General features: G+C 52.6%; 56 protein-coding genes and 6 pseudogenes (1 of these 62 only partly in view). 39 read left to right on the top strand and 23 right to left on the bottom strand.

The genetic code is table 11. The features are described from left to right. Positions 1–286, bottom strand: the start of a protein-coding gene (locus A6013_RS21785) for an IS110 family transposase (RefSeq protein WP_023345558.1). It extends 710 nt beyond the left edge of the window; only the first 286 of its 996 coding nucleotides appear in the window; the start codon lies at positions 284–286; its stop codon lies beyond the left edge, outside the window. Positions 287–1,080: 794 nt separating this feature from the next. Here A6013_RS21785 and A6013_RS21780 point away from each other — a divergent pair. The 4 genes from A6013_RS21780 to A6013_RS21765 are packed head-to-tail and all read left to right on the top strand — an operon-like array spanning position 1,081 to position 4,047. Continuing rightward, positions 1,081–1,854: a lysine/arginine/ornithine ABC transporter substrate-binding protein gene (locus A6013_RS21780; RefSeq protein ID WP_023345557.1), complete on the top strand. Its 774-nt coding sequence runs from the start codon at positions 1,081–1,083 to the stop codon at positions 1,852–1,854. A 27-nt stretch (positions 1,855–1,881) separates the two neighbouring features. Further along, the gene (locus tag A6013_RS21775; RefSeq protein ID WP_023345556.1) at positions 1,882–2,592 is read left to right on the top strand and encodes an ABC transporter permease; all 711 of its coding nucleotides are present in this window, start codon (positions 1,882–1,884) and stop codon (positions 2,590–2,592) included. Between the two features lie 2 nt (positions 2,593–2,594). Then, complete coding sequence (locus A6013_RS21770; RefSeq protein WP_023345555.1) at positions 2,595–3,278, top strand: ABC transporter permease; 684 nt, start codon at positions 2,595–2,597, stop codon at positions 3,276–3,278. Between the two features lie 16 nt (positions 3,279–3,294). After that, on the top strand, positions 3,295–4,047 hold the full coding sequence (locus tag A6013_RS21765; RefSeq protein WP_023345554.1) for an amino acid ABC transporter ATP-binding protein: 753 nt from the start codon (positions 3,295–3,297) through the stop codon (positions 4,045–4,047). 29 nt (positions 4,048–4,076) lie between these two features. On the opposite strand, the gene A6013_RS21760 is transcribed toward A6013_RS21765, so the two are convergent. Then, on the bottom strand, positions 4,077–4,823 hold the full coding sequence (locus A6013_RS21760) for a GntR family transcriptional regulator (RefSeq protein ID WP_023345553.1): 747 nt from the start codon (positions 4,821–4,823) through the stop codon (positions 4,077–4,079). A gap of 263 nt (positions 4,824–5,086) precedes the next feature. Between A6013_RS21760 and A6013_RS21755 the strand changes: the two genes are divergently transcribed. The 4 genes and pseudogenes from A6013_RS21755 to A6013_RS25510 all read left to right on the top strand — a co-directional run bounded on the left by A6013_RS21755 (position 5,087) and on the right by A6013_RS25510 (position 9,155). Then, on the top strand, positions 5,087–6,145 hold the full coding sequence (locus tag A6013_RS21755) for a phosphotransferase (protein ID WP_048978452.1): 1,059 nt from the start codon (positions 5,087–5,089) through the stop codon (positions 6,143–6,145). 2 nt (positions 6,146–6,147) lie between these two features. Continuing rightward, a complete protein-coding gene (locus A6013_RS21750; RefSeq protein ID WP_023345551.1) occupies positions 6,148–7,497 on the top strand; it encodes an aspartate aminotransferase family protein in 1,350 nt (449 codons plus the stop codon). Positions 7,498–7,507: 10 nt separating this feature from the next. Further along, positions 7,508–8,386: a DMT family transporter gene (locus A6013_RS21745; RefSeq protein WP_023345550.1), complete on the top strand. Its 879-nt coding sequence runs from the start codon at positions 7,508–7,510 to the stop codon at positions 8,384–8,386. A gap of 72 nt (positions 8,387–8,458) precedes the next feature. Beyond that, positions 8,459–9,155, top strand: a pseudogene (locus tag A6013_RS25510) (IS1 family transposase). Between the two features lie 401 nt (positions 9,156–9,556). Here A6013_RS25510 and A6013_RS21730 read toward each other — a convergent pair. Together A6013_RS21730 and A6013_RS21725 are read right to left on the bottom strand one after the other, a co-directional pair. Beyond that, positions 9,557–9,853 carry a type II toxin-antitoxin system RelE/ParE family toxin gene (locus A6013_RS21730; RefSeq protein WP_023345548.1) on the bottom strand — a complete coding sequence of 99 codons (297 nt, stop codon included), beginning with the start codon at positions 9,851–9,853 and terminating at the stop codon, positions 9,557–9,559. Continuing rightward, positions 9,840–10,100 (bottom strand): type II toxin-antitoxin system ParD family antitoxin, encoded by a 261-nt coding sequence (locus A6013_RS21725; protein ID WP_023345547.1) that lies wholly within the window; start codon positions 10,098–10,100, stop codon positions 9,840–9,842. Before A6013_RS21725 ends, A6013_RS21730 begins: the two co-directional genes overlap by 14 nt. Positions 10,101–10,367: 267 nt before the next feature. Here A6013_RS21725 and A6013_RS21720 point away from each other — a divergent pair, with 267 nt between their 5' ends. After that, the gene (locus A6013_RS21720) at positions 10,368–11,231 is read left to right on the top strand and encodes a hypothetical protein (RefSeq protein ID WP_069733756.1); all 864 of its coding nucleotides are present in this window, start codon (positions 10,368–10,370) and stop codon (positions 11,229–11,231) included. A 24-nt stretch (positions 11,232–11,255) separates the two neighbouring features. On the opposite strand, the gene A6013_RS21715 is transcribed toward A6013_RS21720, so the two are convergent. Then, entirely contained in the window at positions 11,256–12,755 is a 1,500-nt protein-coding gene (locus A6013_RS21715; RefSeq protein ID WP_069733755.1) for an RES family NAD+ phosphorylase, read from the bottom strand. Between the two features lie 273 nt (positions 12,756–13,028). Between A6013_RS21715 and A6013_RS21710 the strand changes: the two genes are divergently transcribed. The 7 genes and pseudogenes from A6013_RS21710 (at position 13,029) to A6013_RS27915 (ending at position 18,174) form a co-directional block, all read left to right on the top strand. Continuing rightward, a complete protein-coding gene (locus tag A6013_RS21710) occupies positions 13,029–14,303 on the top strand; it encodes a hypothetical protein (RefSeq protein WP_069733754.1) in 1,275 nt (424 codons plus the stop codon). A gap of 218 nt (positions 14,304–14,521) precedes the next feature. After that, positions 14,522–14,764 (top strand): annotated as a pseudogene (locus A6013_RS25505) (Arm DNA-binding domain-containing protein); the annotation flags it as partial. After that, positions 14,740–15,534: pseudogene (locus tag A6013_RS21705) on the top strand (DUF3363 domain-containing protein); the annotation flags it as partial. The pseudogenes A6013_RS25505 and A6013_RS21705, both read left to right, overlap by 25 nt. Positions 15,535–15,733: 199 nt before the next feature. Next, complete coding sequence (locus A6013_RS21700) at positions 15,734–16,339, top strand: NAD(P)H oxidoreductase (protein WP_069733753.1); 606 nt, start codon at positions 15,734–15,736, stop codon at positions 16,337–16,339. A 67-nt stretch (positions 16,340–16,406) separates the two neighbouring features. Then, positions 16,407–16,982 carry a GNAT family N-acetyltransferase gene (locus A6013_RS21695; protein ID WP_023345543.1) on the top strand — a complete coding sequence of 192 codons (576 nt, stop codon included), beginning with the start codon at positions 16,407–16,409 and terminating at the stop codon, positions 16,980–16,982. Continuing rightward, a complete protein-coding gene (locus A6013_RS21690) occupies positions 16,979–17,827 on the top strand; it encodes an aldo/keto reductase (protein ID WP_023345542.1) in 849 nt (282 codons plus the stop codon). Before A6013_RS21695 ends, A6013_RS21690 begins: the two co-directional genes overlap by 4 nt. Before the next feature lie 221 nt (positions 17,828–18,048). After that, a complete protein-coding gene (locus tag A6013_RS27915) occupies positions 18,049–18,174 on the top strand; it encodes a ClbS/DfsB family four-helix bundle protein (protein ID WP_217629449.1) in 126 nt (41 codons plus the stop codon). A 313-nt stretch (positions 18,175–18,487) separates the two neighbouring features. Here A6013_RS27915 and A6013_RS21680 read toward each other — a convergent pair whose 3' ends face one another. Next, on the bottom strand, positions 18,488–19,372 hold the full coding sequence (locus A6013_RS21680) for a LysR family transcriptional regulator (RefSeq protein ID WP_023345541.1): 885 nt from the start codon (positions 19,370–19,372) through the stop codon (positions 18,488–18,490). Between the two features lie 215 nt (positions 19,373–19,587). Between A6013_RS21680 and A6013_RS21675 the strand changes: the two genes are divergently transcribed. From A6013_RS21675 to A6013_RS25490, 5 genes and pseudogenes are all read left to right on the top strand, one after another. Next, positions 19,588–21,120: an MFS transporter gene (locus A6013_RS21675; RefSeq protein WP_023345540.1), complete on the top strand. Its 1,533-nt coding sequence runs from the start codon at positions 19,588–19,590 to the stop codon at positions 21,118–21,120. A gap of 18 nt (positions 21,121–21,138) precedes the next feature. Continuing rightward, positions 21,139–21,462: a multidrug efflux SMR transporter gene (locus A6013_RS21670; protein WP_023345539.1), complete on the top strand. Its 324-nt coding sequence runs from the start codon at positions 21,139–21,141 to the stop codon at positions 21,460–21,462. Between the two features lie 68 nt (positions 21,463–21,530). Then, positions 21,531–22,651 (top strand): IS3 family transposase gene (locus A6013_RS21660; protein WP_102863715.1). Its coding sequence is split into 2 segments (ribosomal slippage): positions 21,531–21,789 and positions 21,789–22,651, totalling 1,122 coding nucleotides; the frame shifts between segments, so codons are not numbered across the junction. Positions 22,652–23,047: 396 nt separating this feature from the next. Then, positions 23,048–23,221, top strand: coding sequence for a hypothetical protein (locus A6013_RS27330; protein ID WP_155404430.1), 174 nt, complete (start codon positions 23,048–23,050; stop codon positions 23,219–23,221). A 544-nt stretch (positions 23,222–23,765) separates the two neighbouring features. Further along, positions 23,766–23,938: pseudogene (locus tag A6013_RS25490) on the top strand (transposase); the annotation flags it as partial. 47 nt (positions 23,939–23,985) lie between these two features. Here A6013_RS25490 and A6013_RS21655 read toward each other — a convergent pair. Next, positions 23,986–24,237 carry a hypothetical protein gene (locus A6013_RS21655; RefSeq protein WP_023345536.1) on the bottom strand — a complete coding sequence of 84 codons (252 nt, stop codon included), beginning with the start codon at positions 24,235–24,237 and terminating at the stop codon, positions 23,986–23,988. 108 nt (positions 24,238–24,345) lie between these two features. Next, entirely contained in the window at positions 24,346–24,552 is a 207-nt protein-coding gene (locus A6013_RS27635; protein ID WP_032638108.1) for a hypothetical protein, read from the bottom strand. A gap of 291 nt (positions 24,553–24,843) precedes the next feature. On the opposite strand from A6013_RS27635, the gene A6013_RS21645 reads away from it, so the two are divergent. The 6 genes from A6013_RS21645 (at position 24,844) to A6013_RS21620 (ending at position 28,151) form a co-directional block, all read left to right on the top strand. Further along, complete coding sequence (locus A6013_RS21645) at positions 24,844–25,146, top strand: type II toxin-antitoxin system HigB family toxin (RefSeq protein WP_023345535.1); 303 nt, start codon at positions 24,844–24,846, stop codon at positions 25,144–25,146. A 5-nt stretch (positions 25,147–25,151) separates the two neighbouring features. Further along, on the top strand, positions 25,152–25,511 hold the full coding sequence (locus A6013_RS21640; protein WP_023345534.1) for a type II toxin-antitoxin system HigA family antitoxin: 360 nt from the start codon (positions 25,152–25,154) through the stop codon (positions 25,509–25,511). A 59-nt stretch (positions 25,512–25,570) separates the two neighbouring features. Beyond that, positions 25,571–26,065, top strand: a complete 495-nt coding sequence (locus tag A6013_RS21635; protein ID WP_023345533.1) for a thermonuclease family protein — start codon at positions 25,571–25,573, stop codon at positions 26,063–26,065. Positions 26,066–26,077: 12 nt separating this feature from the next. After that, positions 26,078–26,578: a hypothetical protein gene (locus tag A6013_RS21630; protein ID WP_023345532.1), complete on the top strand. Its 501-nt coding sequence runs from the start codon at positions 26,078–26,080 to the stop codon at positions 26,576–26,578. 344 nt (positions 26,579–26,922) lie between these two features. After that, positions 26,923–27,693 carry a TraX family protein gene (locus tag A6013_RS21625; protein WP_023345531.1) on the top strand — a complete coding sequence of 257 codons (771 nt, stop codon included), beginning with the start codon at positions 26,923–26,925 and terminating at the stop codon, positions 27,691–27,693. Positions 27,694–27,824: 131 nt separating this feature from the next. Continuing rightward, a complete protein-coding gene (locus A6013_RS21620) occupies positions 27,825–28,151 on the top strand; it encodes a hypothetical protein (protein WP_023345530.1) in 327 nt (108 codons plus the stop codon). Here the strand turns inward: A6013_RS21620 and A6013_RS21615 are convergent. Beyond that, positions 28,126–28,731: a DUF4225 domain-containing protein gene (locus tag A6013_RS21615; RefSeq protein ID WP_069733750.1), complete on the bottom strand. Its 606-nt coding sequence runs from the start codon at positions 28,729–28,731 to the stop codon at positions 28,126–28,128. The two genes, A6013_RS21620 and A6013_RS21615, sit on opposite strands and share 26 nt — an antisense overlap. A gap of 879 nt (positions 28,732–29,610) precedes the next feature. Then, a complete protein-coding gene (gene repA / locus A6013_RS21605) occupies positions 29,611–30,624 on the bottom strand; it encodes a plasmid replication initiator RepA (protein ID WP_069733748.1) in 1,014 nt (337 codons plus the stop codon). Between the two features lie 653 nt (positions 30,625–31,277). Between repA and A6013_RS21595 the strand changes: the two genes are divergently transcribed. The 7 genes from A6013_RS21595 (at position 31,278) to A6013_RS25485 (ending at position 38,806) form a co-directional block, all read left to right on the top strand. After that, a complete protein-coding gene (locus tag A6013_RS21595; RefSeq protein WP_069733746.1) occupies positions 31,278–31,544 on the top strand; it encodes a DUF1778 domain-containing protein in 267 nt (88 codons plus the stop codon). Then, positions 31,532–32,017 (top strand): GNAT family N-acetyltransferase, encoded by a 486-nt coding sequence (locus tag A6013_RS21590; RefSeq protein ID WP_069733745.1) that lies wholly within the window; start codon positions 31,532–31,534, stop codon positions 32,015–32,017. Before A6013_RS21595 ends, A6013_RS21590 begins: the two co-directional genes overlap by 13 nt. Before the next feature lie 192 nt (positions 32,018–32,209). Continuing rightward, positions 32,210–33,607: an ISNCY family transposase gene (locus tag A6013_RS21585; RefSeq protein WP_069733744.1), complete on the top strand. Its 1,398-nt coding sequence runs from the start codon at positions 32,210–32,212 to the stop codon at positions 33,605–33,607. Between the two features lie 598 nt (positions 33,608–34,205). Then, complete coding sequence (locus tag A6013_RS21580) at positions 34,206–35,279, top strand: CBASS cGAMP-activated phospholipase (protein WP_069733743.1); 1,074 nt, start codon at positions 34,206–34,208, stop codon at positions 35,277–35,279. Further along, positions 35,279–36,577, top strand: a complete 1,299-nt coding sequence (locus tag A6013_RS21575) for a cyclic GMP-AMP synthase DncV-like nucleotidyltransferase (protein WP_069733742.1) — start codon at positions 35,279–35,281, stop codon at positions 36,575–36,577. The genes A6013_RS21580 and A6013_RS21575 overlap by 1 nt, the downstream gene beginning before the upstream one ends. Continuing rightward, positions 36,577–38,346, top strand: a complete 1,770-nt coding sequence (locus A6013_RS21570) for an E2/UBC family protein (RefSeq protein WP_083264113.1) — start codon at positions 36,577–36,579, stop codon at positions 38,344–38,346. The genes A6013_RS21575 and A6013_RS21570 overlap by 1 nt, the downstream gene beginning before the upstream one ends. Before the next feature lie 40 nt (positions 38,347–38,386). Continuing rightward, positions 38,387–38,806, top strand: coding sequence for a Mov34/MPN/PAD-1 family protein (locus A6013_RS25485; protein ID WP_240184583.1), 420 nt, complete (start codon positions 38,387–38,389; stop codon positions 38,804–38,806). 625 nt (positions 38,807–39,431) lie between these two features. On the opposite strand, the gene A6013_RS21560 is transcribed toward A6013_RS25485, so the two are convergent. Beyond that, the gene (locus tag A6013_RS21560) at positions 39,432–40,583 is read right to left on the bottom strand and encodes a hypothetical protein (protein WP_063136867.1); all 1,152 of its coding nucleotides are present in this window, start codon (positions 40,581–40,583) and stop codon (positions 39,432–39,434) included. A 247-nt stretch (positions 40,584–40,830) separates the two neighbouring features. Here A6013_RS21560 and A6013_RS21555 point away from each other — a divergent pair, with 247 nt between their 5' ends. The 5 genes and pseudogenes from A6013_RS21555 to A6013_RS21545 all read left to right on the top strand — a co-directional run bounded on the left by A6013_RS21555 (position 40,831) and on the right by A6013_RS21545 (position 44,712). Continuing rightward, positions 40,831–41,820, top strand: a complete 990-nt coding sequence (locus A6013_RS21555; RefSeq protein WP_069733741.1) for a tyrosine-type recombinase/integrase — start codon at positions 40,831–40,833, stop codon at positions 41,818–41,820. Between the two features lie 37 nt (positions 41,821–41,857). After that, positions 41,858–42,085: pseudogene (locus A6013_RS27910) on the top strand (hypothetical protein); the annotation flags it as partial. 356 nt (positions 42,086–42,441) lie between these two features. Beyond that, positions 42,442–42,618 carry a PepSY domain-containing protein gene (locus A6013_RS26960; protein ID WP_139128239.1) on the top strand — a complete coding sequence of 59 codons (177 nt, stop codon included), beginning with the start codon at positions 42,442–42,444 and terminating at the stop codon, positions 42,616–42,618. Positions 42,619–43,084: 466 nt separating this feature from the next. Next, positions 43,085–43,747 (top strand): annotated as a pseudogene (locus A6013_RS21550) (carbonic anhydrase family protein). A gap of 326 nt (positions 43,748–44,073) precedes the next feature. Beyond that, a complete protein-coding gene (locus tag A6013_RS21545; RefSeq protein WP_069733740.1) occupies positions 44,074–44,712 on the top strand; it encodes a response regulator transcription factor in 639 nt (212 codons plus the stop codon). Between the two features lie 13 nt (positions 44,713–44,725). Here the strand turns inward: A6013_RS21545 and A6013_RS21540 are convergent, their stop codons facing one another. The 12 genes from A6013_RS21540 to A6013_RS21485 all read right to left on the bottom strand — a co-directional run bounded on the left by A6013_RS21540 (position 44,726) and on the right by A6013_RS21485 (position 56,820). Beyond that, positions 44,726–48,349, bottom strand: a complete 3,624-nt coding sequence (locus tag A6013_RS21540; protein ID WP_069733739.1) for a response regulator — start codon at positions 48,347–48,349, stop codon at positions 44,726–44,728. Between the two features lies 1 nt (position 48,350). Continuing rightward, a complete protein-coding gene (locus A6013_RS21535) occupies positions 48,351–48,995 on the bottom strand; it encodes a response regulator (RefSeq protein ID WP_069733738.1) in 645 nt (214 codons plus the stop codon). 129 nt (positions 48,996–49,124) lie between these two features. Then, complete coding sequence (locus A6013_RS26955; RefSeq protein ID WP_139128238.1) at positions 49,125–49,340, bottom strand: hypothetical protein; 216 nt, start codon at positions 49,338–49,340, stop codon at positions 49,125–49,127. Positions 49,341–50,064: 724 nt separating this feature from the next. Next, positions 50,065–50,286: a hypothetical protein gene (locus tag A6013_RS21525; RefSeq protein WP_069733736.1), complete on the bottom strand. Its 222-nt coding sequence runs from the start codon at positions 50,284–50,286 to the stop codon at positions 50,065–50,067. 45 nt (positions 50,287–50,331) lie between these two features. Further along, positions 50,332–50,853, bottom strand: a complete 522-nt coding sequence (locus A6013_RS21520) for a fimbrial protein (RefSeq protein WP_083264111.1) — start codon at positions 50,851–50,853, stop codon at positions 50,332–50,334. A 6-nt stretch (positions 50,854–50,859) separates the two neighbouring features. Further along, entirely contained in the window at positions 50,860–51,348 is a 489-nt protein-coding gene (locus A6013_RS21515) for a fimbrial protein (RefSeq protein ID WP_069733735.1), read from the bottom strand. Then, positions 51,345–51,815, bottom strand: coding sequence for a fimbrial protein (locus A6013_RS21510; RefSeq protein WP_069733734.1), 471 nt, complete (start codon positions 51,813–51,815; stop codon positions 51,345–51,347). The genes A6013_RS21515 and A6013_RS21510 overlap by 4 nt, the downstream gene beginning before the upstream one ends. Positions 51,816–51,824: 9 nt before the next feature. Further along, complete coding sequence (locus A6013_RS21505) at positions 51,825–52,454, bottom strand: fimbrial protein (RefSeq protein ID WP_083264110.1); 630 nt, start codon at positions 52,452–52,454, stop codon at positions 51,825–51,827. Beyond that, a complete protein-coding gene (locus A6013_RS21500; RefSeq protein ID WP_069733732.1) occupies positions 52,430–53,164 on the bottom strand; it encodes a fimbria/pilus periplasmic chaperone in 735 nt (244 codons plus the stop codon). Before A6013_RS21500 ends, A6013_RS21505 begins: the two co-directional genes overlap by 25 nt. 33 nt (positions 53,165–53,197) lie before the next feature. Next, a complete protein-coding gene (locus A6013_RS21495) occupies positions 53,198–55,693 on the bottom strand; it encodes a fimbria/pilus outer membrane usher protein (RefSeq protein WP_069733731.1) in 2,496 nt (831 codons plus the stop codon). Positions 55,694–55,708: 15 nt separating this feature from the next. Continuing rightward, entirely contained in the window at positions 55,709–56,242 is a 534-nt protein-coding gene (locus A6013_RS21490; RefSeq protein WP_139128237.1) for a fimbrial protein, read from the bottom strand. Positions 56,243–56,310: 68 nt separating this feature from the next. Next, positions 56,311–56,820, bottom strand: coding sequence for a fimbrial protein (locus A6013_RS21485; RefSeq protein WP_069733729.1), 510 nt, complete (start codon positions 56,818–56,820; stop codon positions 56,311–56,313). Positions 56,821–57,671: the final 851 nt, after the last annotated feature.

Genomic DNA, 57,671 nt, shown 5'->3' with positions numbered 1-57,671 from the left:
CCATGCCACGCGCAAACTCCCGACTACGGTGAGGGTTGGCCAGAGAAACCCGGAAACCGGCATCATGTAATTCAGTGGCCAGCTGTTCGTGATAAACACCGGTAGCTTCCATTACCACATGAACATCTTCCGGACTGCAATGTTGAAGCCTGAGCCAGTGAAGAATATTTTCAACTGAATGTCTGTTATTCTGGATGTTACGGGTTTTTATGCGTCCTTTGATACCGTCATAAAGCATGCAAAGATCCAGGGTGTTTTTACTTACGTCAATGCCGACTGGAAACATGGTCAAACTCCTCTCACATAAACCGTCACGCCTGTTCGCCTTGTACATACGGAGTCGAGCTCCCGGTAACCGTTCAACCTGATGTGCTGGCGTGAAAGGTGAAGCAGAGGGCCATGTGCTGCAAATCAAGGTTCAGCGGTGCCGACTTTTCTGACCTTAAGGGAAGGGGGCGGCTCACTCTGCTTCAGTGGTGGTAGCTAATCACCACAAACTGTTAGATACAAGGGAAGGGGGTCGGTGAGGCAGAACCTGTCAACACAGTAGCCGGCTGCGCCGGGCGACGGCGCCATTTGCCCGCAGTACTCCATGCAGCTTCAGCTGGCGCCTCCATGCCGCTGACGCGGCATTCAGAAGCTTCCCGATGCTGTAAGTCTTAACGTCTGCTTAGTGCCAGAAGCGGACGTTAATATTTTGGAAAATTTATAGTGCTTAACAGCAAAGTGTTGTAGCAAATTCACCTCTAATGACTGTTCCAGTACATAATGGATTGACCAACCGTCTTGTTAAAAACTTAATGGATTTTCCATCTTATCCAGTTCCCGGAAGATTGCTTCGTCCTGTATCGAAGTAACAGATGCGATGAGTAATGATGTAAAGCTGGCAGCAAGCATGGATTGCTCAAGTTGTATATCGAACGTGCACTCTTTTGGGTTCGCTTTGCCTCTGAATGGTGCAAAAGTACCAGAATATTTAAAACCCCCCACTGTGTAATAGCCTTGTACGAACCAATCATTAAGTGGCATGTCTTTTGCATATTAATATATCAGTATATCAAAACACATAGTGAGGTCGCCATGTCAGTTATTAAAGTTGTTCTTGCAGGGATCATGTTAGTAGCAGGCCTGTCTTCTCAGGCAGCAATGGCTAAGGAATGGAAAGAAATCCGCATTGCTACAGAGGGTACGTATAAACCGTTTAGCTACATTGCCAATGGCAAACTGACAGGCTTTGATGTCGATATTGCTAATGCACTATGCGAAAAGATGAAAGCCAAATGTAACATCGTGTCGCAGGAGTGGGATGGCATGATTCCGGGGGTGATGTCTGGCAAATATGATGCAATCGTGGCAAGTATGTCCATTACCCCTGAGCGTCAGAAGAAGATAGATTTTACTGACAAGTATTACGCCACTCCGGCCCGCTTTATCGCGACTAAAGACAGTGACATACAAGAAACCACACCAGCTTCACTGAAAGGCGTGACTGTTGGTGTGCAGGGCTCGACCTCTCAGGCGACCTATCTCGAGGACAACTTCAAAGATACCGACGTCAAAATGTATAAAACCGTCGACGATGCCAACATGGATCTTGCTAACGGTCGAATCGATCTCGTGTTTTCCGATGCTGCAATCCTCTCTGACTGGATGAAGTCTCCTGAAGGGGCATGCTGCAAATTTGTGGGTGGTGATGTTCGCGATGAAAAATACTTTGGCGTAGGAAAAGGCGTAGGCGTGCGTAAATCCGATGCGGACCTGCGCGATCAGTTCAATGCGGCAATTAAAGCCATTATTGCTGACGGAACCTTCGACCGAATCAACAAGAAATATTTCGACTTTTCGATTAAGTAAAGCCTGTTTGTAAGCAGAAGGTACCGTATGGGTGAATACCTGAATTATCTGTCATTCGGGAATGGAGGATGGGCGAAGCCCATCCTGTCCGGAGCACTGTTAACAATTGAACTTGCGGTTGCAACGCTGCCGTTTGGTCTGGTTATAGGGCTGCTGCTGGCAAGCGGAATGTTAAGCCATAAAAAATGGGTGCAACGATTTTGCATTGCCTATGGCACGATTTTCCGTGCACTTCCGGAGCTCCTGACCATCTTTATTATTTTCTATGGCTCGCAGCTCGCGATTAAGATGGCATGCGATTTTATCGGTTGGGAAACACCACAGATTAATGGTTTTATTGCTGGCCTGATTGCGCTGGGCGTCGTGTTCGCAGCTTTTTCGTGTGAAATCTTTTATACCGCATTAAGAGCAATCCCACAGGGACAATATGAGGCGTCTTACGCGCTGGGATTGTCTGCGAGGACGAGTTACTTCCGCGTAACGCTTCCTCAGTTATGGAGAACCGCTCTGCCGGGTCTTGGCAATGTCTGGCTGGTGCTGCTGAAAGATACCTCGCTGGTTTCCGTAATTGCGCTGTCAGACCTGATGCGACAAACCTATATAGCGGTAAATTCGACAAAAGAGCCTTTTTTCTTTTACGCGCTCGCATGTGCCGTTTATCTGGTATTTTCCTCTGTATCAGGACTCATTCTGAGTTTCCTTGAGCGCAGAGCCAATCGCTTTTACGCCAGGGGGTAAGTATGTTTGAGCTTTTACAGGAATACGGTCCCCGCATGCTGAACGGTCTTGGCATTACCTTTCAGATAGTACTGACATCAGTTTTTGCCGGTGCGATCCTGTCAATGTTAATCCTGATGCTGCGTATGTCTGGCTCATCGATACTGAAGTCAGTTTCTCTTGCTTACATCTACTTTTTCCGTGGCACACCGCTACTGGCCCAGACATTTTTGGTTTACTACGGCGCAGGTCAGTTCAGGCATGAATTACAGGGGCTCGGTTTATGGTGGTTCTTCCGTGAAGCTTACTGGTGTACCGTTTTCACATTTACGCTAAATACAGCGGCTTATCAGGCTGAAATCTGGCGCGGTGCGATCCAGTCGGTTCCAGGTGGTCAGCATGAAGCCATTCATGCATTAGGAATGACACGGACCTCCGGTTTTCTGAAAATCATTCTTCCTCAGGCCTCCATTGTCGCGTTGCGCCCTTTGGGAAATGAGCTGGTACTGATGATGAAGTCATCAGCAATCGCCAGCACCATCACGGTTATGGAAGTGATGGGAACCACCGCGCTTGCCTTTTCACGCTCTTTCGATTTCCAGGTTTATTTATGGGCAGCAATTATTTACCTGGCCATTGTAGAAATCATTCGCCGCCTGGTATTGAAAATCAGTAACCGTCTGACAAGACACATGGTCAGGGCCTGAAGGTCCGGAGAATAAAATGACTGATAAAGAAAATCACAAACTTATCGTGCAGTTTCATGGCGTCAATAAATGGTATGGCGATTACGCCGCGCTGCGGAATATTGAGCTCTCTGTCAGCAAAGGTGAGATAGTCGTTGTATGCGGCCCGTCCGGAAGCGGGAAATCAACGCTCATTCGCTGTGTGAATGGACTTGAAAAATATCAGGAAGGCAAGCTGGTCGTAAACGGTACCGATTTAGGCGTGACGCGATCAGGTGATGACAAAGTCAGATGTGAAACGGGTATGGTTTTCCAGAACTTCAATCTTTTCCCGCATATGACAGCCCTTGAGAACTGCATGCTGGCTCCCCAGTCGGTATTGAAAGTGTCGAAAAACGAGGCTCATGAGCGTGCAGTTAAATTTCTGAACAAAGTCGGCATGTCTCATAAGATGAGCCACTATCCCAGTCAGCTGTCAGGCGGCCAGCAGCAGCGCGTCGCGATTGCTCGTGCGTTGTGCATGACACCCCAGGTTCTGTTGCTTGATGAACCAACTTCAGCACTCGATCCTGAGATGGTGAAAGAAGTACTGGATGTTATTTTATCACTGGCCGAAAGTGGAATAACCATGATGTGCGTCACACACGAAATGGATTTCGCCAGAAAAGCAGCTGACAGAGTTGTATTTATGGATAAAGGACAAATTATCGAAATTAACTCGCCGGATGAATTCTTTACTAACCCGACATCCGAACGAGCAAGACAATTTATTGGGCAGATATCACATTAATATAAAAAGAGGCGACAGCCTCTTTTTTATTACCCGAGCAAATGACGCAATCCTTTTTTTGAATCCAGACGGGATAAAATGGCATCATCTTTTTCAAAATAATGCCGGTGCTTATCGAGCAGGATCATAAGGCTGTCATATACTTCAAGATTAACAGTCATCAGCTCTTCGGCTGAAGTTTCATCTCCGCGACGAACAGCATGGTACAACGCTTCATGCTCATTGATCACTGATTCATAGTGTTGTTCCACTGTGAAAGCCAGCCTGCGAACCCGATCAAGATGCCCGGTACCACCGTGCAGCGTCAGCCATATTTCTGGCATGTTAGCGCACTTTGCAATCAGCTTGTGAAACTCATCATCCAGTGCAAAGAAATAGCTCGTGTTAGCATTTATAGCCGCGAAGCGCTGTCGGTTAATAATTTCATCAAATTCAATATTATACTCAGGTCGGTAGAACCGTGCGGCAAGTTTCGCAATCCGGGGTTCAAGAGATTCACGCAGGAACTGACCGTCAAGCACTAGTTTTATGTCGATGGGGCTGACAATAGTGCCCTGGTTTGGTCTGACAATGATGAGATTCTGACTTGCAAGAGCCAGAAGCGCTTCACGAACGGGAGTTCTCGAGAGGCCGAGTTGAGCGGCAATCTCTTTTTCCTGAATCACTTCACCGGGGGGAAGACGCATCGCAATAATGGCATCACGCATCAGAGTGAAGATTTGCATAGTCTTTGGTAACCGGTGATCAAGCATCTCAGCTGAAAACAGAAAACTCATTGAAATTCCTCATAAACGCCCACTGTCGTGAGATTCACATTTGTCTGCCAATATATCACGAAATGGCGGGTCAGTAATCCGTATACATACGCAATTCTTCTTATAAATCACCCTGTTATTAGCATTTCCCTTTATATAGTAATGCATGGCCATTCTGTTTTCTTATAACGCTCATTTTAACTAGCGCATCAGGCCAAGACAGCTTTATTTAAACTTACTGATATGCCAATATATCAGTTAACAATTCATTGATGGTAACCGGCATGGCAGACAACATTTCAATGGAAGCGGAAGCGACCAATGCGCTGACAGCGCAGCAGAGCGATATTGACTGTGACTTTGCAGCAGACGTTCTTCTTGAGCACTACGGCATTCGCGGTGAAGTCCGCAAATTGCGTAGTGAAAGAGATCAAAACTTTCTGGTTGAAAGCGCGGATGGCGCTAAGTTCACGATTAAATTTGCCCATCCAGGTGAAGAACGGATGGTAAGCAATTTCCAGACTGAGCTGATGCATCACATCAATCTTCGTGCCCCTGGCCTGCCGATTCAACAGGTCAGAGCAACGTCAGACGGTCGTTTTGAACTCATTCTTGATTGCCTGGGGCAAATGCGTACGGTCAGAGTCGTTACTTATCTTGAAGGTAAGCTAATGGCACAGTCACCTGCGACTAATGTACAGAAATATAATCTTGGCAGCATGGCTGGGCTCGTCACCAGTGCTCTTTTGGATTTCAGTCATCCCGCTCAGGATCATGTGCTGCTCTGGGATGCTCAACATGCATCATCGCTGCGCGAATACATGAAAGTGATTGTTGCACCTGCTCGCCGTGCCATGCTGGAGTTTTGTCTGGATAACTTTGAATCACGCGTTAAGCCACTTCTTCCCTCGTTACGTAAGAGCGTTGTTCACAACGATATGAACGGCGACAACGTGCTGGTTGATCCACAAAATACTGACGAAATAGCCGCAATTCTTGATTTTGGTGACGCCGTCTGCACAGCGATTGCCATTGATGTTGCGGTGGGAGCCACTTATCAGATGGGAACCGGCGAGCGCTTGCTTGATGGCGCTCTCGCCTACCTTCGAGGCTACATAGCACAGGTTCCGCTTCAGGAAGAGGAGATCAACATTATGTTCGATCTGTTCCTCACCCGCATGTTTGTCCGAATTGTCATTACCGAATGGCGTGCACGTCAGTTTCCGGATAACCGTGAATATATTCTGAGAAACACCGCAACCAGCTGGGCACAGCTGGAACAGTTATTGTCTCTGCCGTTTGAAGAAACTCGCTCCCTCATTGAATCAGCCTGTAAGGAATAACTATGTCACAGTCATTTTCTCCCACTGCTGGTATGCAGAATGGGTTTGATATTGCCCGTGTGAATGAGCTCAATACTCGTGAACGTGAAATCGTGTCACGCCGCGAATCACTGCTTGGCCCATCCTATAAGCTGATGTATGAACATCCGGTTGAGTTTGTGCGTGGCGAAGGCGTGTTCCTCTATGATGCCGAGGACAATGCCTATCTCGACTGCTATAACAACGTGCCTTCAGTCGGCCACTGTAATCCGGCAGTGGTTGAGGCGGTCTCCAGCCAGATTGCCACGCTCAATACTCACACGCGTTACATGAGCGAAAACATTCTTAACTATTCTGAGCAACTGCTGAATACCTTTGAGCCTGAGCTCGGCCACGTCATGTATACCTGCACGGGAAGTGAAGCTGTTGATCTTTCCCTGCGTATCGCCAAGTTCTATACCGGTGGTACCGGCATTATCGTGACTGATTATGCTTATCACGGTATCACCACAACAGTGGCAGCTATCTCAACCACTATGGGTAAATACGTCCCGGTTGATCAGCATGTTCGTACGGTCCGTGCTCCTGACGCCTATCGAGCCGGTGAAGGCGTGGATGTGGCGCAGCGACTGGCTGATGATATTGAAGCAGCGATTGCAGATATGGCACGCCACGGGATCAAATTTGCGGGGTTCATTGCAGACAGCATTTTCTCCACCGATGGACTACTGACCACACCTGCTGGCTTCCTTAAAAAAGCGATTGATGTCGTGCACAAGCACGGCGGCGTTTACATTGCCGATGAAGTGCAGCCTGGCTTCGGGCGTACCGGCTCGCATATGTGGGGTTATCAGCGCCACGGTATTAACCCTGATCTGGTGGTTATGGGCAAGCCAATGGGTAATGGCCTGCCAATCGCAGCGGTTGTTGCCAGACCTGAATTGCTGGCAGATTTTGGCCGTAAAGTTCGCTATTTCAATACCTTTGCAGGGAATCCGGTCTGTATTGCTGCAGCACAAGCCGTACTGAACGAAATACAGAACAAAAACCTGATGGAGAATTCACACCTTTTGGGTGATTACCTTCTGAATGGTTTCCGTGTGATTGCTGAAAATTATACCCAGATTGGGGATGTACGTGGCGCGGGGCTTTATCACGCGATTGAGTTCGTTAAAGATCCTGACACTAAAGAGCCAGATACCGGATTAACACGTAAAGTTGTCAGTGAACTGCGTGAGCGCCGTATTCTTATCAGCACAACGGGTAAAGGAGAGAACAGCCTGAAAATTCGTCCGCTGCTGACATTCAATCAGGATAATGCGGATCTGCTGCTTAACCAGTTCGAAGACACCCTCAAAGCAGTTATCAGGTAAGGAACAGTCTGTGGCTCTCCGTCATTTTTTTATCGTCATTCTGGTTGTTGCAATCTGGGCATTTAATGTTGTGGCTATCAAGCTGGGCGTGACGGAGTTGCCTCCGCTCTTTATGACATTTCTACGTTTTATAGTAGTGTCCGCAGTAGTAGTTCCTTTTGCCAGAGTCACCAGGGAACAATTCAAGACCTTGATGGTACTGGCATTTACATTTGGGTTTATGCACTTTTCTTTGTTGTTTGTGGGCACGCGTTATACCGATGCGGGAACCGCAGCAATCGTGGTTCAGCTTGGTACGCCCTTCGCAATGATCATGGCCGCCGTTGTGCTTAAGGAAAAGTTGAGTTTTATACAGGTAATGGGCATTGCAATTTCATTATCAGGCGTGTTCTTCCTGGCTGGCAGTCCTTCATCCGCCTCAATGCTGGCTATGGTATTGCTGCTGACCAGTGCAACTGGCTGGGCACTCACAAACATCATAGTTAAATGCTCAGTGCCGATTCACCCACTGACGATGGCGGGATGGCTTTCCTTTCTGGCGATTCCTCTAGTTGCGCTGGCATCGTTCATTTTTGAAACGGGTCAGTTTGCTGCTATTGAGAATGCAAGCTGGCGCGGCTGGTTCGGTGTTTTTTACAGTGCGATAGGATCATCCGTTATAGCTTATTCATTGTGGTACTGGCTATTAAAAAAATATCCGGTGAACAAGGTCATGCCTTACTCTTTACTCAGCCCGGTATTTGCTATTTTCTTTGGTGCTTTATTTCTCGGTGACAGCCTCAACGTCTGGAAAATGTCAGGAGCCACGCTTATAGTCGGCGGAACTTTTCTGGCCCTGGTTAATCCAGTAAATATTTTAAGGCGTTATAAAGCAAGACTGGCTAACTAAATACTGCTCAACATTAGGGTGATGCTGCCAACTTACTGATTTAGTGTATGATGGTGTTTTTTTGGTGCTCCAGTGGCTTCTGTTTCTATCAGCTGTCCCTCCTGTTCAGCTACTGACGGGGTGGTGCGTAACGGTAAAAGTACTGCCGGACATCAGCGCTATCTCTGCTCTCACTGCCGTAAAACATGGCAGTTACCGTTCACATACACCGCCTCTCAACCCGGTACGCACCAGAAAATCATTGATATGGCCATGAATGGCGTTGGATGCCGGGCAACCGCCCGCATTATGGGCGCTGGCCTCAACACGATTTTACGTCACTTAAAAAACTCAGGCCGCAGTCGGTAACCTCGCGCATACAGCCGGGCAGTGACGTCATCGTCTGCGCGGAAATGGACGAACAGTGGGGCTACGTCTGGGCTAGATCGCGCCAGCGCTGGCTGTTTACGCGTATGACAGGCTCCGGAAGACGGTTGTTGCGCACGTATTCGGTGAACGCACTATGGAGACGCTGGGGCGTCTTATGAGCCTGCTGTCACCCTTTGACGTGGTGATATGGATGACGGATGGCTGGCCGCTGTATGAATCCCGCCTGAAGGGAAAGCTACACCTAATCAGCAAGCGATATACACAGCGAATTGAGCGGCATAACCTGAATCTGAGGCAGCATCTGGCAAGGCTGGGACGGAAGTCGCTGTCGTTCTCAATATCGGTGGAGCTGCATGATAAAGTCATCGGGCATTATCTGAACATAAAACACTATCAATAAGTTGGGACCATTACCGCAGGCATGAAGCTAATGGTTTTATTTCTAAGGCTTTCACTTTTGTACTGGTTGTAACATATCCGCCAGAGGAATGGTTCTTTTGAGTTGAATTCTTTGAGGTGGATGAGGTATCAACAAAGGAATCGATGCTTAAGCTTGAGGTGCATAGGCATGAATTGATATTTAAAGGCATGTACCCTCCGTATAAGACTGACTGTCAATGAAAGGGGAAATAATAGCAAGAAACAGAGCCTATCATATAAGTGTTTCACCCCGAACAAGACAGTAGGAGCGAATTTTTCCCACCATGATCGGGGAAGACCCATATATATACAGTGCGCATTTAACATAAGATAGATTACACGAACTAACAAATTGATTTAATTATGTTTTTTCATATTCGATTACCTCCAGGGTTCATGGCGCGCCGTATCCTGAGACTGGCTGAGAATACGTATGATCGTAACCACTGAATGTGATGGCACAAAATAGATCATGTGCTGTTCCACCGGCAGCGAGCAGATATTTTCGCCAAGCTCCGCGCGATGCGTGCCAATATCATGCATGGCCAGCACGTCAAAAACCGCTGCTATACGGCCGATATACGCATCCGCCTGAACAATCCCGAACTGTCGGAAGCTGTAGTCCCAGATTGCTTCCAGATCTTCTTCTGCTTTGGGTGTCAGCTCAATCTCTTTCATTTGCCACCCTGGCCCTGACATTATTCAGGAATGCATCCTTGTTCCATGGTTTCGCTTCGCCGCTGCTGATACCTTCGACCAGCAGATCGCGCAGTTCCTGAAGGCGTGATTCGGCCTGCTTCTCGCGCAGTAAACGCAGCGCGTCACGCATGACCTCGCTCTGGGTTCGGTAATCACCGGCCTTAACCAGGGAATCGATAAATTCACGCAGCTCGTCGCCCACGTCCACCGTCATCGTTCGGGCCATAGCCCCTCCGTTTCTTAATGTAAGATTTGTTCTTACATCATTATATCAGCTTACTCCCCTGCTTCCATCTCCGGCATGTTAGCCAAAATACACCGGCTGTAGTCTGGAGATCCGACTTAATAAGTTTTCGGATCTCAGTGGAAACAGACAAAATAAAACCGCATTTTTACTGGGCGCGTACAGGTTAAACCCGTACATTTACAGTTTGTGAACGTACGCGAATGTAATAAAACCAGATAAACGAAACCAAGTGAGTCCCCCGTGGACATGAAAGACCAACGTATTGAACTCCGTCTTCCTCAGCAGCAACTTGATGAGCTGGATAATTTCATTAACAACATTGACGGTCAGTATAAGCCGTCCCGCTCGGATGTTCTGCGTTCGTTTATAGCGCAGGGTGTTCGCGGGAAATTTACTCCGGCCAGCCAGGAAGCGGAGATGTTTCCCCTGTCAGCGCGCCTGAACATCTTTTTCCAGCTCTGCCAGTTGCTGCGTATGGAGTGCGGTAAAGACGGACGTTCTGTCCAGCCTATCAACCCCACTTATGGCTATAACAATCGTGTCGCCAGTACTGTCACAGCAGAAGCTCTGGTGCGTCAGGTTTATCTGCAACGCATGACATGGTTCTTTGAGCTCGATGCCGTGCACCTGAAAGCCATTAACCCTAACCTGGGCCAGGACATGATTGTATCCCTGATGAATCCGCAGCCCAGTCCGGTGATCTGTAATACCCTGGACAGCGTGATAGCGCTTCGTGAAATGTTCTCGAATATCAGCATGGTACTTGCCGCGGCCGAGAAAACAGTGAACGATTGGAATGACCAGAAGACCCGCGACGCGCTGGCCCGCATTCAGGGCTATGTAGAAGACAACGGACTGCAGTTAACTTTCAAGGGGTATCCTGACACAGAAGACTATGCGCTGCAGATTGACATGTGGTCGCTGCTTAACTGGATTGATAACGGACAAGGTGATCACCGCATCGGCGATTACGGTCTGAGTAATGACAAGGATCTGACAGATAAGTACGCCGTCATGCTTGAGGTGTACCAGAATATCCGCAGTAACCATCAGTTCGATCTTAACGGACTCGAACAGATGGTGAAGAGCCGTCAGTTCCACATGATCTGAAAATGAGAGCGGCTTGATTCTGCATCAGAACGGAAAATCGTCATGACCAGAGGCGGTGTCCCATAACTGAGTTATAGTACCGGCTGGTTCTGAAGTCCGCGGAGTATAGTGGTATGTGCTCCGCCTGACGGCATCAGTGGAGTATTCAAACCGGGCTGCCCGTATACCGTGAACGCTGACAGAATCGAGATCTATCTCCAGAGCAGGCTCCCGTGGGTCGTCGGGAAGTGAAAGGTCAGACAGATCATGCCTGGCTGGAGGAGGATCTTCCTGAGCAGAGATAACATCTGTCACACAGATATCAGTCTCCCATTCGTCTTCGGCATACTGATGGCCATATCTGATCATGCAGTCATCCTTTGCCGGTAGCGTCATAAAGGCGACACGGGAGGCTTTATGGAACAACACAACGTTGTACCGTTCCTCCTGATCCGCCCCCGGCAACTGCACGGACGGATACAGGATACCGTCAAGATTAAAGCGGAGAGGATCTGCCAGGTATTCAGCGATGACCTGAGTTGGTATATAGCTGAAATCTTCTTCGCTAGGCAGAACCGGCTCGACAATCCGGCTGGTAAATGTGGACAGGAATGCGGCCTGCTCACGTCTTTTTATGTAGTCCGGATCAAGCAGACTTCCGCTCTCCAGAACACTTTCAAGCGCCGGCAGGTTCAGGAGACGGAGCGACCGGATAAGACTGAACTTCGCGCACACCACTTTGCAGCCTACCGGTGGACGTATCTCAGATATAGCCGTATCGACTGAACTGGCACCATAGAATACCGAAATGCCCTTTGCACTCATACGGTTAGCGCCGCTGAACTGATGCGGCGGCGGACCTAACTCTTTGTCCGGCGTCACAAGTATTTGCTCCAGCTCATGATGATTCCGGCACCACCGGGCACGGTACAGTGACGGGATAGCTGTACCTGGTCCAGCGTCAATGATCACAGGTTCTTTTCCACGGGCGCGCATTGTCTCTACCCCCTGGAATATACCGTCCAGGGTGGAGCTCACGGCATTATTGATGAAGCGTGATTCTGTTTTCAGGGAGGTAACAAAATTTATCCACATGGAATCGAGACGGCCGGTACTGATCTGTTTGCGTTCTGCGTAACAGGACTCGCGGGCAAACTCGGTCTCAAGTCCCATCACATCGGAATCAAAATCTGAATGTCTGTATTCGAGCAGCTGCTGAATATCGTCTGCGAGTGCACGACGAGACTGGAGCAAATCTTCAATGAGCTGCACTACATTCTCCCCCTCACGGAACCACTCATAACCGTCAATATGACGAAGACTGGCATACTCCATATCGTTCGGTTCAGTGTCAGTCCGGTAAAAATGAGCTTCAATAGCCTTTTCTGTCAGGTCGCATACCTCCTCCAGGGAAAAACAGGTGTGAATCTCATCGCAGTAATCACAGGTTTGTATACGTCCTTCTTTCTCGACCCTGTGGCGTAAAAATTCTTCGCCAATACAACAAGCACAAACCCAGCGCTGCTCTGACTCTTCCACATTCATAAAAGGCTTTCTCCGAGATAATACTCTGCTCAGGAAGTGTACCAGACGTAACCTGACTTATATTTCCGAATTAGCCAGAAATCGGATCTCAGGAGTAGGAGGTACACGATTAATGGAAAAGGTATAAAGAGCCATAAGAAACATAAAAAAAAGAATATATATGGTTATCAGAAATGCTTGTTGCTGTTAGAAATTTTCCAGGTTATTTTTTTTAAAACCGTTTGCAAACGGTTTTTTAAAAAGAAGACAATCCATGTGGCAGGACTTACATAAATGAACGCAAAATCATCACCTGAACGCGGCAGGATAAAACGCGTAACTGCCCAGAACAGTGGGTTCACTGAAATTAAACTGATCGCGCGCTCAGATCAGGACCGCCTGGAGATTGAGAAAATGAAATATGACCAGTTAGTACGATTCATCCATCAACAGCCGGCGAATGCCGAGCTTGCACCACCGGTACGCAAAGCTGTACTGGAGGCTCTGGGGTTAAAGGGTTCCCCCCTGTATGCCACCACTCATGGTGCCATGAGCCATATCATTACCACCATGATGGACTATGGCATGACGGCCCAGGTGGTACCGGCCGTCCAGATCTACAGCGCCTGTTTCCCGACCAGCCTCAACTACGTACTGAAATCCTTCCCGGGTAAGGTGCATAACTACCTGTGCCGGCATGGCGATGCCTCTTCGGTGGTGACCTGGACTGAGCGGAACCCGGACTGGGGCGATCGCATCATTGCCAGCGTCCTTGACGGTACATTCGATGCCGTTCTTTACCAGATGCGCACCGCCGTCGGGGCCATGACGCTTAATCAGCCAGTCCTGACCATGCTTCGCCGTCTGAAGGAAGATGCCAGGGGGATTAATGCCGGTGCGCAGGAACAGGCACAGCAGATCCTCGACAAGGCCCCGGAGACGCTTATCCAGTCACCCCGCCAGTGGGATACCGACTGCAATGCCCTGCGCGCGTTTATCCTGTATTTCCTGCTCGTTGATCTTGAAAAACGCTACGGCGATATGGCGTGTGGTGAACGCACCTTTGAGATCCCGTTCTACGAGTGGCAACGTGAAGTCGCTGAAATGCCGGCGACCGGTGTTGTGTCGTTTAAGGAAGACTCCGAACTGGCTGAAGAGTATGACTACGGGCTGTGCATTGGCTGGCGTTACGATAAGTGGGAGCAGTTTTTCTACCAGGCCGCACTCGGGGCCGTTTATCTACTGAACCCCCGCGTCGCCCCCAGGGGTACGCTGAAAACCTCGGCTCTTGAGCCGGGTATGGCCATCCGTTACGCAGAGGACATGCTGGAAAAATACCTGCCGTATACCGGACGTGCTTTAGTGGACAGTCCGGTCGGGACGGGCAATATGTTTGATCGTGCCTGCCGTGCTGCACGCAAGCTTCCGGATAGTCTTCTGCGCCAGATCCGCGAAGAGTTTGGCAGCTTCGGTACCATCACAGATCCGGTGCGGTTTGCAGACATGACATCTGACTTCCTCACTCCGGATGAGGCCCGCCTGCTCAGCAGTGATTTTCTTCACGACTAATATGTACCCCTTCAAAAAAGGTCCCTCCGGGGGCCTTTTTTTATTTCACCATGACTCCAGCACCGAACTTCGCTGGACTACGCCTCAACCTGATACAACAGATTTATCAATAACTTAGGCGGATTCATCATATGCCGGTGCTTTCTGAAACTTGACCCGGCTTCCACCCGCTTGGCTCCCAACAGGCTCCTGGAAATCGGGTCTTCCGAGGAGTCATCATGGCGAAAATCAAACTCACGAAGTCCGCAGTCGATGCGGCACAAACCCAGGCGCAGCCAGTCGAACTGCGCGATACCCTAGTTCCTGGCTTCCTGTGCAAGATCACCCCGGCAGGCCGCAAGGTGTTCATGCTCCAGTACCGCACGAACGCCGGAGAGCGGCGTAAACCTGCCCTGGGTCTGTACGGTGAACTGACCGTCGAACAGGCCCGATCGCTGGCGCAGTGGTGGAGGTGCGCGGTTCCTCCGAGGTACGGGCGGCCGACAGGAACATTGCCGCGCTGGCGAGCGATGGCCTGTATCGCACCGATCATCATCTGGCGATCGAGCAAGGACGAGCCAAGCCTGGCCGCGATCCGCAGGAAGTCGTCGCGGCCCACGTCCGCCGACTGGAAGCCCTGCGCCGGGCTGGGATTGTGGAGCGCGTGGTCGATGGTTTGTGGAAGGTACCGGACGACCTGCTGGAGCATGGCCGCCAGTACGACGCCCAGCGACTGGGCAATGTAGCGGTGGAGCTGAAATCGCATTTGCCCATCGAGCGACAGGCTAGGGTGATCGGCGCGACCTGGCTCGACCAGCAACTGATCGGCGGAGGCAAGGGGCTGGGCGACCTCGGCTTTGGTGGCGTTGTCAAGCAAGCCTTGCAGCAGCGCGCCGACTTCCTCGAAGAACAGGGGCTGGCCGAGCGGCGCGGGCAGCGCGTGATTCTGACGCGCAACCTGCTGGGCGCGCTGCGCAACCGGGAGCTGGCGCAGGCAGCCAAAGACATTGCGGCCGAAACCGGCCTGGAGCATCGCCCGATGGCGGATGGGCAGCGCGTGGCCGGTGTCTACCGGCGCTCGGTCATGCTGGCGAGCGGGCGCTACGCGATGTTGGACGACGGTATGGGATTCAGTCTGGTGCCGTGGAAACCCGTTATCGAGCAAAAGCTGGGGCAACGGGTCGCAGCGACGATGCGCGGGGTAAGTGCGTCGTGGGAAATCGGAAGGCAGCGTACCCATTCGATTGGGTAGCGTGCAGGCGTTCTCGCAAGCGCACAAATGTCCCGCCAGTGCTTTCTTAAACCATCAATTTATCAGATGAAATCAATCTTTATTCATCTGATAAATTGCTCAACAATAGCGTTATCGCCAAGCACGACGCCTCACTCGAAAGAAGGGAGGCACAACGTTGGCAGAACGTCATTAAACAGAACAACGGAAGGAATGCTTCATGAAGCAAGTGCAACTGATTTGGGCGCATCCGCGCGCCGACTCTCTGACCGCCAGGGTCGCTCAGGCGATCACTGAGGAACTGCAACAGCGCGGCTGGAAGGTCGCCGAGCTGGATCTGTACCGCACCGGGTTTAATCCGGTACTGCAGCCCGTCGATGAACCCGACTGGGCCGATCCCGATAAAGCGTACTCCTCCGAGGTCATGAGGCTCGCCTCGGATCTGGCCGGCAAGGACGCGGCGTTCATTGTGTTCCCGATCTGGTGGTACTCGACTCCGGCCATTGTCAAAGGCTACATCGACCGCGTCTGGAACCATGGCATCTTCTACGGCAGTGGCCGCAGACTGCCGTTCGATAGCGTGCGCTGGATCGCCCTGGCCGGCGAGTCCGAAGCCTCGTTCACCAAGCGCGGTCTGGACAAGAGCATGACCCACCTGCTCAATGTGGGGATCGCGGGCTTCTGCGGTGCCAAGGACAGCCAGGTTCACATCCTCTACGACACCCTGGGAGAGCAGGCAACGGATCTGCCTGCCCATCACGCGGCGCTGCTCGTGCAGGCGCGTCGCATGGCGGCCGATTGGGCCGAGGCACAGCCTGGCGCCTGACCATTTTCAATGGCGAGGCTTGTGGCCTTGCCGTGTTTCAACAATTTCAACAAGATAGTGTTTTCTGATGATGGATCTGACAATTACCAAGGCCACTGTGGCCGATGCCCGAGAGGCTGTACGCCTGATCGCACTAGCAGATGAAGATGCAGTAATGGCGATTTCTGGCCAAGCCACCTTGGCCGACGCGCTCGCCCGGTACGAACAGGATTTCACGCGCACCGATGTGTACTTCGGCTACGAAAACGTGATCGTGGCGCGCAAGGGAACTCTCGTGGTCGGATGTATCCTGTCCTTCAAGGGAACAGACGAGGATCGCTACGCGGCCCTCGACAGCCAGGGCGGGGAGTTTCCCAGGGAATCGGATGACGACGAGATTTACATCGACTCGCTCGCGGTCGATCCGGACCACCGTGGCGGCGGTATCGCCAAGCAATTGGTGCGCGCCGTCATCGAGCAAGCGGCTGCGCAGGGTTTCACCAAGGTTAGCCTGTTGGCCGATGTGGCCAAGCCGCATTTGGGCAAGCTCTACCGCAGCCTGGGTTTTGTCGAGGTCAAGCGCATGCGCTACCTGAACGACGAGTACGAGAAACTGGTTTTTGACATGGTGCAGGCCAACACATCGCAGGGATACGCCATATGACAGAGGGCATTCCGACCCTCACATTGCCATCAGGCCAAGCCGTGCCGGTTCTGGGCCAGGGCACTTGGCACATGGGCGATATCAACGCCTCCCTCGGTCAGGAAGTCGCCAGTCTGCGCCATGGGCTCGACCTGGGCATGACACTGATCGACACTGCCGAGATGTACGGCGATGGTGCCTCCGAGCGCGTTGTAGGCGAAGCGATCCATGCACGCCGCGAGCGGGCTTTCGTCGTCAGCAAGGTACTGCCACAGCATGCTACGCCACAGGGAATTCGTGCGGCCTGCGAGCGCAGTCTGCGCCACCTCGGTATTGAGCGGATCGACCTCTACTTGCTGCACTGGCGCGAGGACGGGACGTCACTGGCGGATGTGGTCGTTACCTTTGAGGCGTTGAAAGCCGAAGGACGAATATCCGCCTGGGGTGTATCCAACTTCGACGTCCCGGACATGGAAGATCTGCTGGCGGTTCCCGGCGGCGATCAGGTCGCAGTTAACCAAGTGCTCTACAACCTGTCCCACCGTGGCATCGAGTTTGACTTGCTGCCCTGGTGCCTGGCGCGCGGGATCGGAGTCATGGCCTACTCGCCGCTGGACGAAGGTCGGCTGCTGCACCATAAAGAACTGGCACGCTTTGCGCAGGCCCGCGGCCTGACTGCAGCGCAAGTGGCGCTGGCGTTCGTACTGGCGCGCCGTGGGGTCATCGCCATCCCGAAGGCGGGAGCCGCCGGCCACACCCGCGACAACCGCGATGCGCTGTCGATCCGGTTCGGTGCCTCGGATCTCGCACAGCTCGATGCGCTGTTCCCTCCGCCGCAATGCAAGATGCCGTTGGAGATGATTTAGCCCGATGACCATACCGCAGAACAAGCAGGCATTGCTAAAGGCGATTCGCACCGCACACGAGTAGTTGGCCGCCGACCTCGCCTGCGTGCCGCCCGAGCGCGCCCGTGAGACACACTGGAGGGCCATGCGAAAGGCACGCAAATGAGCGTCGCCGACTTGGTGGCCTACCTTGTCGGCTGGAATCTGCTAGTGCTGATATGGTGCGATGGCAAGGTTAGGGCTTGCCGGTCGATTTTCCTGAAACGGGCTACAGATGGAACGCGCTGGGAGAGTTGGCGCAGAAGTTCTACGCCGACCATGCCAGCATTCCCTGCGCCGAGTTGCTGCAGCAGTTCGCAGGTGTATAAACCAGCGTCTTGACCCCTCGCCGAAGGGCAAGGCGATGCGTCGCCGTACGGCACCCCCTGGTACGAAAGGTACACCCAAGAGCGAGTGATCCATCTCATCACCTCTTCCCCTCATCAATTCGCGAGGACGGCTGCGCGAGTGGAAGAAGACCAACGAGCTCGGGTAAGTGGTCGTCTAGGCACCTCAACGAAACAGTGTGCTGTGGTTGCGATCATTCGTCCACGGTCTGCCCAGCGTCAATTGCGCGGCGACGCCAGCCATGCTGCATGGGTGGGAGACCATCGTCCGCGAGGGAAAGCGGGAAGCTGCTTCTTACGGATTAGTTTGTGCCTGATGAATCAATTCCGCGAAGCGGGTCTGCACCCACTGCACGGTCAGCGTCGGGTGCCAGCCCTGACACCACAGCATGCGCACCGACAGCGGAGGTAGCGCGAGCGATGGGCAATGCAACTGCTTTAGTGGCTTGCGATAGGCCTGGTAGGTGCCGATGTTGATGGGCAGGATGGCCCAGCCCAGGTCATCGGCCACCATCTCGGCGATGCTGTAGAAACTGTCCGAGCGCCACAGACGGGGGCTGTAGGCGGTTTCCTGTACGTCCTCGGCTTCGAGGATGAGTTGGCGGTACCTGGCCAGATCCTTGCGCTGGACAGTTTTGAGTCGCGCCAGGGCATGCCCTTCGGCCACGAAGGCTCCTTGCGGCACGGCGCCGATGTAGCGCTGATCGAAGCAAGCCGGTAGTGCGCCACGCACGAAATGAAAGGCGATCTGAGCCCGCTCCTCATCCACGTAGCTGGCTACTTCGGTGGCAGTGCCATTGAGCAGGGTGAGATCCAGGTCGGGAAAACGCGTGGCGATCTCGCGAATCAAGGCGCTGATTGCGGCATAGGGCAAGGCTTCGTCCAGCGCCAAGGTCAGCGTGGCTTCGCTACCGCCGTGCAGGGCGCGTGCGCGGTTGTCCAGGGACTCGGCCTGGCGTAGCAACTCGCGCGCTTCCAGCAGCAGCACTTGCCCTGCATCGGTGAGCTGCGCGTTGCGCCGTGAGCGGTCGAACAATTCCACACCCAGGTCGGCCTCCAGCAGGCCAATGGCGGTGCTGACCGCCGATTGGGCCTTGCCCAACTGCCGAGCAGCCGCACTGAACGAGCCGCTGTCGGCGGTCGTCACGAATTGGCGAAGTTGATCCAGTGTCCATTGCATATGGAAATTCTATCAATTTAGTTGATGAAATCCAACTTTATTAATCTCTATAACAGCTGAAAAATGCGTGGATCGGCTCGCATTTTCGGGCCACTCGCACGACTTAGGCAGCGCCGTTGGCTGCTTTGCTTGGACTGGCGTACGCAGTTCGCTTGGCTTAACAGGCGAACTGCATCTACGGCTCCTGCGCCGACTGCTCAGCAGAAAGAGGACATATGAAACATACGATGAAACCGGCTTTAACACCCCTGCGGCGATGGGCCTTGCTCGCTGTCGTGGGCATCGGTCTGCTGATGGTGGCACTGGACATCACCATCCTCTACACAGCGCTCCCGTCATTGGCGCGCGAACTGCACGCGACCAGTGCGCAGGGGCTGTGGATCATCAACGCCTATCCGCTGGTGACCGCAGGCCTGCTGCTGGGCGCCGGCACACTGGGCGACCGCATCGGCCACCGTTCGATGTATCTGGCCGGCCTGGTGATCTTCGGTCTCGCCTCGTTAATGGCGGCCTTGTCGCCCACACCTGACGTGTTGATCGCGGCCCGGGTCTTCCAGGCCGTCGGCGCGGCCGCGATGATGCCGGCCACGCTGGCGCTGATCCGCATTGCCTTCGAGAACGAGCGCGAACGCAATTTGGCGATTTCGGTTTGGGCGAGCCTGTCGCTGGTTGGTGCCGTGCTCGGCCCGCTGCTTGGCGGTGTGTTGCTGCAGCACTACTGGTGGGGCGCGATCTTCCTGATCAACCTGCCAATTGTCGTGCTGGCCATCGCAGGCACCTGGTTGGTGGCACCTCGGCACAATCGACTGCACGATGGCGTGGCCCGCCCGTGGGATGGCGTGTCCTCGTTGCAGGTGTTGGTGGCGTTGTCTGCGCTGGTGGCCGCGATCAAGGAATGCGCCGCGCCTCAGCAATCGTGGCCACTTGCACTGGCGCTGCTGGTCATGAGCGCAGGGGCTGCGGCACTGTTCATTCGCCGGCAGTCCCGGCTGGCGTATCCGCTGCTCGACTTCTCGCTGTTCCGCAATCCGGCCTTCACGGCAGGCGTGCTGGCCGCCGCCTTCGTGACCTTCGCCACGGGCGGCCTGCTGCTGAGCATCGCCCAGCGTTTTCAGTGGGTGGCGGGGTTCACGCCGCTGCAGGCAGGACTGCTGGTGTCGGCGATCTTTCTGGGTACGCTGCCCAGCGGCTTGCTGGGTGGGGCCTTCCTGCACCGGGTCGGTCTGCGCTGGCTGCTTTCGGGTGGCTTGGCCGTGGGGGGACTGGGTGTGCTGCTGGCGGTGTTCGGACAGCCGTTCGGCCTGGCTGGGCTGGTCACTGGCCTGGTGGTGGCTGGCAGCGGTCTTGGCGCCACGATCTCGGTGGCCTCCACTGCCATCGTGGGCAACGCGCCCGCGCATCGCGCCGGCATGGCCGCCTCCGTGGAGGAAGTCGCCTACGAGTTCGGCAGCCTGTTCGCCGTTGCGGTACTGGGCAGCCTACTGGCGGGCCTGTACTCGGCCACGGTGCAACTCCCCCCTGGCGTGCCAGAGGCGGCACGCCAGGGCATGGCCGAGGCGCTGGACATCGCCAAGGGCGCGGGGGCCGCTGGGGGGGCACTGTTCGAGGCCGCGGCCCAAGCATTCGACCATGCCTACCAGCGGGTGATGGTGGCCGCTGCCGTGTTGCTGTTCATCGGTGCGCTGGTGACGGCACACTTGCTGCGCTGCTACGGGCCAGGCACCGCGTCGGCCTCGGCAGTGCACTGATCGCATGAGGCATCCCTGATGGCTATCCGCTCAACGCTTCAACCCTGGCTGTTTCTTCTGGCGGCCGTCGCTTCGGAGGTCGCGGGTGTGAGCACGATGAAGTTGGTGGCGCAGGAACATGACTGGGGTGCGCTCTTGTTCATGTACGCCATGATCGGCCTGTCGTTCGCGTTTCTCGCAATGGCGATGAAACAGATTCCCATGGCCGTGGCCTATGCCACCTGGGAGACGTTGGGACTGTTGGCGATTGCGTTCATTGGCTACCGCTACTTCGGAGAAAGCATGAGCGCGGGCAAGTTGCTGGGCATGAGCGTGCTGATTGTTGGGGTCGTTCTGGTTTGACCTGCTCCCCGTTGATTAACACACCCCGATGTTAGTAATGTCTTGATAAGCCACATGAGGACATACCCATGAAGAAGCGTTTTTCCGACGAACAGATCATCAGTATTCTTCGCGAAGCGGAAGCCGGGGTTTCTGCCCGTGAGCTCTGCCGTAGGCACACCATTTCCGATGCCACTTTCTACACCTGGCGCAAGAAGTTTGGTGGCATGGAAGTTCCTGAGGTGAAGCGGCTTAAATCTCTTGAAGAGGAGAACGCCCGCCTCAAGAAGCTGCTTGCCGAAGCCATGCTGGATAAGGAGGCGCTTCAGGTGGCTCTGGGGCGAAAGTACTGACGACAGACCACAAGCGGGAAGCCGTTAAGTTTATGTGTGATGCGACCGGTCTGTCGCAACGTCGTGCCTGCAGGCTTACTGCTTTGTCTCTGTCGACCTGCCGCTACGAGGCTCAGCGTCCGGCGGCTGATGCGCATTTATCAGGGCGCATCACTGAGCTGGCACTGGAGCGCAGGCGTTTTGGCTACCGCCGCATCTGGCAGCTGCTGCGTCGGGAGGGCCTTCACGTCAATCACAAGCGGGTATACCGTATTTACCACCTTAATGGACTGAGCGTAAAACGCAGACGACGCCGTAAAGGGCTGGCAACCGAACGGTTTCCGCTTCTGCGCCCGGATGCGCCGAACCTGACATGGTCGATGGATTTCGTTATGGACGCACTGGCCAACGGTCGGAGAATCAAGTGCCTGACCTGTGTGGATGATTTCACGAAGGAGTGTCTGACGATCACCGCTGCTTTCGGTATTTCAGGCGTTCAGGTCACGCGTATTCTGGACAGCATCGCGCTGTTTAGGGGCTATCCGGCGACAATAAGAACCGATCAGGGCCCGGAATTTACCTGCCGCGCGCTCGATCAATGGGCCTTTGAGCATGGTGTGGAACTACGGCTTATCCAGCCAGGTAAGCCAACGCAGAACGGATTTATTGAGAGTTTTAACGGACGCTTTCGCGATGAGTGTCTGAATGAACACTGGTTCAGCGATATTCTTCATGCCCGGAAAACGATTAATGACTGGCGGCAGGATTATAACGAGTGCCATCCCCATTCATCGCTGGATTACCAGACACCAGCTGAATTCGCAACGGACTGGCGAAACAGGAAATATGAAGAAAAACCAACCGACATTACTAACTGAAGGTTGTATCTAATCCTGGGGGCAGGTCATTGAAGCCCAATGGAGCGGAAATGTACGCTAAGAACCTAACTGCACGATTTTGGCGTTGTTCGTCAGGTTTACGTTGATTTGATTACCGGGTTTATTAACACTGAAAGTACCTGAAACCGCATGGCTACTGGCATCAACGAAAAGAGTAAACAAAATCCTCGTTTTCTTTACTCGTCTGACCGCTCAAAAAATGTACTTCTCGTACGTTCTCGTCCGGTTGGCCTTCAACCCCCACCGATAAATAACCGTCAATACGGCGCTCACTTAACGCTTACCTGATTTTATGGCGTGCCGATTACGGATTTTGTTGCTAACCTGCTTTGGCTTTTAACCTCAAACACAGCTCTTATTTGAAAAAGGAATATTATGATGGATTTTGTATATGCCCATAACACTGCAATTGGCTTTTTGCTGTTGTTTGTCAGCTTAGTCTCGCTAGTCACTGTTGTTGCTGGGGAGCATGAAACTAAGCCTGCCATCGGTCTATATTGCGCTTTTTTCGTCTTTTTAGTGGCTGGCATTCTTCTGGTTGGGCGTTAAGCTCGACATTAGCATCATAGCCTGATCGTGATGGTTGATTAACGTGGCGGGGATGTGCAGCGTATCTTCTTTCCCTAAACGAAAAAACCCGCGTTCTCAGGCGCGGGCTTTGACGGGCTAACCAGTTTTCTCAGGACTGATTAGCCAGGTAGCGTGTTCTAGGGGAACAACGTCACCAAATCAGTGATCTCAGTGTAGCCGCAGTTAGGCGCATACTTCAAGACCTCTCGACCTATTCCCCTGCATGAACACGCTACCGCATAGGCTGTTGCCTTTTAGCGGCGCTTTGCCGTGTCTGACGAACTGGAAGCATGAGTTTGTCATAGTCGGGGTTTGAAGCCCAATGGAGCGGAAATGTACGCTTGGCGTTGTTCGTCAGGTTTACGTTGATTTGATTACCGGGTTTATTAACACTGAAAGTACCTGAAACCGCATGGCTACTGGCATCAACGAAAAGAGTAAACAAAATCCTCGTTTTCTTTACTCGTCTGACCGCTCAAAAAATGTACTTCGCGTGCGTTCTCGTCCGGTTGGCCTTCAACCCCCGCTAACGGCCAGTACCATTTCAACTGAGGTTGGTGACGGGAAGCAGTACGGTAGTAGTCGTGATTTTACTGCGGCAACAGGGCTGGTACCCGTCAGTACAGCACTGGTGGCCGGACAACATTGCTGGGCATCAGCAAACGAGGTAACAAAAAGATTCGAACATTGCTTTTAGTCAAAAAAATGCAGACTCAGCTGCATTTTGCGCATGCGCAAAACATTTAGTTCCTGTGCTGATATCGCGTACCTGGATTATCCGTTCCCCTTAATTGCCGTGAGTAGAAGTTATCGAGGTTGTTAACCGCCTTTCGCGGATCTAAATAAGGTACATTATTCCAGTCAACGGGATGGCTAACGCCAGCCACATCATCATCATTGAGGTTTTTTTTAGCATTAGTTTCAGCAATATCCCGCCTGAATTCCCGCCAGATATGCTTCATGTCATCAATAAAGTTTCTGGTCCAGTTTTTCATTGCGACCTCCCGTACACAATGGTTTGTCTCTCAGATTTTAATTCTCCAATCATAAAATATCCCTACACTTCGTATATCACTTAACTGTTACATACCTGATGGTGGCATTCAGCGCTTATAGAGCCTAATCCAATCGATGGTCTCGATAAACTGGTCGTTATCCAGTTCCGCGCAGTTCGAAAAAATTGCTTCAGCTACGCGTCCCTGACACTTTTCAGTTGTTGAGCCGATACCTGCTACGCCACCCATACCTTGCTGGCCGTTGTCGGTAAGCACCTGTCGTCCCGTTGATGTGACAAACTGTTGAGCCTTTATTTCCTTCGTTGTATCCCTGTATTAACGCCTGGCTGTTGTCTCAATATACCAGGTCATATCCCGTGCAGCCAGCAGAACTGGACCGCAACTGCGATATCGCAAGGGCGTTAACTCAAAAGCGATAGCCTCTGACGCAAAATCATTCCGTTACGCCTCGCGATCGGTTAAATAATACGTTTAACGTAAAAAAACTCCGGTCTCCAAACTGCCTCCTGTATCTTCAGATAAATTTAAGTCCCATAACGGGACAAAAAACTTGAAGTAGTCCTAAAATGGGACTATCTTCATGACATGAAGATAATCGCTATCAAGAGACTGAGGGATTTCTGGACGGCGAATCCCGATGCAGAGCAGCCGCTAAAAGCCTGGGTAGATGAAGCCAGTAAAGCTGAATGGAAAACTCCGGCAGAAATCAAAGAACAATACCGCAGCGTCAGTATTCTGAAAAACAGGCGAGTGGTTTTTAATATTAAGGGAAATGACAATCGATTAATTGTTGCGATTGCATATCAGCGAGGATGGATGTTTATCAAATTCATTGGTACGCATAAAGAATATGATAAAATAGATGCTGAAACTGTCAGCCTGGAGTAAACCCTATGCAGATTAAACCAATTAAAACTGAACAGGACTATGAAGCCGCGTTACGCGCTGTAGGGCCTATGTTTGATAACGAGCCTCCTGCTGATACCCCGGAGGGAGACTTTTTCGAAATCATGTGTGTGCTGATTAATGAATACGAAAATAAACACTTTCCTATCGAAGCCCCGGACCCGATTGAAGCTATTAAATTCAGGATGGTACAGCAGGGGCTGACGGTAAAAGATCTTGAGCCGGCAATTGGAAAATCTAACCGGGTCTATGAAGTGCTTAACCGCAAACGTAATCTGACGCTGCCCATGATCAGGAAATTACATTCAATGTTTGGCATACCTTTAAAAAGCCTCGTTGGAGGATAAGCCGAGTTGAAATTTACGAGCTTAATACCCGCAGGTTATGCAACCGGGGATAATAAATAATGAAACGGAAGTTCTGCTCACTGGTCCTGTTCGTTGTGGCGTTTTCGGCCAGTGCAGATATCAGCGGCCGGATTGTGCGCGTGCTGGACGGGGATACCGTTGAGATACTTGATCCAGGAAATCGACTGACGCGCGTTCGCCTGGCTGGCATCGATGCGCCGGAAAAGAGCCAGCCCTTTGGTCAGCGTTCACGTCAGGAACTCTCATCGATGGTGGCTCAGCGGCCCGTAACCGTCACGGGAAGTGAAATGGATCGCTATGGACGCCTGCTGGGTACCATATGGCTTGGTATGACGGATGTAAATGCCGCACAGGTACGCAAAGGCCTGGCCTGGGCATACCGGTACCACGGAAAACCCGTCCGGCCAGACTACGCTGTTCTGGAGGCCGAAGCCCGCCGTCAGTCAGTCGGACTCTGGTCAGAACCGGGTCAGACAGAGCCCTGGCGCTGGCGTAGTCTGCATCAGGATGGGCTAAAAAAGAATAATGATTAAGGAGATTTCTGAATGACGTTAAAATTGACAGAAAGCAAGCTGGAAAACCTTGTAGATACTTTAAATGCCATTATATGCGGTGAAGTAAATATTACGCGTGAGCAGCGTGAAAATATGGTCAGGACGGTTGCAATTCTGGGAGGGTTAACGGAGCGGCAGCGCCTCATCACTGCGGAAAAAGAAGCTAAAAAGCAGGTAAAAGAAGAAAAGGAAAAAAAACCACGCCTTCCGGATGAAGTGTTTCCGCGATCAGGAAAACCGTGGGCACCGGAGGACCTGGACCTTATTCATTCGATTATTGCTGATATTCCGGATGACAGAATCGACGATCATATACTCTGGCTGTCGAAGAAACTGCAGCGCACCCCTTATGCCATCACCCTCAAAATTGTCAGTGAAGGCCGTATGAATGAGGAATGGGCTAAAGGGTGGAAGCCTGCCGCAAAATCTATTCGTGAAGATTTCGCTCTGGTCAGGGAGAAAATTTCAGCAAATAATACAGATAATTCATGAGCGATCGCCACATATATAAAAGGGTCGATAAATTGGCCCAGATTTTGGGCGCTAATATGAATTTTTATTAGGAATTTTCCTACTCCGCTAAATATAATATTCATGCAGCCGATAATAAGAGTGTAAGAAAGGGGGCGGTGTGAACGATTTTCATAATTTAAGTATTTGTATTCAGAATAAGGATGTGGCAGGCGCAATGCGCGTGCTGCGTGATAAATCAGAATTTGCAGTGCGCAAGATTCTGGAGAAATTAAAGATCAGGGTCACTACGCAAACCGGCAGGGCATTCTGGCATTATGTTCAGTGCTGGCTGTTAACCGTGTGTCGCCAGGGGAATCTACAGCATGAATCATTCAGTACCCGACGTTCTTCCCACTATCCGGAACGCCAGCCAGCTCAGTCCCGCAGCTCTCGATTTGGTCAAACTTCTCGCACTTCTGGCCATGATTATCGACCACATCAATACGGTGTTTCTGTCGCCAGCATTGCCGGTGATGTATGCGCTTGGCCGGATGGCCTTCCCCCTGTTCACGCTTATATGGGCGATGAACGTACAGCGTACCCCGGAACGACTGCAGAAGAGAGCCAATCGTCTGTGGATCTGGGCAGTCATCACGCAGCCGGTGTTCAGCCTGGCCTTCTGGCATCACCAGCCCTGGTGGGCCCTGAACATTCTGTTCGTGTTCGCAGGCGTCACGCAGCTGATTGCCCTGCAGTACCAGCACGGCCTGAAAGGAATGTTTGCGGGATATCTGCTCCTGGCCATCATGATTTGGCCACTGCAGCCGTCAAGCTACGGGCTGGCAGGAATAACGCTGGCCATCAGTATGGCAACCGTTTCTGGCAACGAAAAACCCGAAGTGCAGCGTCTGGCGGCCATCACTGCCGTGCTGTCACTGATTTGTTTAAACGGGTTATCGCATCTCCTGGATATGCCCGCAGAAACATTACTACTGGCCACGCTGCCTACTCTGGCATTCCCCCTGGCAGTGGTTTCCTTCTGCAGAAAAATCTGTCCGGAGGGCCGCAAGCGTTTCATGCCGCGTAATTTCTTTTATTATGCTTACGCCGGCCACCTGGGGATTATTGGTCTGGTACAGTCTGCTTTTGGCTGACTTAGGATGACGTGATGGCTATCAGTGAGAAAGAGCTGATAGCCCGTAACCACCTGAGAGGTTATCGGTCGGGCTTAACTGGTTATTAGCGCAGGGCATGTTAAACTTCCCGCAGGGAAAAGGAGAGAAGCATGAACCATGAAAGTGATCTGACGAACCACGGCTTCAGTGAAGAGGACATTGTCCGGCTGCGGGCCAGTTCAGCTAAATCGGGTACGGAGATGGATACCCTGCTGAACGATCTGGCAAACCGTTTTAAGGCCCTGATATGGGTGCTGTCAGTCATGTTACTGATTTTTGTGGCCACACTTTTGGCGGGCTCGAGGATGCATGCCATTTCCTTTGGCGTGGCTATTCTTGTTCTTGGCACTCTGTTTACGATTACCATGCCTTTGAAGCTGGCCTATAAATCATGGCATTACCGCCGGAATCTCATTTCCCAGCCTCATCAGAAGTGATCAGATCGAAAACAACCTTAGCCTTTATCCCCCATCCCACAATTTTCATTGTCAGTTTGCCCCGGGACATGGTGTCGATTTTCCGGTAAAAATCGGTGCTGATATAGTTAAACAGACGCCATGTTCCAGGTCTGGCCATTAATCCATAGACACTGTAGATATTGCCTGCAAGCGCGATCCCGTTGTATAACCCCAACCCTGTTGATCGTTCAAATCCCATGAATTTAGCGATGTTCATGGCACCATCACCAAACATACCCTGCGTGTCAGGTTCATTCAGGAACTGACGACCAACTTCACGGGTTATCGTGTTGGCCGAGTCGACAATCAGAATAGCCCCGGCAAGAACGCCAACAGGGGTCATGCACTCTTCGTCAGACTTTGCCCGCCGGGCACGCTCAAATTCGCCATTAATGACAGATTTAATTTCATCGATGAATTTGAGACGCGTCAATCCATCCCCCAGATGTCGGGCGCCAACAATATTAGCGGTATTGACGAGTTTGCGGGCCTCCAGATTAATCATGGTTTCTGCCCAGACTCGTGCCTGGCTTTTGTTTCCCGGAAGAATTATATCCATGTTTCTCATCCTGATTGAAAATCACCCGTTAAAGCTAATCGCGCTCCCGGATTTAGGCAACCCTGCTTTAAAGGGGAAATGTATGCCGCGAAGCGGCATGGAGACGCCAGCCGGAGCTGAACCGGGTGATTCTGGTGAGGGGCGTCGTAACCGGCATCAGCCGTTACGGATTGATAGGTTCTGCCAATCCCATCCCTTTCCCTGCAAAGCCATACCCGCTTAAAGCTTTTCGATTGCTAATGTGCGCGGTCGGAGTGAGTCCGTCAAGGCCTCTGGCCGCTGACGGGCTGTATCTCCGCGTTAGCGCCGTGAGGCGCTTACGAGCGTGTACAGCGAGCTTACCGCGACGCTAACTGCAGCTGCTCTGATTTCTAGTTACAACATCCCTCTTAAAGCGAGGGTGTTCCGGCCCTTCGGGCCGGGGCGGCGTCGGTTTAGTAGGGGTCAGGTAAGGATGCAGTGTTGGATTTTGGCCAGAACGGGGCCCGGCGTTTGCGACGGGAGGAACTTTTGGTTTTGTTCTGAGCGCGCGGCCGTGAGGCCGCTGCATGCGAAGGCATTTTACGTTATCCACAGAGTAGCCGAAGACAAAGATCTACTCTGGAATGTAATGAACAGAGAGATAAAAACGGTGAAGTAAGATTATTTTGCGGAATGTCTTTTATTCATTTCCGGGTTACTTCACTTATCCGTTTGCGGATTTCTGTGTAAAAAAAAGAGACAGTGGCCATTGCGAACCATAACGACCGGCAGAACGTCCTGGTGACTGGCAGAAGAAAGGCGTGAAAGATGAAAAATGAGCAGAGTGGCCGAAAAAAACCAGCACGAAAACCCCCGGTTAGGGGCCTGTAAACAGGAAGACTGTTGTGTCGTCTGCGACTAGTCAGGTGGAGAAAGCGCCAGATCCAGCTGGTAAAGATGCTGGATGGCCAGAGCCTTCAGGCGCTCAGATGTGCACCAGTACGCTTCGTCAGGCGGCAGGGTGCGGTAAATCCATTCAGACATTGCATGGAGTCGTTCATCTGCCGGCAGCTTAATCAGATTGTTGGCACGTTTACGCTCCGCGCCTTTTTTGCGGCGGTAAACGAGTGCCTCCCGACGCTTACGGCCGGACCAGCATTTCCGCGCGGAGTGGGGCTGAACATCATCATGTTCGCTCATCACACCTTCCCGGATCAGCTGCTCACGCTCGGCGCTCTGACGGAGCTTTTTCTCCTGCTCTTTAAACAGCTTGTCCATATCGACGCCCAGCATCTGGAATCCCGCGGGGGTGATATAGACATACGTTGGCAGCCAGGAGCGGGATTCACGATCCCAGGTGCGTTCTTCCGTAAGGCCAAGAACGCCAAACCGTACCTGTTCCTCAATAAGTCGTGAAAGGCGGGACACCGTCACCTCAGTTTCAGGAATGACATTGCCTTTTGCGTCCTTTGCACTGAGTTCTTTTGCAATACGGGAGATACACATGCCGACGGTATGTTTGCCGGCATCACAGAAGCTGATGAGTACTGGCCATAGCGCATCAAGTAGGCGCTGACGTTCCGGACGGAAGCCATATTTACGTCCCGCCTTGCGGCGGCCGGCGACATAGAGAGGGTGACGAGAAACGTGCATGCGCAGGCTGACCTGCCCGGTTTCTTGGTCTTTTTTCACCAGGCGATTGTAGGCATGACCGAGCTGTCCGGAGAGCTTTTTATAATGCTCCGGGCGATACCAGGCCGGGTTCTCACATTTGGCTTTTGTGGAATGCTCACCGCGTTTGCGGCGGGTCAGTTTTTTGACCGGTGCAATGAGGAAATTACCCTGAGTGCCGGCATCGACATCCTGCCAGAAACGGGTTAACTCATCTTTCGGTAGATCTGACCAGTGAACAGAAATCTGATTGTCATTCACGGCGGCCTGTTCTTATGGCGGCCGGGTGTTGTGTTATGTGGTGCATGCGTTATAATCCTTCACAGGCCACGCGCCTGCTTTTGGACCCCCTGATATCTGTGTCTTCCGCCAAGATGATGACAGATGTCGGGGGGTTTGTGCATTCAGGCTTCGGGAAATCCCGTTACCTGCTCCTGAACGTTTTACTGGACACGTCCTGTCCCTGTCTGTTTCCGGAAGTCCGCATTTCTTCCGTAAAACCATCTTTTGCCACCCGTCTGCCTCACCACAAAGCAGTCAAACCGTCAGTTTGAGTTAGGTCACAAAAGTAATCTGAATCAACAATCTGTCCCACCACAAGACGATCGCTGACGATCCGAATACTACCTTCTCATCAGTAATTTTTCCAGATGTTAGACCAGATAACAATCCATAGTTTTCAAGCTAATTGTCCGGATGAGACTGCTAGCGAGCATCGCACGAAGTAAATACAGGGCGTTGGGTTTGATCAGGTAGGCCAGAGCAGGGAAGAGAAATTTAGAGGAAGAGCTTTACCTAATAGTTGCAAGTTGACTCTTTCGTATTTTCACTGCACTTAAAAAACTGTATAGCTTTTGCTATACAGAATCCATATGATATGCTTGTAAAGCAATCGCTATACAAGGAGCGCACTCATGAAATCAGATGTTCAGCTCAACATTAGAGCTAAAGAATCTCAAAGAGCACTTATTGATGCTGCAGCAGAGATTCTCCATAAATCACGCACGGAATTCATCCTGGAAATGGCATGTCAGGCTGCGGAGAATGTGATCCTCGATCGGCGGGTATTTAATTTTAATGAGGAGCAGTATGCAGAGTTTATCGATATGCTCGATGCACCGGTTTCGGATGAGACGGCTATTGATAAACTTCTGGCAAGGAAACCTCAGTGGGACGTGTAACAGCACCAGAACCGTTATCCAGCTCCCATCAACTAGCAGAGTTCGTCAGTGGTGAGGCAGTACTTGATGACTGGCTTAAACAGAGAGGATTAAAAAACCAGACTCTTGGTGCAGCACGAACATTCGTCGTTTGTAAAACAGACACTAAACAGGTTGTCGGTTTTTACTCTCTGACCATCGGCAGCGTTAACCACCTGGAAGCAACGGGAAGCCTCAGGCGCAATATACCAGATCCAATTCCCGTAATCATACTTGCTCGTCTGGCAGTCGATTTTTCATTCCTTGGTCAAGGGCTCGGGGCCGATTTACTGCATGATGCATTTCTGCGCTGTTACCGTGTAGCTGAGAATATTGGAGTCCGTGCGATTATGGTTCATGCACTGACTGAAGAAGCCAAAAACTTTTATCTTCACCATGGCTTTAAGTCATCACAAACTCAGGAACGGACATTGTTTTTAAAGTTATCACAGTGAGGTTTGTGGAATATAGGGGGCTTGCTCGATGCTTAACATATTGATTTAAAATAACTATTCAATTGCATTTAACATAATCTTTGTTATGCGCATCAACGTTTGTAGTAGCTAAATTGAGATGTCCATCTCTAAATAGACATGTCCGCGCTACAGTCTCACCACCGCGATCGCTGCTTTCAAAGGATGAGACTCATGACGGCATACGGAACGGAGTTTTTCTCAATGAACGATGTAAAGCGACTCAGGATCCTTCAGGATGTTATCGACCGACGTCTTACCACACGTCTTGCAGCAACCCGGCTTGAGATATCTGACAGACACTGCCGACGGTTGCTGGAGCGCTATCGTGAACATGTGCCGCTTTCACTTGTTAACCGTCGTCGTGGCCAGCCTGGCAACCGGCAACTGATGCCGGGCCTCGCTGAACGCGCACTGCGTATTATCCGCGAACGCTACGCTGATTTTGGTACGACTTTAGCCTGTGAGAAGCTCGCCGAGGTTCATGGGCTGTATCTGGCCAAAGAGACGGTACGCAAGCTGATGACACAGGCCGGTTTATGGATCCCCCGCAAGCTGCGGCCGCCGCGTGTACATCAGCCACGCCCGCGTCGGGCCTGTACCGGAGAACTCATCCAGATTGATGGCTGTGAGCATCGCTGGTTCGAGGATCGTGGTCCGGCGTGCACACTGCTCGTTTACGTTGATGATGCGACGAGCCGGCTGATGCAGCTTCTGTTCGTCAGTTCTGAATCCATTTTCACTTATTTTGAAGCCACCCGCGGTTATCTGGAACGTTACGGTAAGCCTCTGGCGTTCTACAGCGACAAGGCCAGCGTCTTCAGGATCAACAACAAGCAGGCCACCGGCGGAGATGGCCAGACTCAGTTCGGCCGTGCCATGAACGAGCTGAACATCACCGGTATCTGTGCCAATACCAGTTCAGCTAAGGGCCGTGTTGAGCGGGCCCACCTGACGTTGCAGGACCGCCTCGTCAAGGAGCTGCGACTCCGCGGTATCAGCACACCTGAGGCCGCAAACGCCTTTGCCGGAGAGTTTATGGCCGACTATAACTGCCGGTTTGCGAAGCCGCCACGTCACGAATTCGACGTTCACCGTCCGCTTGAGAACAATGAAAATCTGGAGGCAACATTCACCTGGCGTGAACAGCGTAAGGTCTCAAAAAACCTGACATTACAGTACGATAAGAAGTTATATCTACTTGAAGATAATGAAGAAAATCGTCGTTTTCATGGGAAATACATTGATGTCTGGCAGTATCCGGATGGCGCTATTGAGCTCCGGGCTAACGGTACTTCCCTGCCCTTTATCACCTACGACCGGCTGGGAGAACTGGACCAGGGAGCCATCGTCGACAACAAACGCCTGGGACGCGCACTGGAAATGATAAAACTGGTTCAGGACAAGCGTGACAACACCCGTTCACAGGCTCTGCCATCTCTTGACGGACAGACATCCCGCAAAAAGAAACAACCCGGCAAGAAATCACAACGAAGTCTGAACCAGGACGACATGCTGGAAGCCCTGCAGCAACTCCAGACAAGAAGCCAAGAAATCTTCGGCAAAGGCTGAACCTTAACCCACATGCGGACATTTTAATTTAGCCACAAAGCGGACCTTTAAAAACAGCCCAGACATATAGTGGTAGTGGCTAAGTTAAGATGGCATTACATTAAAGGAATCTAACGACGGCACATGCAGCGGATTTTTTCATCTTGGATAAAGTTAACCGACTTAAAATTGTAGACCGGCTTCTGGTCACTCAGATGGTTGCAGAGCGTCTGGGAATATCCGATCGCCAGTACCAATGTCTTCTGTCGCGTTACCGTGAATCTGGCCCACTGGGTATGATGACATGGATCAAATGGCAGACATAATCACGCCCCTCATAGAACTGAACCTCCAGAGCTTAATTCTTGGGGATCAACTGAGCACCAACCAGAAGTCTGCTGTACACACCACGATGCATTTTCTTCTTCATTTCGGTTGAACATTAACCATTATGGCAAGCTAAATTTTTATTATTTAATTTTAATTAGGATGATAAAACATGCTCAAATCAAAAGTCAGCATACCTGACTTAATTTGAAAACACTGGTTGTTTGTATATTGAAAAAAGGAAAAGCGGCCACATCTAATAGATATCTTTCTTTCGGTGCGGGGTTAAGTAATGTCTGATTTGAATGCAGCCAAAAACTATGGCGTGCGGATACTGAGCCTGAACGGTGGTGGGGCCAGGGGGATGTTTACAATCAGTGTGCTTGCTGAGATTGAGAGGATACTTTCCCTCAGGTACCCTGACCGTGAAATCAAAATTGGAGAATTCTTTGATCTCATCACGGGAACATCAATAGGCGGGATACTGGCGCTAGGCCTAGCAACAGGTAAAAGTGCTCGCGAATTGGAACGTGTTTTCTTTGAAAAAGCGAATGACATTTTTCCATCAAGATGGGGATTTGCCAATCTCCTTAAGTCACTTGTTGCACCTATTTACAGTAGCGCCCCCCTCCGTGAAACCGTTGAAACGATGATTGGCGGTGGAACCACCTTTAATGACCTGACCCGAAGAGTAATAATCCCAGCAGTAAATCTTTCGACAGGAAAACCTCAGTTTTTCAAGACACCTCACAACCCTGATTTTACACGCGATGGCGAGCTTAAACTGATTGATGCCGCGCTTGCAACCTCGGCAGCACCAACATACTTTGCCCCACATTATTGTGAAGATCTCCGCACTTATTTTGCTGATGGAGGTTTAGTCGCTAACAACCCCAGCTATATCGGTTTGCTGGAAGTGTTCAGGGACATGAAGTCTGATTTTCCTGATGTTATTCATAAAGACATACACATACTCAACATCGGTACAGTCGGTGAAGAGTACTCACTTAGTCCGAAACTATTAAGCAAAAGATGGTGGAATGGATACTGCCGTCTGTGGGGAACAGGTAAACGACTGGTCCTTACAACCATGACGGCTAATCAACACCTGCATAAAAGTATGCTCCTGCGCGAGCTTACATTCCGTGATGCGTTCGATAACTACACCTACCTGGATGAAGTTATTCCCAATGAAGCAGCCAGCGATATCACTCTGGATAATGCCACGAAGAGTTCGATAGATAATCTGAGCGCTAGGGGGAGGCAACTCGCTAATGTGCAGTTCGCTCAAAACCAAAAACTTAAGAACTTTTTCACTACACCTGCAAAACCCTTTAAGCGCAAAATCGCGCAGGAGGTATTCTGATGCATTGGGATTTTAACAATTACTATAGCCACAGTATGGACGGCTTAATCAGTAAGCTCAAACTGGGCAAGGCTGAATCTGATAAACTTATAGCGCTTCGCCAGAAGGTCCGAGAGAGAACAAGAGACGTATTCAAGGAAGCCAGAGAAATCGCTACTGATGTAAGAAGGCATGCACTGACACTTGAGAATGTCAGATTGAAACTTGAGGAAACGAATGTTCGTTACCTCTCCCCCGCGGACCGTGCCGATCTTGCTCGACTTATTTTTGAAATGGAAGATGAAGCCCGTGATGACTTTATCAAATACCAGCCTCGATTTTCGACACAGGGGAGCTTTCAGTACGATACGTTGAACAGGCCCTTTCATCCAGGGCAGGAAATGGATATCGATGATGGCACCTACATGCCCATGACCGTATTTGAATCGAAACCCAGCATTGGACACACTCTGCTGCTACTGCTCGTGGATACGTCGCTGAAATCGTTAGAAGCGGAGAACGCAGGATGGACATTTGAAGAAAAGAAAAACTGCGGCCGCATCAAAATCTCTAATGAGAAAACACACATCGATGTACCTATGTATGCAATTCCTAAAGAGAAATTCCAGGAAAAGCAAACAGCAGCAGATTCTGCACACCTTATAAAATCTGATTCAATGTTTGAGTCTCTAGCTTTAAACCGGGCTGGACTTGAATCATATGTCGTAGAGTCAGACAAAGTGAATTTAGCAATACGTGAAGGGACCAGGAGATGGTCGATCAGTGACCCTAAAATTGTAGAAGACTGGTTCAATGAGAGTTGCGATCGTATAGGCAGCCACCTTCGGTATATTTGTCGCTTTATGAAAGCCTGGCGAGATGCTCAATGGGATGTTGGAGGCCCATCATCAATCAGCTTGATGGCTGCTGTTGTAAATATCCTCGACAAAGAGGCTCATGATGGTGCCGACCTCACTGGGACCATGAAACTCGTTGCCAGGTTACTGCCTGATGAATTCAATCACGGACTGGAAAGCCCCGACGATACTGACACAAAATTGTTGTTCCCTGCTGAGCGTGATCAAAACGTACACCAGAGAACCATAATTGAAACCATGAGAAGATTACACGGTATTCTGCTTGCTGCTGAGAGTTCAGAGAGCAGAGAGGATGCGTTGCGTAAAATCAATGAAGCATTTGGGAAACGTGTGACTAATGCCTCCTTAATCACATCAATTGCGGCTGCTCCTGCATTTCTAAATTCCCCATCCAAAGAGCCAGCATCCAAGCCTATCAACAAAACAATGGTAAGTGGCTAATGGATGACGGGCAACTCCATAAAGTGATGACAGGCTGCGGGTATCGTTATATGCGTGCCCGCAATCTCCCTGAGAAATCTATTCTATACAGCAAGGTGCGCGGGGAAGGATATTACACGAAGGAATACACGACTGACGCAGGTAACTTTAATGTTGCTCTGGTGATTCGCCCAGACCCTTTCACAGAACTACCGATAGCAATTATTATTGAACAACCTGAGCAGTTCCAAAACTGCCTTTTGCCTCACGTCGCCCTGGAAGGGTGTCTCTGCTACGTTGACCAAATGGAAGCCGACTGGGACTCCAACGACCTGGCAGGGACATACAAAGAAATTGATGCGCAGATACACCTCACCCTCATTAATTCGGTATCCGCTGCCACGAAAGGGCTAAACGATAAGAGAGAGCTGGAAGGGGAATTTGCTGCATACTGGCAACCCAGCGAGACGCTCTTTCTTCTGTCAAACGCTAGCCGGGGGACTAGACTTAAAACCAGTCTGGCGAAATCACTTATGTCTGATGGAACCACCAGACAGGAGTACATAACGGTTGAGGAATCCTCATCAGAGGATTCGGAAGCCGTTATTACCAAATGGCTCAAGCAAAGGTATTTCCCCCGGAATTCGTTAAAAGATATTCCCATCAACACACACTACATTTCCGTAAACCCCAGCCGCCTTGCCGGGATGAAATGGCCACCTGCTTCATTCCGGGATTTACTGGAGTGGCTTGAAAAATCAGACCACAATGCCAGAGACAGAGTCATTGAACACATCAAAGCTGAAGGGAAGAAAAGGTATATTTTTCTCTTTGATGTTTTAAATCAGGATATCTTTGCTACCTATGTTGAGTTCAATACACAATCTGTTGATTTCAGGAGGCACAAAAAGTCAGCTAAAAACTCAACTGTCAAACTCGCCACGATGTTAGGTGGCAAAAACGTTTGCACGGAATATCAAAGACTGGGGGTAACTCGCGCCGATATTACGACGCTCCTCAGTCGAAATGCCCAACGGGAAGGTACAGCAAGTTTGTCTGAAAAGCGCATAGCGTTGATAGGCTGTGGCACAATTGGCGGATATCTGGCTGAATTATTACTCAGGAACGGAGCTGGATGTGGCAAAGGTTTACTACATATGTATGATAGTGATATCTACAAACCCAGTAATTTTGGTCGCCATACCTTATCGTCGCATGATTTTGGATCGTATAAATCCCTTTCACTGGCGACAAGACTCCAAGATTCATTACATCTACAGACTAAGATTATTGGATTTAATAAACAATTCCGTATCAACACAGATGTAATGCAGAAGTACGACATCATTATTGATGCGACAGGACGCCCACCTGTATCAAAACGCATCGCTGCGGTAGTAAGGAACATCCCTCGGGAACAAAGACCATTTATTATTCACGCATTCAATGACGGAAATGGTAGGGCATCAAAAGTCTTTATTGATGATGGCCGAAGCTGTTATGGATGTATGGTTTCTAATCCCGAAAAATACCATGACGGAACCGATTTGCGCTTTATGGCTCTTGATATATCAAGTGAAACAAATAAAAGCTGTGGTAGCACTTACACACTATATGATGCGGCAGTTAGTAACATAACTGCATCTCTTGCTCAGATGGCCGTGTTAAGTACTCTCGAGCCAGAGTTAAAGTGGACTTACAATGAACATGTCCTTGAGGGCGGGCGTTCGTTCAGACCTCAATTTTTGCCACATCAACCTAACTGCTCTGTATGTAATGAACATAAATGAATTGGTATTCATAGATGAATTTGATAATCATGTAGTGGTCATGAGCGAAGTCGTTCGACTGTTCCACTCCTATCGTCAAATGCATTATGTCAGTACTGAGGCCGGAGGAACTATAATCGGGGAACGCCGTGGACAGCACATTGTAGTCACTGATATTTCAGAACCAGGTCAGGGTGACATAAGGACACGGAATCGGTTTGAAAGAAAAGGTGATCATCATCAGCAGAAAGTAGACGAATTGTTTAAACAATCAGATGGCTATCTTGTTTATTTAGGTGAATGGCATACACACCCAGAAGATTTTCCTCAACCATCGTATACAGACATAAAATCATGGCTGGCCGGATTGATAGCAACAGATCCAATGGTCCTGCTTATTGTTGGCAGAAAAAGCAACTGGCTTGGTATAAAACATGGTAATGATATTAGATCATTAAATGAAAAGATAGATAAAAGTTAGAATCATAAATCGACAGCCATTCTGGAAACGCATGAGCTATTAAAGTAAGATTTAAAAAGTGTATAATTTAATAAATATTTGTCGATGAGCTCAGCAATAAAAATTTAATTGGCAAATTACTCGCATGGATAATTTCTGCTAGATCTTTGATATATCATCCTTCTTTTGATAAAAGACTGAGGATGTGATTGTGCAACCTTATTTGATTCATGGCTTTATAGTTGAATTCAAGCTAATAAAAATTCTGCGAGAAAACTGTATAGAGTGCTTTCAAAAGTTTTTGGGATTCAAGCACTAACAGGATTAATAGCAGCAAAGCAGAGTCAATTCCATATGATACATGGATCACATAATTAATAGTTGGTTTGCAAAATTTGTGTTTATGCCTTGATAATGTACATTCGATCCCATATATCTGTATTGAGGATGTCCCTCTGAAACTCAGGAATCAGTATCATGGGTTTAAAACCAGGTCCGAAGCCAATTGCCAAGTCAACAGGAAAGCCGGATCAACGCCGTCGCGATAATAAGGATACTCCCGGTAACACCCCCGGATTGAAACCTAGTAAATCAACCGGGAAATGATAATGAAGGGTATAAGTTTCCCACTTATACCCTTATCCGACTACTGAAGAGGTACGTCCCATCTTTTTACCGCTGTCGCTGAAACCGGTACGCAGTAAGCGGCGTCTTTCTGGAGTTTCAGCCTGACATCTGTATCGAAATCAGTATCCAGTGGATTAAATTTCCAGCTTTCCCTGTAGGATTTTATAATCGCCTCAGGGCAAAGAAAACTGAATTGATTGGTAGTAAATATAGAAACAGCCCGCACCGAGTAATATTCCCCTGCTTTGATTGCTTTCCGTTCCCAAACCGAATTAGAAAAAAACTCCTCCGGATACTCGCTCGCCTTTATAATATAGCTGTGGGTGCTGAAATCACTTATGCCAGAAAGTTTAATGACGGAATGAGTAAATATAACAGGTAAGACAGTGATTTTTGTAGAAATAAATAACAGTATCATCAGAGACATTATCAGGGAAGTGCTAATCTTTTTTGGAAATTTATCCTTTGCATCCATTCTGAGGTAAACGAGGCCAGGCAAAATTGTCATAAAAAAAACCATGTACGACATGAACGCCATCCCGGCCACTATCCTGAAGCTGACCTTTTCAGTTGATGCGGAAATATTCCTGAATACTATTTCCAGTGGAAACACCTGAAGATGCGCCAGCAGGGCAATACAGAGCGGGATGGCCACATAAATCTGACATCGCCGCATCCATCTCACCTTCGGTTTTTTAATTGATAAGTCGTGTTCAAGATGTTTTCGGTTTATCAGGCAGGAAATAATTATGGTAAGTACACCTATACTTAGCAAAGACAGCCAGCCTGAGTTGTTTTTTACGGTCTGGCTGAAGTCGAAAGCATAGTAAAACACATAGATAAAAGCCATCGGGAATAGTCCGGATAGCATCAGTACAGATAAAAAATTATTCTGAATTTTATTATATGTAGGAAGATTGTTGATATCCTGAGGAATGATAATAGGCATTAAAATTGAGATTATAAAAAAGATAAACAACAGAATCGCCAATGAGAAAACGGCCGCACAGCAGACCAGAGCGAACAGGCTTTTTATGCTCATCACCTCAAAGAAGACATCCAGCCTGTCAAGACGACTGAAATATCCCCAGAGCACAGTTAGCGCGATCCCTGATATGATACCAGACGGAGTTAATACCGAAATTAACAGCGTCTTCCATTTCTGATTCATTGCTAACCTTCCCTCTTTATTATGGTGGTTAAGCTAAATTAGCAGCGTTACAGCGTACAGGCACCTACCCGAATCTGACCGTCACAGCTGTTTGTGCGGCAATGTACAAAGAATGGTTTCTGTTTCTTCTACTTATTAAAATGTATCTTTGAAAAAGTAGACTCTCTGCGGTACGCTCTGACGGTATCATTTACCCCGATTTTTCACGCAGCGCGCCGGTCCCTTTCCGGCCTGACCGGAGCCCCGGATGACACTGATGCCTGATGATGAACCCGAGCTGCTCCCGCCCCCGTCGGTCATTCCGCCGGATGAGGATTTCCTGCCGGCGCTGTCCGGTGAGAATGCTCCTGTCGGTCCCGCCCGGGCCTACCTGCTTTCCCTTAATTCTCCCCGCAGCCGGCAGACCATGGCCTCGTTCCTTAACATCGTCGCCGGTATGCTCGGCGCCGCGTCCCTGGAGTCCTGCAGCTGGGGCAGCCTGCGGCGCCATCACGTGATGGCCGTGACCGAGCTGCTGCGCGACACCGGCCGGGCCACGGCCACCGTGAACACCTACCTTTCGGCACTCAAGGGGGTGGCGAAGGAAGCCTGGATGCTCAGGCTGATGGACGTCGAGAGTTTCCAGCATATCCGGGCCGTGCGTAACCTGCGCGGCAGCCGCCTCCCGCGCGGCCGGGCCCTGCCGGCAGAAGAAATCAGGAAGCTGTTTGCAGTCTGTGACGCCGACAGAACCAGCCTGGGCCCCCGGGATGCGGCCATGCTGGCGGTTATTCTCGGCTGCGGCCTGCGTCGCTCGGAGGCCGTGGGGCTGGATTTAAGTGACGTTGTCACAGATGAGCGGGCGCTCAGGGTGCTGGGCAAGGGAAACAAGGAGCGCCTGGCCTATATGCCAGCCGGGACCTGGCAGCGGCTGCAGGTGTGGATTGACCAGGTGAGGGGGGAACACCCGGGTCCCCTGTTCACCCGTATCCGCCGGTTCGACACCCTGACGAATGACCGGCTGACCGACCAGGCCGTGTACCATGTCCTGCAGGTGCGCCAGCGCCAGGCCAGGATAGCGAAGTGTGCGCCGCACGATTTAAGGCGAACCTTTGCGACGGCCATGCTGGATAACGGCGAGGATCTCATTACGGTCAGGGATGCGATGGGCCACGCCAGTGTAACCACCACCCAGCAGTACGATCGCCGCGGTGAGGCACGCCTGCGTACGGCACGGGACCGTCTGGATCTGTTATGAGCTTAACAACATGTTAAGAAGTTAAGTTAACAGGATTCCGCTCGGCATTCTGCTAGTGACTGGCCCGACCGGCTCGGGAAAAAGCGCCACGCTGCTCACCAGCGGCGCCCTCGGACGCCTGCGTGACATGGGCGTCGAATCCTTTCTGTTGGCCTGTTCGCTGCTCGGGGTGCTTTCTCAACGTTTGTTCGGCACGCTGTGCAGCCATTGCCGCCGACCGGTCGTCCCCACCCGCGAATTGTTGCAGCAGGCCGGGCTGACGCCGTTGCTACCGCCGCCATACGCTACTCGACATAACGCTCCTGCTGTTGCTGAGGTTCTCCGCCACTGGGCTGGCCTGGTCACAGCTGGCGGGACACAATATTGCACAGCTGCGGCAATGGCTTCATTGGTAATCACCGGCGTTAAACAGCGGGTTGTGCTCGGAGGCTGCACTGGCAGATGAACATGCACATGCACCCTGGCGGGCAGCAACGCTATTGCGTAATCCCTCGACGGCGTGCTGCTGCAGGCGCGTCCGCAGCAGCACGCCGCTAAAGTGGAAATACGATCACCTGCCGCTCCGAGCGCGCATGGGCAGTCAGCGATATTGACTGCAGTTGGCCGACTCAGGTCGACGCGGTGGCCATCGACGCGCGCAGCTTCAAAATCCTCGACAGGCTTGAGTTAGAACGCTATCAACCGGTCGCCAAACTTATCCGCTGGGGGATAGACGCACATATGGGCGTGCTGTTTGGCGTGACGAATCAGTTGATCCAGACGCTACTCGGCAGTGGCCTGTGCGTCACGGTTATCTGATGTAGTGGCGTCGTATGCCGAGGTTGAGCCTCATACCACCGAGCCCGCACAGTATCGTCACCCTATGGCGAAGACTGCCCCGCAGCGTGTAAAACCTCCTGTTGCCGCTGGCAGCGTTAAGCACCTAGCTGATCCCGTTGCTGTGCCTGAGCCTGGCGCTGTTGATGCTGCTGGAATGAGTGATCGGCCACCGAGCCTTACATATCATCCTTGGACTACTAAAAGTGCCACCCACGACTACACCACCGGTGTGATGGGCCGATACAAGAAAGTTCTTAAAACACCAATAATCCCCCGTAGAGCAACATCACAGCTCCCCCTACACCGTCCGGTGGGGGGCGGCTGAGGCATTCACTACGAGTCATTACTTCATTACACGGGAGATAACCACACTACCCACCCTGAGCGACAACATGCGTCCCGCCGCACCTTGCTTAAACGCACTGTCGGCCTTTCCGCGCTTGCCATGACCGGCATTACCGGCTTTGCTTTGCCTTCGGTATCATTCGCCGCCGTGCTCAGCAAAGAACAACGCGACGCCATGATACCGACCAGGTGATTGACAGCCTGAAAGCGGGCAACCAGCGTTTTCGTACCGACCAAATGTTGCAATACGACTATCTGGCGCAAAAACGCGCCAGCCAGAAAAGGCATATCCTTCGGCGGTGATATTGAACTGCATCGATTCCCGCGCACCGGCCGAGATCCTGCTGGATGCCGGGATCGGCGAAACCATTAACTGCCGGATGGCAGGCAATGTGGAAAACGCCGATATTCTCGGCAGCATGGAATTTGCCTGTGAGCTGGCAGGAGCCAAGCTGGTGCTGGTGCTGGGCTACACCTCCTGCGGTCTGTGAAAGGTGCGATCGCCAACGCCGAATTGGGGAACCTGACCGGACTGCTGAACAAAATCAAACCGGCGATAGAGGCAACCCAGTATGAAGGGGACAAAAGCGCAACTAACTACGACTTTGACGATGCAGTGGCCCGCACGAACGTACAGATGGCATTGCAGGATATTCGCCTTCGCAATCCGGTACTGAGCAAACTGGAACAGACAGGGGAAATAAAGATGGTCGGTGCCATATATCACCTAGCCGGCGGAGAAGTTGAATTTCTGACCCGATGATCTGTCCGCAGCCACGTTGCAGACGCTGGCCGCAAAGACTGGCACAGGAAATAAAAAAACAGGCCGACTTCATCTGTTCATGCATTTTTAACCCGCAGTACACCCTGCACAGTAAAAAAAGTTGCCGCAGCCACAGCGGCAACCAAAGGACTATCCACGGGTGTGGTTTGCTTCCGTTATTGTTTGACTATATTAACTTTTTTGGCGTTTCTGCGCCGTCGGGGTATTCCGACGATGCTGTAGGACACTTCCTGCAGGGAATGGGTACCGGTCCCCGGAAAAATAACAACGATTGAGCAGCAGCCAGGCTGCATCGCGAGGAAAAGATGAAGAGTGCTTTGATTGTTGATGATCATCCGCTGATGCGTATGGCGATAAGACTGATTTTAGAACGCGAGGGCATTAAGGTGCTGGGCGAGACCGGCGATGGCCCCAGTGCCATCAACTTGGTGCGCAAGCTGGATCCGGCACTGATCGTGCTAGATATCAACATCCCAAAATTGGACGGACTGGAGGTGATCGCGCGCTTGCGCGCTCAGGGTATGCCGCAGAAAATTTTGGTGATCTCCTCCCAGGCTCAGGAGCATTTCGCCAGCCGCTGCGCCCAGGCGGGAGCGCAAGGGTTTATCGCCAAAAACGACGCGCTGGACAGTCTAGCGGAAGCGCTGAAAACGCTGTGCGCCGGGCGGGTCTACCTGCCGGCGGCATGTTATGGCAGCGCAATGACCCGTATGCAGCCGGAAAAAAATCGCAGCGAAACGCAGCGGCTGAGCGATCTTTCTGACCGCGAACTGGTGGTACTGCAGTATCTGGCGCGCGGCTGGAGCAACAAGGCGATCGCCGACGAACTGCTGTTGAGTAACAAAACCATCAGCACCTATAAAACACGGCTGCTGATCAAGCTCAACATGCACAACCTGGCCGACCTGATCGCTCTGGCAAAACGCCAGGCGCTGGTCGACTAAGACGACGCACCGGTTAGCGCGCCGCCAGCCAGCCGTCAATCGCCTGGTTCAGATCCTCCACGCAGAGCAGCGTCGCCTGCCACCCCAGGCGGATCGCCATCGGCTCCGGCGGCGTCTGCTGGCACAGCCGTTCGAGGTTAATGCAACATTGTGCCGCCTGCTGCGCGCCGACGATCTGCGCCGCACCGGAGATACGATGGATGCACTTCGCCAGCTCTTGCCACTCCTCCCGCTCTAGGCACTCGCGGGCGGCTTGCAGATCCGTCAGGTTGCTGCCGAGCGTGGCGCTCAGCAGTTCACGCATCAGTTGGTCGTCCTGCTGGGCCAGCGCGCGCAGACCTTCGTAATTCACCAGCGCTTCGAGCGCGACACTTCTTTCGGTTTCCGCTTCCGCCTGCTGTGGATGTAGGCGCTGGGTCACATCTGCCAACATCGCCTGCAGCTGCTGCAGTTGCATCGGCTTGAACAGACAGTCATCCATGCCCGCCTCCTTGCAGCGGATGCGCTCCTCTGGCCAAGCGTTGGCAGTCAGCCCCATGACGATCGTGGGGTGAGTCTGATGTTCGCGGATCAGCCGCGTTAGCACCAGACCATCCATACCAGGCATGCTACAGTCAGTAATCACCAGCTCGAACCTTTCCTGCCGCCACAGCGCCCAACCCTGCTCGCCGTCTTGGGCCTCGGTTACATGATGGCCTAGATGTGTCAGCTGACGCCGCAGCAACAGGCGGTTGGCCGGATGGTCGTCAACGATCAGAATACGCAGCTCGACATGGTGGCCTACCGGTTCAGAGGTGGCCTGCGTTGTGGTGACCGGACGCTCGTTATGCTGTTCCACCGGAATGCTGAAGCTGACTGTAGTGCCCTGCCCCGGCCGGCTGACCATCGAGATTTCGCCGCCCATCATGTTCACCAGTTGGGCGCAGATCGCCAGCCCGAGGCCGGAGCCGCCGGTAACGCTGCCGTTTTGCGCCTGCACCCAAGGATCGAAGATATCCCGCTGTGCCGCTTCGTCGATACCGCAGCCGCTATCCTGCACGCTGATATGCAGCCGCACTCGGCCGTCGGGCAAAGCAGTAATATCAAGATCGATATCGATGCCGCCCTGTTCGGTGAACTTCACCGCGTTGCTGACCAGGTTGGAGATAACCTGGCGAATGCGCAGCGGATCGACGAAAATTTCGTAGGGCAATACCGCAGGCAACGAACTGCGCAGCCGCAGGCTCTTCTGCCGCGCCAACCCTTCGAACACCCGCACCACCGGTGGCAATAGTTCGGTGGTACGCAGCCACTCCGGCGAAAGCTCCAACCGGCCGGATTCGATACGCGCCATGTCCAGAATGTCGCCGATCACCCCCATCAAAGAGCGCGCCGATTCCCAGGCTACCCGCACAGGATCCTCGCTGTCATCGGCCTTGCCTGAGGTTTGCACCGCCAGCTCCAGTAAACCGATGATGGCGCTGACCGGGGTGCGGATTTCATGACTCATGGTAGCCAGGAAGGTGCTCTTGGCGCGGTTGGCCTGCTCGGCGTTCTCACGCGCTTCGAACAGCGCTTTCGCCAAGGCTTCATGCTCGGTAATGTCCATCCAGGCGCAGATCAGCCCTTCGGCGTGCGAATCTGGCCGGGCATAGGTCACTGCGTAATGCACCACGGTGCGCTGGCGCTCTCCGTCAAAAATTGCAACGGTGCGCGTATCACTTCTGTTGTGGTGCGCCTTGTTGGTAAACAGGCGCGCCGCCGCCTTCCAAGCCTCGTGTAGCGGGCTTTCGCCGTGGCGCGGGCCGCGCAGCCAACGGTCTGGCGAATCGCCGTGGAAGAAATCGCGCCAGCTCGGGTTGGACATTACCAGCTCACCATGGCGATCGACAACATACAGCGGGATCGGCACGCTGTTAAGCAGGGTTTCATTGAACTTGAGCTGCGACTGCAGGCCCTGCTGCGCTTTGCGGCGCGCGGCAACTTCGCGCCGCAGGTAGAAGATCCACAGCAGCGAACTCAGCACCAGCGCGGTCGCCCCGCCGCCCACTAGCCAGAACTGGGTGCGGTACAGCTCCCAAGTGTTAAGTTGCACGTCAGGGCGGGTTTGCCACTTGGTAAGGATGCCGGACATGTTGTTGGGGCTGATGCTTTCCAGCGACTTATTGAGAATGCTCAGCAGCTCCGGCTGATCGCGACCGACGGCGAAGCGGATCGCCGCCATCTCTTTGCCAACCCGCCCGGCCACTTGCAAACGGCCTTTAAAGTAGTGGTCAATCATGTAGGTGGCGCCGAACAGGTTGTTTACCGCGGCATCCGCCTTGCCTTCGTCAACCCACTGCATCGCCAGGTTGGCGTTGGGCGCGTCGAGGATTTCAATACCCGGGAACTGTGCCTGAAGCTCGCGCTGCAAAGCGTTGCCTTTCACCAACGCCACCCGGGCCCCGGCCGCCAGCGGCCTGCTGGTGTCCTCTCCCGCCTTCACTACCAGTACGAACGGCGAGGTGAAATAGGGTCGGGAAAACAGCATATTCTTGCCGCGTTCGCCGCTTTCGCTGATGGCACCGACGAAGGCAGCATCATCCTCTGTGATGTGCTCCAGCATATCGTCCACTGCGTCGGCTGGCACAGGTTGAAAGCGCAGGCCGGTGCGCAACTGGATTAGACGCAGCACGTCGGCGGTAACGCCGTAGAAATTGCCTTTAGCATCAATAGTGGTGAACGGCGCGTAGAATTTGTTCACCGAGACCTTAACGATGGGATTGGCCGCCAACCATTTCTGTTCTCGCCCGTTAAAAGCGATTTTTTTACGAACCCGCCACAAATCGGCGCGTTCGCCCCACTGCTGCAGGATCACCTGATGCTGGGTGTCGGGAATGGCTGCCAGCGCGCGGTTAATGCTGCTCAGCAGCATCTCCTGATCCTTGCGCAGCACCAGTCGGCTGCCGGTGTCAAGCTCCGGGTAGCTTTCCTGAACTTCCAGATAGGAACTGTAATTGCGGTCGAGCAGGTAAGTGGTAGCGACCAGGCTGCCGATGTAAAAATCGCTGTCGCCGAAGGCCACCGAGGCCAGCGCCGCGTCGTCGGACTCGAAGCGCAAAATGCGTGCGCGGGGAAAGCGTTTTTCCAGCCAGGCATAATCGAGGTACCACTGCGACACCGCCAGTTGCATGCCTTCTTCGTACTGGAAGGGGCTATTGCCGGCGCGGTGCGGATGCACCAGCACCGGATTGTCGCTGGTCAGCCGTTCGGACATCACCAGCGCACTGTCGAGCGGGAACATTTTCCCGGCGGGATCGACCACCAGATCGGCTGCGCCGCTATTGAGCGCCGCAATGGCCGCTTCGCGGTTAGGGTATTCATGGACGGAGACGCGCAGCCCGAGGTACTGCGAGATCAGCAGCAGATAATCGGCGGTAATGCCCTCGTAGCGCCCCTCTTCGGTGAATATGTCCAGCGGCGGGATCGACGGTCGCCAGACCGCGACGTTAATCACCTGCTTTTCCCCCAGCCAGCGCCACGCCGGGTCGTCGAGATGGAAGCGGTTGGGCGTGTAGCTTTCACGGCTGCTGATTAGCAGCGGCTGGTAGGGAATATAGGCCAGCGCCGGCGTGCACAGGAGCGCCAGCAGCAAGAAGGGTCTGATAATCGCAGGCAAGTTACGCGTCCAGATTGTGGGAACGGGCGAAATCCACGAGCGCCAGCGTCGAGTCCAGCCCGAGCTTCTCGAGGATACGGCGCTTGTAAGTGCTGATGGTTTTGGTGCTGAGGTGCATCTGTTGAGAAATATCCACCACCCGCGTCCCGCGCGTCAGATGCTGCAACACCTGCAGCTCACGATTAGAAAGTGCGGCAATCGGGTTGGTTTCCGTCGGCATCTGTGGTTGCAGCCCGCCGCCGGTACGGCGCCGGAGCGGGAAGTAGCCGTAGCCGCGGCCAATAGCGCGTACCGCATCTGCCAATTCTTCCAGGTTGTTGCGCTTACTGACAAAGGCATCAGCGCCCACGCCGATACAGCGGTTAATGTAGTGTTCGTCGTCGCGGCCGGTCAGCACCAACAGCCCGCCCCCGTAGCCGCCATTGCGTAGTTTTTCCATCAGCTCCATACCGCCCAGCCCAGGGATATCCAGATCGACGATCACTACGTCCGGCGCCGGGTTCATAGTGCGGATTTGCTGTAGCGCCCGCAAGCCGTCGTCGGTTTCTCCCACCACCTGGTACCCGGCGTTTTCCAACAGCAGGCGCACCGCCAGCCGGGCGACAGGATGATCGTCGACCAGAAATAAGGAGTTACTCGCTGCCATCTACTTAGACCTCGTATGTGAGTGCGCCCCCTGTATGATACTACAAGATCGCCGAACTGCTCGGTTTGGTGACGCGTTGCGCCGCTGTCCTGAAAACAGGGTTTGGCCAAAGCGGGGCCCCCGGTTTTATTACATGATTTCGGTAACAATGATCCCCTGCGCAGTGATAGCCCCGCCTGTAAACGCGCTTCCATCTGCCCATACTACCTTGGCCCCGATGCGCAGTTCACGTTCGCGATCGTACTGTCCCTTGTATTCACCTAGCTGGTCATTGATATAGATCTCAGCATTTAAACCTGGCACGTTGGTAGGAACGGTTCCGCCGCCGGCCACGTAGATGCGCACGGTGCTGATCGTGGCGCACCGAGCGCTAGTGTACCGTTGTTGTAGTTCGCTTTCACCCGGCCCGTTAGTCGCCTGGACTCCGCCCAGGTCGATATCTACACCGGGGCCGAAGCTACACGAGTTTGGGCCGGCTTTGAGCGTCCCATACCACTTTGCGATGTCGGGGTCAGACGTTAGGCATGTAGTATATATTGATATACAATACCCCACAGCGATCGGGCCGCCAACATCCACCATATGATAGCTTCGTACGATCCCCGTGTATTGTATGCGGGGCGGCAGGTACCCCCCATCGACCAGCTCACCAATGGTGTAATTTCCTGCCTGCACTCGTTGTGTTGTTCTCGCGACTTCTGTCATCCTGCTCGGCCTTGAGCCTGATGTAACGGTCGTCATGTATACTTGAACAACTAGAGTTCCACTGGAGGTTACGGACACGACCTGTTCGCGGGCAGCGGACAAGTCTATTTCTATGTCCATTCTCGGGCTCGGTACACACGCTGACCCACACCATCCTTCATTTAGGATGTCGCGGACCAGGATCTGTGATTGAGCGGGCGCGACCAAGCTTGTACAGAGCAAGATAAGTCGTGCGCACCGGAGTAGTATTTTTCCCCCGGCGTGAATAAGATTGTAGTGTTTCACTCCATTGTTCCCATCTTTTTTCATACGCCCGCACACGTTTCAGAGTAGCCAATTCGCTCAGCCCCTGTTTTCGCGCTTGCTAATAAAGCCGCTGACGTTTTTCATTGTGATTGTGTAACGCGCGCGGAGCCATGGTTTGGCCGTTGCGGCAATGCACCTGTTGCATCGGTGAAAGCCAGTAGTGCCCCTGCTGGACCTTGTTCAGCAACTCCTTACCGTCGCGCCGCCAGTGAAAACGCAGGTGCCACACATCCGCGTTGTCAGGTGCGCCGTTGCCAGCACAGCCAAAGGTAGGCTGCATGCCAGGCGGCCTCACTGGCCGTTTCGCCTGTCGCCCCATCAGGCATCAGGGATAAAACAGCGTAAAGGTGCCACTGGCGCTAAAGGTGCCCGGCACAATACCGTTGTTGAGCAGCGCGTCCGGATCCACCTGCAGCCGGCGATAAAACACCAATGTGGTATCGGTACCGGTCAACGGCGAACTGCTGGCGTCGCCTAGCTTCAGCGGTTGGCGATAGGCGTCTTTCAGCACGATGGCAAAACCCGCCGCAGTGCTGCCCGCGTCCAACGCCAGAGCACCGGGAATTTTGGCGCTCTGGTTGCCCACAAAGGTCGCTTCCACCGTGCTTGCCACCCGGATGTTGCAATTCTGCAGCCGAATGTTGAACGGTTCATCCGCCGTGCCGCCATTCAGGTACAAATCACGGCTGCCGAGCTGGTCAAAGTCTATCTGGATATCTTGATCGTCCGGATGCAGCGTGCAGGCATGGGCGCGCAGGGTCCCTTTAAAACTTATGTTATCCGCCGCACCGGCGGCGCCGTTCATCAGCATGCTGAGCGCCAGCAACGCCAGGGTATTCTTCATCATCGCCCCCTAATAATATTCGGCCAGCATGCTGGCGGTGGCGGTGAATGCCCCTTCCTGCGGGGCATCGGCGCTGTTACTGACCGGCGCGGCGCTCAGCACCGGCAGACTGTTGCTGTCCGGCACCGGATAATCGGCGCCGAAGTTCACCGCAACTCCGTTCAGCAGCAGGCGTATGCCGAGGTTAGGATCGCTGGTCGCGAGCGACTGACTGTCCCAGGCATTGCTAAGCCCTTCGAAGCGCAGCCGCAGCGGCCAGTCTTGGCCGTCTGTGCCACAGGTAACGCGGTAAGTCACTGCCTGGCGGTAGCTGTTGCCGTTCAACCGGTTGATGTTGATGTCGTCACCGAAATCCACCTGAATGTCGCCGCCAGCGCCGTTATCCACACTGCAAGCCGGCGGTAGTAACATGCCCTGCACGTTAACAATGGCCGCAGCGTGCACGCCAGTGCTCAGCATCAGGACTGAGGCTGCCATCAGCGCCAGTCTCACCTTCATTGCACGCTCACCACTACCGTCGCCGTGGCGTTGAACGGGCCCAGCTTGTAGGCTTCACCTGCCTTTTTAACCGGCGTCAGCGTCAGGTTCAACGGTCCGTCCCGATCCATACGGATCGGCGTATTCAGGTTCTGCACAGCGCCACTCATTTTCAACGCCAGCTCAAACCCCTCCGCCCCGCTGACCGGGATCAGGTTTGCGGTGGCGCCAGGCACATTAATCTGCACGTTCACGCTCTCTAGCGGGTTGCGATTCTGGCAGGTCAGAGTGATGTCGATCAGCCGCTCATAACTGCCGTTATCGATGCCGGTGGTCAGTACGTCACCAAAATCCACCGCAGGCGGATCCGACAGGTCGCAGGTGGTCGGCGCATAAAGTTCGCCGGTCACGGTAACCACCACGCTGGTCGCTGCCAGCGCGGAAAACGGCAGCGCCAACAGTGAAAGTGAGATCAAAGCCTTTCGCATGTTTATCCTTTACTGATAATGGAGTTTAAAATCCAGCGTCGCCCGGAAAGCATCGGCCTTCAGCGCCGCTGCGGTGCGTTCCGGCGCTACGGTGAAACTCAGTTGATTATCGCCGGGGATCAAAAACTGCGGCGCGCTCGTCACGCCGGGACGCAAGATATTGCCCTGCGCGTCCCGCAGTCGCAGGCCGATGCCTTCAGCGCCCTTCACCTGAAATAACTCCGGCGTTTGCGCATCCGCGGCGGCGGTGAACGTCAGGGTGACGATCGGCTGCTGAGAGCTCCAGGCCATGGTGTTGTTCTGGCAGTTCAGCACCGAACCGGCAGAGCGCATGCAGCCTGTCAGCCGCAGGGTAAACGGCGTGGGTTCGCCGCTGTCGCCCGGCCGCAGCAACTGATAAGCACTCACCGCCGGTAACTCGATGCTCTGCCAACGGGAGGACATCTCCAGCTGGCAGGCGGCTTCACGCATCGCTCCGGTGACGTACAGCCAGCCGGCGTTGCCCTGCACCTCTTCACCGTCATGCTCTCCGGCTACAACAGGCACAGCGTCCGCCATCAGCAACATCAGTGCGGCCCGCTTTATCCATGGGAGTCGAACGGCCAGCGTGAACATCATTTCACCTCTTGCGCCGTACATTGTGCACCCTGGCAGGTGAACTTCAGCTTCGGCCGTCCGCCGTAGTCGTTGATATAGGTCAGTACCGGCGCATTGCCTACCCGCGCCACACTCAACTTCAGAGGCTGTTCGCTTTTCGGCGCCAGCATCACCGGTTCGAAACCGTCAATGTTGTGATCGTTGCTCTTTCCGGCACCGACCAGGGTGATGTAATAGGGCGTCGGATTGACCGCCACATAGCCACCGCCGCTTTTCTTCAGCGTCAACTTCAGCTGCGGGGGCGGAGCGTTATGATCGATAGCCAACCCCTGCGGGCGATAAAACAGCTTCACCCGGGTCTGCAGCGCCAGTTGCATAGTGTTAGGCTTGTCGCTTTTCGGTGGCACTTCGCGCAGGTTGAAGTAGTACAGCGATTCGCGGTCCTGCGGCAGCGAAGATACCGCCGGCAGCGACTGCACTTTCAGTTGGCCACGGCTGTCCGGCTCCATGCGTTGCAGCGGCGGTACCACCAGCAGCGGCGACTGCACTTTTTTGCCCGCATCGTCCTCGATCCAGCCCTGAGCCAGGTAAGGCGTGTCTTTGCTGTCGTTACGAATATTCAGCGTGGTGGCCGCTGCGCCGCCGTCGACGATCACCCGGGTGCGATCCAGCGCCACTGCGGCGCCAGCGGAGTTAACGGTAGCCAGCGCGGTCAGCGCCAGCGGAAACAACATCACATAATTAGGTTTCATGGCTTTTTCCAAAATAAATCAAAGTAACCAGGTTTAAACACCGGCTCCCACACTCACGCAGGGGAGCAGCAGCGAAGTGTTATCAATCCCGGCGAGATCTTCAGGAAGCACAATCTCGCACTGGGTCGCGCCGTCCCACTGGACGCGCATTTTCTCACCCGGCTTCATACCGCTCAGCCAGATGAGGCCGTCGTCACCGACAATACCGGCGCTCTTGCCCTTGGCGGTGTAGACGCTGGCACCGAACGGCGGTGTCTTGCCGTCTTGCAGGCGAATATTGGCCAGCCCTTTGCGCCCGGCCACTACCTCCAGTTGACGGTAGCCGATCGCTCCTTCGGTCAGGGTGAGTTGCGCCACCGAATCGGCGGCCTCAATCTCGTCCCCCAACTTGCCCAGCGCCACGTTGGCGTGGGTGCGGTTGTAGCTGCTGACGCCGGTGATCACCGCCAGTCCCTGCCAGTTGGTGCTGGCGCTGCGCCCGCCGCCCTGTAGTGGCACATCGGCCACGCCGTCGGTGTCTAACACCAGCCGGGCGGCACCGTTGTTGCCACCACCGTGTAATACTGCCCCCTGCGCGGTGACCGTCAGGCCGCCGTTCAGGTTCAGGTTGGCGGCGGTGCGCGAATCGCTGCTGTTGGTAGCGCTCAGGCTAACGTCGCCTTTTCCCCCCTGACGGCTCCAGAAACCGCTCAGTTCCGAGTCCTGCCGGTTCGCCGTGGCGCGCAGGTTATAGCTGTCGTCGCCGTCGGTACGGCCGGAATAACCGACCGACTGGCTGTTATAGCTACGACCTTTATTGCCGCTGTAGGTCAGGTAGCCTTTATCGCCCCAGGGCAGGTTCAGCGACAGCATCAGACCGTCGTCATTCTGGCCGTAATAGCTCTGGCGATAAGCGCGAGCGCTCACGCTGACGTTCTTGAACCTGGACACATCAAAATAGGTGCTCATCGAAAGCTCAAAACGGTCCGACGCCGGCCGGTTCCAGTAGGACTGGTGGGTATAGCTCAGGTAAGCGCTGACTCCGGCATCGGCAAAACGCTGGTTAAAACTGATGTCGTAACGTTCCTTGCTGTTGCCGTGGTAATGGCCGTAGCCTTTCAGCGCCGACAGATATTCCGCCATCGAGTAAAAATCCTCTTCCGAGAAACGGTAGCCGGCGAAGGTGATCTGGCTGCTGTATTCCTCAAACACCTTGGCGTAGCTGACACGCCAGGACTTGCCCTGCCGCGTGTCGTCGTCTGCAATACGGCTGCGCGCGACGGTAACGTCCGACGACAGCGCACCAAGCAGGTACAGATCGCGGCCGACGCCCAGCGTCAGCGCCTGGTAGCCGTCGCTGCCCAGCCCGCCACCGTATAGCGACCAGCCGTTGGTCACCCCCCAGGAGGCCTCCGCCGCGCTGAACATCGGACCTTCTACCGCGTGCTGCCAGTCGGTTGGGCGGCCACCGAAGAATTTGTAACGCACCGCGCCCGGTCGGGTGAGGTAAGGGAGGGTGGCGGTGGACACCTGATAGCGGTTGACACGGCCGTCCTGCTCGCGGATCTCCACGTCCAGCGTACCGCTGACCGAAGAATCAAGGTCCTGAATGCTGAACGGACCCGGCGCTACCTGGGTTTGATACAGCACTCGCCCCTGCTGGCTGACCACCACCGTGGCGTTGGATTCCGCCACGCCTTTGACCTCAGGTGCATAGCCACGCAACGCCGGCGGCAACATTGAAATATCCGACTCCAGGCTGGCACCGGCGTAACGGAAGGAGTCGAAAATATCCGAGGTGAGGTAGTTTTCCCCCAGCGTCAGTTTGGCGCGCCAGTCCGGCAGCGCGCGGTACAGGTAATAGCGGCTCCAGTCCAACCCTTTGCGTTGATACTCGCCGTCGGCCAGCATATCTTGCAGCTGCCAGTCGGCGCGCAGGCGCCAGGCCCCCCAGTTGGCACCCAATGTGCCGCTGCCGGTGAATGAGTGACTCTCGCCGCGCCCACCTTCGCGTCGAGTGCCGGCGTTGAGGTTATAGTCGAGCAGCATACCCGCCACGCCGTTGTCCCAGCGCGCCGGCGGATCCCAGTTGTCACTGGTGTATTCCAGATAGATCTGCGGCACGCTGATGTTCAGTGTAGAGCTGCCCAGTTCTGCTTTAGCTGTCATGCCTGGCAGTGAAGAGAACAGCAGCCCACCGTCCGACGCCCAGACCAGTTGCTTTTGGTAATCGGACTTTAAACCGAACTGCTTTACCAGCTCTTGGGTAAGCAACGGTTCCGGCAGCTCGCTGTCCCCATCTGGCAAACGGTAGCGAATGCTGTTTCCCGCCAGGCTTTGTCCGTTGATCTTAACCGTTAGCAAATAGTCGCCCGGCATGATGTACCCGGCGCGGGAAAACTGCGTTAAGTCCATATTTTTTCGATCTTCAACGTCAAGAACATCGGTATTGAATTCAATATCCCCGGCAATGGAAACAGGCGAAGAGATCAGACCGTAGATAAACAGGCTGCTGATCCCCCTCCTGCCGAAAAAATTCTGGACATTCATGTTGACGACTCATATTTAGTAATAATCGAGTTTGTACTTAATTAATGCAAAGTGTTCACCCACCCGCAGCAATTCGGAATTTCCCACCAGACGCAAATTATAATTAAGCGTTCGTTCGCCTTGTGGAATAGGATGCGGCATCATAGGAACGCCCGGTATGGCGATATGTCCGCGATCGTCCTGAATTTCTATCGCCAGACCTTTGGCACTACCTTGCAGGGAAAAATATCTCCCCTCTACTTGGCCTTCAAAAGTAATTTGAAATGCAGCCCGGTCATTTTTATTTTCACTCCAGGGCGTACAGTTAATAAGATTCACGCTAAAAGGATGAAGCTCGCTGCCTTCATTACGTATCATGCGATCTATAGAAAAGTCATCGACAAAAATATACTGTTGGTAACTGTCCGGGTGCAGTGCACAGGCAGAGTCAACCACCAAACCACCCATATCGAACTTTCCTTTTAATGCGATTGCAGCTAACGCTGGCACCGAATAAAGGATAGCGATAAAGGTCAATACGCAGCCAACCGTAAATGATGTCGTTCGCATATTATTTCTTTTATTTAGCGGGGGCGGTATTACACCGCCCGCCGAGCTTAAAATATCTTGCCCGATAATTACGAGTAGGTAATGGCGAAAGTCGCTACGCTATTGAAGACACCCAGGCCAACAGGATCAGTTGTACCATCAGCTGCGCCTACGGCAACCGCCTTAAAGGTCAGGGTGTTATCACCATTATGTAATTTGTGGTCAATAGTGCTGTTAGGCGCGATAGGTTGATTGTTAAGGCTGAGTTCAATGCCCAGGTTATCGACACCGGTGGCATCAAACACGCTGGCTTTATGACCAACGGTGCCGGTAAAAGCAAAGGTCGCGGTGTCCTGCGTAGCAACGCTGCAGTTTGACAACTGAATGGTATTGCTCACCGCGTAGCTTTTCCCACCGGCGTTCAAAGAAGCCTGAGACAGAATACCGAAATCAAAATCCTTATCCAGCGCGCCTGGCATGATGGAACATGGGGTATCTGCTACCGTGCCCTTGAAATTAAACTGGCCTGTATTGGCCTGAGCAGCTGAAGCCATACCCAAAGAAATAGCCGCTGCCAATAATACTTTGTTGAAATTCATTCCCTACTCCATTTAATGATTTTATGTATGCCGCAAGCAGGCAGTATAAAATATAAAAATCTGCCTACCGTTATGCCATTGAGTTCACTCAGAAGAATAATCACGGTTGCGCCATTATCTAGCTTTGCTCACCAACTCGATGGCTTCAGGCCTACCCACACCTTTCAGCAATAAATGGCTCGAATCCGTAGTCGCGTTATCCGGCACCCGCGTATTCAAGATTGATAATGTACTATTGCTCAAAGTTATTTGTACTGCCTTAACGTCGTAACGTTGAGGCTATGATAATCGTCGGCTTTCGGGCGTTATATCGGAATGGCAGAGATTTCGCTCTCCCGCTGAGGAGGTATTTTGTAAGGCAAGGACTACACAACATCCTACACGCGGCCAGGCGGTAAGCAAGAGCCGGTGCGTGAGCGGATTTTTTGTGAGACATTTGGCTAAAGCGCTTCGGCATTAGGTAACTCTAGAAAACCGGCCCGAGAAAAGTCTCTTGCTGGCATGTATAAATTTTATTTTTTACCAGCAATTTCTGTGCCGCCAAAAGCTGAGTGTGTTGAGGATAAAAACTACGCTAATCATATTCTCCCGATATTGAAATTTTCTCTGAAAATATAAATGCGAAAGGACTCTCAGGGCGGTAATCGCAGCAGTAGAGTAGCAAAACATTAACAATTTAGAATCAGACAATGGGATCAAATCCGTAAGGCATGGATGACGCTGGCGTCAACTGTTTTATTTTCCTGATGGGGTATGCCGCGTGGTTTCAATGCAGATAGAGCCAGAATTCGCCTATTTGGCAGTTTATCATCATAGTAGCCGTCCTCTGTCTCGCTCTTGGTTGCGTCATT

Origin of the sequence: Enterobacter sp. IF2SW-B1 (genome assembly GCF_001743375.1) — a bacterium.
Classification (GTDB): Bacteria; Pseudomonadota; Gammaproteobacteria; order Enterobacterales; family Enterobacteriaceae; genus Enterobacter; species Enterobacter bugandensis.
Note: the sequence above shows the minus strand (reverse complement) of the source record. Positions and strands in the feature narration are given on the sequence as shown.

Coding starts and splice junctions, on each gene's coding strand:
- A6013_RS21780 (WP_023345557.1), top strand. CDS start 1,081: ATGTCAGTTATTAAAGTTGTTCTTGCAGGGATCATGTTAGTAGCAGGC.
- A6013_RS21775 (WP_023345556.1), top strand. CDS start 1,882: ATGGGTGAATACCTGAATTATCTGTCATTCGGGAATGGAGGATGGGCG.
- A6013_RS21770 (WP_023345555.1), top strand. CDS start 2,595: ATGTTTGAGCTTTTACAGGAATACGGTCCCCGCATGCTGAACGGTCTT.
- A6013_RS21765 (WP_023345554.1), top strand. CDS start 3,295: ATGACTGATAAAGAAAATCACAAACTTATCGTGCAGTTTCATGGCGTC.
- A6013_RS21760 (WP_023345553.1), bottom strand. CDS start 4,823: ATGAGTTTTCTGTTTTCAGCTGAGATGCTTGATCACCGGTTACCAAAG.
- A6013_RS21755 (WP_048978452.1), top strand. CDS start 5,087: ATGGCAGACAACATTTCAATGGAAGCGGAAGCGACCAATGCGCTGACA.
- A6013_RS21750 (WP_023345551.1), top strand. CDS start 6,148: ATGTCACAGTCATTTTCTCCCACTGCTGGTATGCAGAATGGGTTTGAT.
- A6013_RS21730 (WP_023345548.1), bottom strand. CDS start 9,853: ATGAAAGAGATTGAGCTGACACCCAAAGCAGAAGAAGATCTGGAAGCA.
- A6013_RS21725 (WP_023345547.1), bottom strand. CDS start 10,100: ATGGCCCGAACGATGACGGTGGACGTGGGCGACGAGCTGCGTGAATTT.
- A6013_RS21720 (WP_069733756.1), top strand. CDS start 10,368: ATGAAAGACCAACGTATTGAACTCCGTCTTCCTCAGCAGCAACTTGAT.
- A6013_RS21715 (WP_069733755.1), bottom strand. CDS start 12,755: ATGAATGTGGAAGAGTCAGAGCAGCGCTGGGTTTGTGCTTGTTGTATT.
- A6013_RS21710 (WP_069733754.1), top strand. CDS start 13,029: ATGAACGCAAAATCATCACCTGAACGCGGCAGGATAAAACGCGTAACT.
- A6013_RS21700 (WP_069733753.1), top strand. CDS start 15,734: ATGAAGCAAGTGCAACTGATTTGGGCGCATCCGCGCGCCGACTCTCTG.
- A6013_RS21695 (WP_023345543.1), top strand. CDS start 16,407: ATGATGGATCTGACAATTACCAAGGCCACTGTGGCCGATGCCCGAGAG.
- A6013_RS21690 (WP_023345542.1), top strand. CDS start 16,979: ATGACAGAGGGCATTCCGACCCTCACATTGCCATCAGGCCAAGCCGTG.
- A6013_RS21680 (WP_023345541.1), bottom strand. CDS start 19,372: ATGCAATGGACACTGGATCAACTTCGCCAATTCGTGACGACCGCCGAC.
- A6013_RS21675 (WP_023345540.1), top strand. CDS start 19,588: ATGAAACATACGATGAAACCGGCTTTAACACCCCTGCGGCGATGGGCC.
- A6013_RS21670 (WP_023345539.1), top strand. CDS start 21,139: ATGGCTATCCGCTCAACGCTTCAACCCTGGCTGTTTCTTCTGGCGGCC.
- A6013_RS27330 (WP_155404430.1), top strand. CDS start 23,048: ATGATGGATTTTGTATATGCCCATAACACTGCAATTGGCTTTTTGCTG.
- A6013_RS21655 (WP_023345536.1), bottom strand. CDS start 24,237: ATGAAAAACTGGACCAGAAACTTTATTGATGACATGAAGCATATCTGG.
- A6013_RS21645 (WP_023345535.1), top strand. CDS start 24,844: ATGAAGATAATCGCTATCAAGAGACTGAGGGATTTCTGGACGGCGAAT.
- A6013_RS21640 (WP_023345534.1), top strand. CDS start 25,152: ATGCAGATTAAACCAATTAAAACTGAACAGGACTATGAAGCCGCGTTA.
- A6013_RS21635 (WP_023345533.1), top strand. CDS start 25,571: ATGAAACGGAAGTTCTGCTCACTGGTCCTGTTCGTTGTGGCGTTTTCG.
- A6013_RS21630 (WP_023345532.1), top strand. CDS start 26,078: ATGACGTTAAAATTGACAGAAAGCAAGCTGGAAAACCTTGTAGATACT.
- A6013_RS21625 (WP_023345531.1), top strand. CDS start 26,923: ATGAATCATTCAGTACCCGACGTTCTTCCCACTATCCGGAACGCCAGC.
- A6013_RS21620 (WP_023345530.1), top strand. CDS start 27,825: ATGAACCATGAAAGTGATCTGACGAACCACGGCTTCAGTGAAGAGGAC.
- A6013_RS21615 (WP_069733750.1), bottom strand. CDS start 28,731: ATGGATATAATTCTTCCGGGAAACAAAAGCCAGGCACGAGTCTGGGCA.
- A6013_RS21595 (WP_069733746.1), top strand. CDS start 31,278: ATGAAATCAGATGTTCAGCTCAACATTAGAGCTAAAGAATCTCAAAGA.
- A6013_RS21585 (WP_069733744.1), top strand. CDS start 32,210: ATGACGGCATACGGAACGGAGTTTTTCTCAATGAACGATGTAAAGCGA.
- A6013_RS21580 (WP_069733743.1), top strand. CDS start 34,206: ATGTCTGATTTGAATGCAGCCAAAAACTATGGCGTGCGGATACTGAGC.
- A6013_RS21575 (WP_069733742.1), top strand. CDS start 35,279: ATGCATTGGGATTTTAACAATTACTATAGCCACAGTATGGACGGCTTA.
- A6013_RS21570 (WP_083264113.1), top strand. CDS start 36,577: ATGGATGACGGGCAACTCCATAAAGTGATGACAGGCTGCGGGTATCGT.
- A6013_RS25485 (WP_240184583.1), top strand. CDS start 38,387: ATGAGCGAAGTCGTTCGACTGTTCCACTCCTATCGTCAAATGCATTAT.
- A6013_RS21560 (WP_063136867.1), bottom strand. CDS start 40,583: ATGAATCAGAAATGGAAGACGCTGTTAATTTCGGTATTAACTCCGTCT.
- A6013_RS21555 (WP_069733741.1), top strand. CDS start 40,831: ATGACACTGATGCCTGATGATGAACCCGAGCTGCTCCCGCCCCCGTCG.
- A6013_RS21545 (WP_069733740.1), top strand. CDS start 44,074: ATGAAGAGTGCTTTGATTGTTGATGATCATCCGCTGATGCGTATGGCG.
- A6013_RS21535 (WP_069733738.1), bottom strand. CDS start 48,995: ATGGCAGCGAGTAACTCCTTATTTCTGGTCGACGATCATCCTGTCGCC.
- A6013_RS21525 (WP_069733736.1), bottom strand. CDS start 50,286: ATGCAGCCTACCTTTGGCTGTGCTGGCAACGGCGCACCTGACAACGCG.
- A6013_RS21520 (WP_083264111.1), bottom strand. CDS start 50,853: ATGATGAAGAATACCCTGGCGTTGCTGGCGCTCAGCATGCTGATGAAC.
- A6013_RS21515 (WP_069733735.1), bottom strand. CDS start 51,348: ATGAAGGTGAGACTGGCGCTGATGGCAGCCTCAGTCCTGATGCTGAGC.
- A6013_RS21510 (WP_069733734.1), bottom strand. CDS start 51,815: ATGCGAAAGGCTTTGATCTCACTTTCACTGTTGGCGCTGCCGTTTTCC.
- A6013_RS21505 (WP_083264110.1), bottom strand. CDS start 52,454: ATGTACGGCGCAAGAGGTGAAATGATGTTCACGCTGGCCGTTCGACTC.
- A6013_RS21500 (WP_069733732.1), bottom strand. CDS start 53,164: ATGAAACCTAATTATGTGATGTTGTTTCCGCTGGCGCTGACCGCGCTG.
- A6013_RS21495 (WP_069733731.1), bottom strand. CDS start 55,693: ATGAATGTCCAGAATTTTTTCGGCAGGAGGGGGATCAGCAGCCTGTTT.
- A6013_RS21490 (WP_139128237.1), bottom strand. CDS start 56,242: ATGCGAACGACATCATTTACGGTTGGCTGCGTATTGACCTTTATCGCT.
- A6013_RS21485 (WP_069733729.1), bottom strand. CDS start 56,820: ATGAATTTCAACAAAGTATTATTGGCAGCGGCTATTTCTTTGGGTATG.